Annotated in this window: 50 protein-coding genes and 4 pseudogenes (1 of these 54 cut by a window edge); 15 read left to right on the top strand and 39 right to left on the bottom strand. The window is 69.7% G+C overall.

Features of this window, described 5'->3' with window-relative positions:
* On the bottom strand, positions 1-786 hold the 5' portion of the coding sequence (locus tag ACFTWP_RS26770) for a universal stress protein (RefSeq protein ID WP_380267411.1). 126 nt of this gene lie to the left of the window's left edge; the window shows 786 of its 912 coding nt (coding positions 1-786); its start codon is at positions 784-786; its stop codon lies beyond the left edge, outside the window.
* A gap of 921 nt (positions 787-1,707) precedes the next feature.
* Here ACFTWP_RS26770 and ACFTWP_RS26765 point away from each other — a divergent pair.
* Positions 1,708-2,952: a PP2C family protein-serine/threonine phosphatase gene (locus tag ACFTWP_RS26765; RefSeq protein WP_380267410.1), complete on the top strand. Its 1,245-nt coding sequence runs from the start codon at positions 1,708-1,710 to the stop codon at positions 2,950-2,952.
* A 264-nt stretch (positions 2,953-3,216) separates the two neighbouring features.
* Positions 3,217-3,552 (top strand): DUF5994 family protein, encoded by a 336-nt coding sequence (locus tag ACFTWP_RS26760; RefSeq protein WP_380267408.1) that lies wholly within the window; start codon positions 3,217-3,219, stop codon positions 3,550-3,552.
* A gap of 58 nt (positions 3,553-3,610) precedes the next feature.
* Here ACFTWP_RS26760 and ACFTWP_RS26755 read toward each other — a convergent pair whose 3' ends face one another.
* Together ACFTWP_RS26755 and ACFTWP_RS26750 are read right to left on the bottom strand one after the other, a co-directional pair.
* Entirely contained in the window at positions 3,611-4,228 is a 618-nt protein-coding gene (locus ACFTWP_RS26755) for a hypothetical protein (RefSeq protein ID WP_380267407.1), read from the bottom strand.
* Positions 4,225-4,893: a hypothetical protein gene (locus ACFTWP_RS26750; RefSeq protein ID WP_380267406.1), complete on the bottom strand. Its 669-nt coding sequence runs from the start codon at positions 4,891-4,893 to the stop codon at positions 4,225-4,227. Before ACFTWP_RS26750 ends, ACFTWP_RS26755 begins: the two co-directional genes overlap by 4 nt.
* Before the next feature lie 94 nt (positions 4,894-4,987).
* On the opposite strand from ACFTWP_RS26750, the gene ACFTWP_RS26745 reads away from it, so the two are divergent.
* Both ACFTWP_RS26745 and ACFTWP_RS26740 read left to right on the top strand, forming a co-directional pair.
* Positions 4,988-5,470, top strand: coding sequence for an undecaprenyl diphosphate synthase family protein (locus ACFTWP_RS26745; protein ID WP_380267405.1), 483 nt, complete (start codon positions 4,988-4,990; stop codon positions 5,468-5,470).
* Positions 5,434-5,550: a hypothetical protein gene (locus ACFTWP_RS26740; protein WP_380267467.1), complete on the top strand. Its 117-nt coding sequence runs from the start codon at positions 5,434-5,436 to the stop codon at positions 5,548-5,550. Before ACFTWP_RS26745 ends, ACFTWP_RS26740 begins: the two co-directional genes overlap by 37 nt.
* 321 nt (positions 5,551-5,871) lie before the next feature.
* Here ACFTWP_RS26740 and ACFTWP_RS26735 read toward each other — a convergent pair whose 3' ends face one another.
* Complete coding sequence (locus ACFTWP_RS26735; protein WP_380267404.1) at positions 5,872-8,280, bottom strand: ricin-type beta-trefoil lectin domain protein; 2,409 nt, start codon at positions 8,278-8,280, stop codon at positions 5,872-5,874.
* A 553-nt stretch (positions 8,281-8,833) separates the two neighbouring features.
* On the opposite strand from ACFTWP_RS26735, the gene ACFTWP_RS26730 reads away from it, so the two are divergent.
* A complete protein-coding gene (locus tag ACFTWP_RS26730; protein WP_380267402.1) occupies positions 8,834-10,390 on the top strand; it encodes a ricin-type beta-trefoil lectin domain protein in 1,557 nt (518 codons plus the stop codon).
* A gap of 240 nt (positions 10,391-10,630) precedes the next feature.
* On the opposite strand, the gene ACFTWP_RS26725 is transcribed toward ACFTWP_RS26730, so the two are convergent.
* The 3 genes from ACFTWP_RS26725 to ACFTWP_RS26715 all read right to left on the bottom strand — a co-directional run bounded on the left by ACFTWP_RS26725 (position 10,631) and on the right by ACFTWP_RS26715 (position 14,474).
* Entirely contained in the window at positions 10,631-11,650 is a 1,020-nt protein-coding gene (locus ACFTWP_RS26725) for a hypothetical protein (protein ID WP_380267400.1), read from the bottom strand.
* On the bottom strand, positions 11,613-12,077 hold the full coding sequence (locus tag ACFTWP_RS26720) for a transposase domain-containing protein (RefSeq protein WP_380267399.1): 465 nt from the start codon (positions 12,075-12,077) through the stop codon (positions 11,613-11,615). The genes ACFTWP_RS26725 and ACFTWP_RS26720 overlap by 38 nt, the downstream gene beginning before the upstream one ends.
* 1,023 nt (positions 12,078-13,100) lie before the next feature.
* Complete coding sequence (locus ACFTWP_RS26715) at positions 13,101-14,474, bottom strand: sugar porter family MFS transporter (RefSeq protein ID WP_380267397.1); 1,374 nt, start codon at positions 14,472-14,474, stop codon at positions 13,101-13,103.
* Positions 14,475-14,605: 131 nt separating this feature from the next.
* Between ACFTWP_RS26715 and ACFTWP_RS26710 the strand changes: the two genes are divergently transcribed.
* From ACFTWP_RS26710 to ACFTWP_RS26695, 4 genes are all read left to right on the top strand, one after another.
* Positions 14,606-14,767: a hypothetical protein gene (locus ACFTWP_RS26710; RefSeq protein ID WP_380267395.1), complete on the top strand. Its 162-nt coding sequence runs from the start codon at positions 14,606-14,608 to the stop codon at positions 14,765-14,767.
* A 216-nt stretch (positions 14,768-14,983) separates the two neighbouring features.
* Positions 14,984-15,394, top strand: a complete 411-nt coding sequence (locus ACFTWP_RS26705) for a hypothetical protein (RefSeq protein ID WP_380267393.1) — start codon at positions 14,984-14,986, stop codon at positions 15,392-15,394.
* An 82-nt stretch (positions 15,395-15,476) separates the two neighbouring features.
* Entirely contained in the window at positions 15,477-17,969 is a 2,493-nt protein-coding gene (locus tag ACFTWP_RS26700; protein ID WP_380267465.1) for a hypothetical protein, read from the top strand.
* A 181-nt stretch (positions 17,970-18,150) separates the two neighbouring features.
* Positions 18,151-18,450 (top strand): hypothetical protein, encoded by a 300-nt coding sequence (locus ACFTWP_RS26695; protein WP_380267391.1) that lies wholly within the window; start codon positions 18,151-18,153, stop codon positions 18,448-18,450.
* A 98-nt stretch (positions 18,451-18,548) separates the two neighbouring features.
* Here the strand turns inward: ACFTWP_RS26695 and ACFTWP_RS26690 are convergent, their stop codons facing one another.
* From ACFTWP_RS26690 to ACFTWP_RS26650, 9 genes are all read right to left on the bottom strand, one after another.
* A complete protein-coding gene (locus tag ACFTWP_RS26690; protein ID WP_380267389.1) occupies positions 18,549-20,342 on the bottom strand; it encodes an alginate lyase family protein in 1,794 nt (597 codons plus the stop codon).
* A gap of 84 nt (positions 20,343-20,426) precedes the next feature.
* Entirely contained in the window at positions 20,427-20,681 is a 255-nt protein-coding gene (locus ACFTWP_RS26685; protein WP_380267387.1) for a hypothetical protein, read from the bottom strand.
* A 160-nt stretch (positions 20,682-20,841) separates the two neighbouring features.
* Positions 20,842-22,542, bottom strand: coding sequence for a glycosyl hydrolase family 8 (locus tag ACFTWP_RS26680; RefSeq protein WP_380267385.1), 1,701 nt, complete (start codon positions 22,540-22,542; stop codon positions 20,842-20,844).
* A 421-nt stretch (positions 22,543-22,963) separates the two neighbouring features.
* The gene (locus ACFTWP_RS26675) at positions 22,964-24,157 is read right to left on the bottom strand and encodes an ROK family transcriptional regulator (RefSeq protein ID WP_380267383.1); all 1,194 of its coding nucleotides are present in this window, start codon (positions 24,155-24,157) and stop codon (positions 22,964-22,966) included.
* Positions 24,158-24,272: 115 nt separating this feature from the next.
* Positions 24,273-25,313 (bottom strand): N-acetylglucosamine kinase, encoded by a 1,041-nt coding sequence (locus tag ACFTWP_RS26670; protein ID WP_380267464.1) that lies wholly within the window; start codon positions 25,311-25,313, stop codon positions 24,273-24,275.
* Positions 25,313-26,599 (bottom strand): 6-phospho-beta-glucosidase, encoded by a 1,287-nt coding sequence (locus tag ACFTWP_RS26665; RefSeq protein WP_380267382.1) that lies wholly within the window; start codon positions 26,597-26,599, stop codon positions 25,313-25,315. Before ACFTWP_RS26665 ends, ACFTWP_RS26670 begins: the two co-directional genes overlap by 1 nt.
* On the bottom strand, positions 26,596-27,486 hold the full coding sequence (locus ACFTWP_RS26660) for a carbohydrate ABC transporter permease (RefSeq protein ID WP_380267381.1): 891 nt from the start codon (positions 27,484-27,486) through the stop codon (positions 26,596-26,598). Before ACFTWP_RS26660 ends, ACFTWP_RS26665 begins: the two co-directional genes overlap by 4 nt.
* Complete coding sequence (locus ACFTWP_RS26655) at positions 27,483-28,466, bottom strand: carbohydrate ABC transporter permease (RefSeq protein WP_380267380.1); 984 nt, start codon at positions 28,464-28,466, stop codon at positions 27,483-27,485. The genes ACFTWP_RS26660 and ACFTWP_RS26655 overlap by 4 nt, the downstream gene beginning before the upstream one ends.
* Positions 28,463-29,794 (bottom strand): extracellular solute-binding protein, encoded by a 1,332-nt coding sequence (locus ACFTWP_RS26650; protein ID WP_380267378.1) that lies wholly within the window; start codon positions 29,792-29,794, stop codon positions 28,463-28,465. The genes ACFTWP_RS26655 and ACFTWP_RS26650 overlap by 4 nt, the downstream gene beginning before the upstream one ends.
* Before the next feature lie 111 nt (positions 29,795-29,905).
* Here ACFTWP_RS26650 and ACFTWP_RS26645 point away from each other — a divergent pair, with 111 nt between their 5' ends.
* The gene (locus ACFTWP_RS26645; RefSeq protein ID WP_380267377.1) at positions 29,906-30,964 is read left to right on the top strand and encodes an SIS domain-containing protein; all 1,059 of its coding nucleotides are present in this window, start codon (positions 29,906-29,908) and stop codon (positions 30,962-30,964) included.
* Positions 30,965-31,028: 64 nt separating this feature from the next.
* Here the strand turns inward: ACFTWP_RS26645 and ACFTWP_RS26640 are convergent, their stop codons facing one another.
* The 3 genes from ACFTWP_RS26640 to ACFTWP_RS26630 all read right to left on the bottom strand — a co-directional run bounded on the left by ACFTWP_RS26640 (position 31,029) and on the right by ACFTWP_RS26630 (position 33,557).
* The gene (locus ACFTWP_RS26640; RefSeq protein ID WP_380267463.1) at positions 31,029-31,247 is read right to left on the bottom strand and encodes a chitosanase; all 219 of its coding nucleotides are present in this window, start codon (positions 31,245-31,247) and stop codon (positions 31,029-31,031) included.
* Positions 31,248-31,375: 128 nt separating this feature from the next.
* Positions 31,376-31,909: a YrhB domain-containing protein gene (locus tag ACFTWP_RS26635; RefSeq protein ID WP_380267375.1), complete on the bottom strand. Its 534-nt coding sequence runs from the start codon at positions 31,907-31,909 to the stop codon at positions 31,376-31,378.
* An 82-nt stretch (positions 31,910-31,991) separates the two neighbouring features.
* Positions 31,992-33,557, bottom strand: a complete 1,566-nt coding sequence (locus tag ACFTWP_RS26630) for an ISL3 family transposase (RefSeq protein ID WP_380267462.1) — start codon at positions 33,555-33,557, stop codon at positions 31,992-31,994.
* A 236-nt stretch (positions 33,558-33,793) separates the two neighbouring features.
* Between ACFTWP_RS26630 and ACFTWP_RS26625 the strand changes: the two are divergent.
* Positions 33,794-34,162: pseudogene (locus tag ACFTWP_RS26625) on the top strand (IS21 family transposase); the annotation flags it as partial.
* 63 nt (positions 34,163-34,225) lie between these two features.
* Here the strand turns inward: ACFTWP_RS26625 and ACFTWP_RS26620 are convergent.
* The 19 genes and pseudogenes from ACFTWP_RS26620 to ACFTWP_RS26530 form a co-directional block, all read right to left on the bottom strand.
* Positions 34,226-34,342 (bottom strand): annotated as a pseudogene (locus ACFTWP_RS26620) (transposase family protein); the annotation flags it as partial.
* A 270-nt stretch (positions 34,343-34,612) separates the two neighbouring features.
* Positions 34,613-34,717, bottom strand: a pseudogene (locus ACFTWP_RS26615) (IS5/IS1182 family transposase); the annotation flags it as partial.
* Entirely contained in the window at positions 34,716-35,192 is a 477-nt protein-coding gene (locus ACFTWP_RS26610) for a hypothetical protein (RefSeq protein ID WP_380267469.1), read from the bottom strand. The gene ACFTWP_RS26610 and the pseudogene ACFTWP_RS26615, both read right to left, overlap by 2 nt.
* A gap of 1,511 nt (positions 35,193-36,703) precedes the next feature.
* Positions 36,704-37,723 (bottom strand): sulfotransferase, encoded by a 1,020-nt coding sequence (locus ACFTWP_RS26605; protein ID WP_380267373.1) that lies wholly within the window; start codon positions 37,721-37,723, stop codon positions 36,704-36,706.
* A complete protein-coding gene (locus ACFTWP_RS26600) occupies positions 37,720-38,454 on the bottom strand; it encodes a phosphotransferase (protein ID WP_380267372.1) in 735 nt (244 codons plus the stop codon). The genes ACFTWP_RS26605 and ACFTWP_RS26600 overlap by 4 nt, the downstream gene beginning before the upstream one ends.
* Positions 38,451-39,284, bottom strand: a complete 834-nt coding sequence (locus ACFTWP_RS26595; protein WP_380267371.1) for a class I SAM-dependent methyltransferase — start codon at positions 39,282-39,284, stop codon at positions 38,451-38,453. The genes ACFTWP_RS26600 and ACFTWP_RS26595 overlap by 4 nt, the downstream gene beginning before the upstream one ends.
* A gap of 30 nt (positions 39,285-39,314) precedes the next feature.
* Complete coding sequence (locus ACFTWP_RS26590) at positions 39,315-39,827, bottom strand: topology modulation protein (RefSeq protein ID WP_380267370.1); 513 nt, start codon at positions 39,825-39,827, stop codon at positions 39,315-39,317.
* 11 nt (positions 39,828-39,838) lie between these two features.
* Positions 39,839-40,903 carry a hypothetical protein gene (locus ACFTWP_RS26585; RefSeq protein WP_380267369.1) on the bottom strand — a complete coding sequence of 355 codons (1,065 nt, stop codon included), beginning with the start codon at positions 40,901-40,903 and terminating at the stop codon, positions 39,839-39,841.
* Complete coding sequence (locus ACFTWP_RS26580) at positions 40,900-42,606, bottom strand: carbamoyltransferase (protein ID WP_380267367.1); 1,707 nt, start codon at positions 42,604-42,606, stop codon at positions 40,900-40,902. Before ACFTWP_RS26580 ends, ACFTWP_RS26585 begins: the two co-directional genes overlap by 4 nt.
* Positions 42,603-43,529 carry a thymidylate synthase gene (locus ACFTWP_RS26575; protein ID WP_380267366.1) on the bottom strand — a complete coding sequence of 309 codons (927 nt, stop codon included), beginning with the start codon at positions 43,527-43,529 and terminating at the stop codon, positions 42,603-42,605. Before ACFTWP_RS26575 ends, ACFTWP_RS26580 begins: the two co-directional genes overlap by 4 nt.
* Positions 43,526-44,524: an NAD-dependent epimerase/dehydratase family protein gene (locus tag ACFTWP_RS26570; RefSeq protein WP_380267364.1), complete on the bottom strand. Its 999-nt coding sequence runs from the start codon at positions 44,522-44,524 to the stop codon at positions 43,526-43,528. Before ACFTWP_RS26570 ends, ACFTWP_RS26575 begins: the two co-directional genes overlap by 4 nt.
* 463 nt (positions 44,525-44,987) lie before the next feature.
* Positions 44,988-45,563, bottom strand: coding sequence for a hypothetical protein (locus ACFTWP_RS26565; protein ID WP_380267362.1), 576 nt, complete (start codon positions 45,561-45,563; stop codon positions 44,988-44,990).
* The gene (locus ACFTWP_RS26560) at positions 45,553-46,107 is read right to left on the bottom strand and encodes a hypothetical protein (RefSeq protein ID WP_380267361.1); all 555 of its coding nucleotides are present in this window, start codon (positions 46,105-46,107) and stop codon (positions 45,553-45,555) included. The genes ACFTWP_RS26565 and ACFTWP_RS26560 overlap by 11 nt, the downstream gene beginning before the upstream one ends.
* A 17-nt stretch (positions 46,108-46,124) precedes the next feature.
* Positions 46,125-46,592, bottom strand: a complete 468-nt coding sequence (locus ACFTWP_RS26555) for an ATP-binding protein (RefSeq protein WP_380267359.1) — start codon at positions 46,590-46,592, stop codon at positions 46,125-46,127.
* 13 nt (positions 46,593-46,605) lie between these two features.
* Positions 46,606-46,956, bottom strand: a complete 351-nt coding sequence (locus ACFTWP_RS26550) for a hypothetical protein (protein ID WP_380267357.1) — start codon at positions 46,954-46,956, stop codon at positions 46,606-46,608.
* A 59-nt stretch (positions 46,957-47,015) separates the two neighbouring features.
* The gene (locus tag ACFTWP_RS26545; RefSeq protein WP_380267468.1) at positions 47,016-47,489 is read right to left on the bottom strand and encodes a hypothetical protein; all 474 of its coding nucleotides are present in this window, start codon (positions 47,487-47,489) and stop codon (positions 47,016-47,018) included.
* 172 nt (positions 47,490-47,661) lie between these two features.
* The gene (locus tag ACFTWP_RS26540; protein WP_380267356.1) at positions 47,662-48,291 is read right to left on the bottom strand and encodes an HAD-IA family hydrolase; all 630 of its coding nucleotides are present in this window, start codon (positions 48,289-48,291) and stop codon (positions 47,662-47,664) included.
* Complete coding sequence (locus ACFTWP_RS26535; protein WP_380267355.1) at positions 48,288-49,634, bottom strand: helix-turn-helix domain-containing protein; 1,347 nt, start codon at positions 49,632-49,634, stop codon at positions 48,288-48,290. The genes ACFTWP_RS26540 and ACFTWP_RS26535 overlap by 4 nt, the downstream gene beginning before the upstream one ends.
* 145 nt (positions 49,635-49,779) lie before the next feature.
* A complete protein-coding gene (locus ACFTWP_RS26530) occupies positions 49,780-50,985 on the bottom strand; it encodes an IS256 family transposase (RefSeq protein WP_380267461.1) in 1,206 nt (401 codons plus the stop codon).
* A 402-nt stretch (positions 50,986-51,387) separates the two neighbouring features.
* On the opposite strand from ACFTWP_RS26530, the gene ACFTWP_RS26525 reads away from it, so the two are divergent.
* Entirely contained in the window at positions 51,388-51,756 is a 369-nt protein-coding gene (locus ACFTWP_RS26525) for a hypothetical protein (protein ID WP_380267353.1), read from the top strand.
* 34 nt (positions 51,757-51,790) lie between these two features.
* Here ACFTWP_RS26525 and ACFTWP_RS26520 read toward each other — a convergent pair.
* Positions 51,791-52,288, bottom strand: a pseudogene (locus ACFTWP_RS26520) (transposase family protein); the annotation flags it as partial.
* Positions 52,289-52,994: 706 nt separating this feature from the next.
* Between ACFTWP_RS26520 and ACFTWP_RS26515 the strand changes: the two are divergent.
* The 3 genes from ACFTWP_RS26515 to ACFTWP_RS26505 form a co-directional block, all read left to right on the top strand.
* Positions 52,995-53,609 (top strand): DivIVA domain-containing protein, encoded by a 615-nt coding sequence (locus tag ACFTWP_RS26515; protein WP_380267352.1) that lies wholly within the window; start codon positions 52,995-52,997, stop codon positions 53,607-53,609.
* A 1,589-nt stretch (positions 53,610-55,198) separates the two neighbouring features.
* Positions 55,199-56,563, top strand: a complete 1,365-nt coding sequence (locus tag ACFTWP_RS26510; RefSeq protein ID WP_380267351.1) for a PhoH family protein — start codon at positions 55,199-55,201, stop codon at positions 56,561-56,563.
* Positions 56,564-56,594: 31 nt separating this feature from the next.
* The coding region (locus ACFTWP_RS26505) for a hypothetical protein (RefSeq protein WP_380267349.1) at positions 56,595-56,842 on the top strand (248 nt) is incomplete at its 3' end.

Raw genomic sequence — 56,842 nt, 5'->3', positions numbered from 1 at the left:
GGCACCCCGTGTGCCGACGACCAGGGCCAGGGCGTGCTTGGAGGCCTCGGCCAGGACGGCCACCGGATGTCCGCGCACCACCTCGTGCTTGAGCTCCACCCCCGGGTAGGAATCCCGCCGCCCGGCAGCTGTCTCCGCGAGCACCCGACGGGACTCCTGCTCCACCCGGTACTCATCGGCCACCGAGAGATGCGAAGGATTCCAGGCGTACAGGGCGCGCAACTCGGCGCCCCGCAGCGCCGCGGCTTCGAAGGCGTAGTCCACGGCGTCCTGTGACGTCCGGCTGCCGTCGACGCCGACCACGACGTACGCCGGCTGCTGGGTGATGTGCTCCGGGTCCCGGACGACCGCTACCGGGCAGCTCGCGTGCGCGATCAGCGGCAGAGTCACCGCCCCGGAGTGGAACAGCTCCCGGGCGCCGGAGAGTGGTCGCGAGCCGAGGACCAGTACCACCGCCCGCTCGGCCTGCCGGCGCAGCACCTCGGCCGGGTCCCCGTCGACGAGCCGGGCTGACACCTGCAGGGCGGGATGGCGTTCTCTGACGAAGCGAGCCGCCTCGTCGAGCGCGTGCTCACCTGCGGTACGGAGCAGCTGGGCACGTTCGTGGAGTTCGGGCCAGAGCCGGGGCCAGATGCCCTCGCGGGTCACAGGTCTCCATGCCTGCACGACGAGCACCGGCAGGCGGCGCCGGTTCGCCTCGTCGGCGGCCCAGGCGAGCACCATGCGACTGGGGCGTTCGGGATCGACGCCGACCACTACGGAACGTTGTCCGTCAGGACTCATCATGTCTCCTCCCGCTGACGGTGAACGCACCTGTCGGCACACCGCTTGCGCGTCGTACCGCAGACAGCGACGGGAAGCCGCCTGCGACAACTCCGCATCCGATCAGCGGGTGCCCGGCGATTGCGGCACCCGCACGGTCACCGGGTGGGGAGACGGGCATGCTTCCACAGTATTCCCGAGCCGCTCGGGCATCCGCCGGATCGTAGGGGAAACGGGCCGAACGCTTATGACCTGCGCGAGGGATCCCACTGCTACTACCAATCGACGGACGACAAAGGGCCGCCTCCGCATCTCTGCGGAAACGGCCCGCGCCCTGCATAAAAGCTGATCTGAACAACAGGATTTGCACCTGCGCCCCCGACACCTCAGTGGTCCCGTTATCTTTCGGCCGAAAGGCCGGATTGGGATTTCGCGATCACGAGTCGCAGAATCAGGGCTCCTGCTCCACTAATCTGCATGTGTACCTCCTCGCGATCGTCCTCCCGGTAAGTTCTCCGGCACCTTCCAGGTTACTCCGGTAAAGCGCGAATTCGGGCAATCCAAGTGCCCGAATACCGTCGCGTCAGTTCACCACCGCAGCAGCCGGTCCGATCGGGCCACCCGGGACAGGCACCGGCCGTGCGGCCGACAGCCCCACGACGTCCAGGCGAACCGGCTCCTGGAGTGGGCCCGTCGCTCCGCGTTGCCGCCGGTCGGCCGTGAGGGCCGCCGGACCACCTCCCCCGTTCGCGGGCGGTTCGCGGCTGCGAAGGCAAGCCGGGGCCGCAGTCGATGCCTACAAGATCCATCCGGCTCGGGTGTCGCGGGGTGAGAGGCGGTGCGATGCTGAGACGGAGAGGACGCCGGCGAGGCGCTCGCGGCTGCGTGGAACAAGGCAGGAAAGCCGGCCGAATGAGAGGGCCGCTGCGGGGAACCGAGGTGCCCATGGCGGAATTCGCACGGGAGAACCACAGGGCTGCGGTGAACCGGTCGGAGGGATTCGGTGAGCGGCTACTGGGCCAGCTGCTGGACCGGGCTCACGAGATGCCGCCACAGCTCATCGCCCCGCTCGTGGCGGAGGAGGTGCGCACGATCGGTGGCCGCGACGTCTCGATCCTCCTTCAGGACTACGGCCAACTCATGCTGGTGCCCCTCCCGGGCAGGGGACTCACTGGTGGAGACCCGGTGCCCATCGACGATTCCCGGGCCGGCGAGGTCTTCCTCCGTACGACCCCGGCCGAGCACGCGCAGGCCGACGGGATACGGATGTTCCTGCCGCTGTTGGACGGCAGTGACGAGGTCGGGGTGCTGGCCGTCACCCTGGACAGCGTCGATGACGACGACCGCCGGTTGCTACGGCGTCTCGCAGGGCTGGTCGCCGACATGCTGGTCACCAAGAACGGCTACACGGACCAGTTCTTCCAGGCCCGGCGTCGCGAGCCGATGAGCGTGGCCGCGGAGATCCAGTGGTCACTGCTGCCCCCACTGTCGATGAACACTCCGCAGGTCGCGGTCGCCGGAATCCTGGAGCCCGCCTACAACGTCGCCGGCGACAGCCTGGACTACGCCCTCAACGACGACATCCTGCATCTGGCCATGATCGACGCCATGGGTCACGGCTTGAACGCCGCCGTCCTGGCGACCGTCGCCGTGGGCGCTTACCGCCATGCCAGGCGCGCCGATGTCGGGCTCGCCGAGCTCTATGCGTTCATGGACACCGCCATCGACGAACAGTTCGGCCCCGACCACTTCGTCACCGCGCAGATGATGCGCCTGGACATCGGCACGGGCCACCTGCAGTGGGTCAACGCCGGCCACCCGGCACCGCTACTGATCCGCGACCACCGGGTCATCCAGGCCCTGGACAGCCCCGGAACCCTGCCGGTCGGCTTCGGCGGTGACACACCGCAGGTCAGCGTGCGGCAACTCCAGCGCGGCGACCGGCTGCTCTTCTACACCGACGGCGTCGTCGAGGAACACCAGTCCGGCGGGGAACAGTTCGGCGAGGAACGCCTGATCGCCGCCATCGAGCGCATCGGACCCGCCGGTGGAGGCGTGCAGGAGATGGTGCGGAGCCTCTCCCACAGCCTGATGCGAGAGCGGGGCGGAACCACAACCGATGATGCGAGCCTCTTCCTGGTCGAGTGGCGCGGCGGTACCGCCGACCACCTCGCCACCCCAGATCTGTAGACCGGAGCCGTAGAACAGGGTGCAGACCCTGCGCGGGGAAGCGCACCTTCGAATTGGACGCCCGCGGCAACCCTGGGAGCGGGACGCCGGCGTAGTGCCACCCGGTCGGGAAGCCGTCACCGGCCGCCCCCTGATCCCGGGCGGACCCTGGCCCTGGCCGGAGTACGGTGAAAGTGCTCACCGTCGGCGGCGTGCGGATTGCTCGGAAGGTGCCCCGGCTGCAGCACTTGGTGGTTCAGAAAGAGCCCTGGGTAGGTGTTCGACATGACCGCAACCTTCGATCCCGCCACTGGCCGGCCATCGGGGCCGGAACCGCCGGTCCGACTCTCGCTGACACCCGAGGGCGCCACCCCCGGCCGGCTGGACGGGGCCTGGTGGCCCCGCTCGCACGACCTCCTTCGTGAAGTTCCCCCGCTGGCGGCAGCGCTGGACCCCAAGTGGGGGCGGATCACCCGGATCACCGTGAATCCGGCGCACTGGCCGGTCATCCCCCAGCGGGTCCCGGTCGCAGGCCACGTCATCCACGTCGGATGGTTCGAACAGGAGCAGGACGCGGACGAGGTGATGGTGTGCCTTGCCGTCGGTATGTGGTGCGCCTAGCTTGCCGTGCCGGGCGGCGCTGGGTGGGCGACTCTGCCGGACGCGGGGTCCAGCGGACTCAGGCCGGCCCGGTAACGGTGGGCAGTGGGTGGGGCTGCATTGTCGGACTGAAGGCACGGGTGAGCAGTTGCGAGGCGGCCTTGACCTGGTTCAGGTATCCGTCTGCGGTCAGCGGTGGTCCGAGTGGGGCGGCGGGGTCGCGGGTGACGATCAGCTGGCATGCGTCGTGGGTGAGGGTGACGGTGATCGGGGTGTCCGGGTAGCAGAAGTACGCGGACTCGGGCCGGAACTCGCGTACGTACTGCGGATGGCCGGCCTGGATGTGCGCGTCGTCGGTGTATCCCTCCAGCAGTACGGCGCCGGAGAGGGTCAGCGCGGCGCTCTTGTCGTCGGCGATGTACGGGTGCGGGTCGCCGGCGGCGTGGATGCGCAGGTGGAGGGTGTCCTCTCCGTTGCGGCCGAGGTAGAGGTCGGTGCGGCCGGGGGCGGTGTGGGAGAGGGCGGCGTTCGCCGGGTCGGTGTTGGCGAGCAGGCTCAGCACGGCGCCGGCCACGGCGGGCAGCCAGCCGGCGGCGAGCGCGGCGCCGGTGTCGGGGACGTCCTGGGGCTGTCCGCTGCGCTCCATCAGCATGTGCACGGGCACCGGCAGCGGCACGGCGATCGGAGCGGCGGTCACAGGGCGGTCCTTCCGTTGATGATGCCGTGGGCGGAGAGCATGGTGGCGATGGCGGTGTGGCCGTCGGGGGTCATGGCGAAGGACCTGTTGCTTTTGTCGTCCTGCTTCAACAGCTGGACCTCGCCGCCCATGTCGGTGGCGGCCCACCAGGTGGGTTGCCGGTCCGGGCCGGAGAGGAACAGGGTCACCGTCCCGGCGTCCATGATCGTCTGGTGGACGAGCGGGTCTTGGAGCGTGTAGTCGCTGCCCGGCGCCTCCAGGGAGACGATCGCGGGCGTCAGGTCGGCCGCGGTGAACGGGCCGGCCGACTGGTGGTCGGTCCGCCGGTGCCAGGCGTGCAGGTAGCCGCCCGCGAGGATGTGGGAGGCGAAGGGCCGCTTGTGGGTGTGCGGGATCAGGTCCCGCTCCACGCCGTGGAAGATGTGCATCCTCAGGCCCCAGGTCCCGTGCGGGTGCTCGGCCAGGACCAGGCGGGACATCACCGGGTACTGCTCGCAGCGCCTCATCAGCTCCGGTTTGCGGGGCACCGCTTCGACGAGTTCGGTCAGCAGTGCGCGGTTCGCGGCCAGGGCTCGCAGGGCTTGGCGGGAGGCTTGCGGACCGCGATGCGGATCGTCCCAGTCGACGGTGTCCAGGGCGCTACGCAGGTCTTCGGACGTTTTCACTGCGCTCCTTGAAGTGTCATGAGCAGTAAGGAAGTTGACAAAACTACTGGTACTGTCATCGTCCAGTTGATCCGGGTTTGTCCTTGGAGGGGCGATGACTCTACTTCCCCAGTGGGTGCGCAATCTGGTGCTGCCGGTCTACGAGCGGCGGGTGATGCGCGGGCTCGACCGGCTGCCCCGACCACGGCACGTCGGGATCATGCTCGACGGCAACCGGCGCTGGGCCCGCGCCGCCGGCCACGACGACGTCAGCGAGGGGTACCGCCGCGGCGGCGCCAAGGTCCAGGAGTTCCTGACCTGGTGCGAGAAGGCCGACGTCGGACACGTCAGCCTGTTCATGCTGTCCGACGACAACATGGGCCGCCCCGAGAACGAGCTCGTGCCGCTGCTGCGCATCATCGAGGACACGGTCGCCGACCTCGCGGCGCCCAGGCGGCCCTGGCAGGTCAGCGTGATCGGCTCGCTCGACCTGCTGCCCGCCGAACACGCCGCCGCCCTCAAGGAGGCGACTACTACCTCCACCTCACCGACGACCTTCGCCTGGGCACCTTCGACCACCCCTGGGAACAGACGCTGACGATCTGGGGGCCGACCCTGCTCGCGGCCGTCGAGCCGGAACTGACCGAGCTACTCGGAAACCCGATCAGGCAACGCTAGCTACTAAGTGTGGAGCAGGCCCTCCACATCGTGCACCGAGCCCGCGTCGAGGGCCCTCTGACAGCCGCCTGGAAGTGCGTCTCGGCCGATGGTCAGGGCCGGTTCGCGATCTGTCGGCCGATCTGTTCGAGGAACTCCTGCAAGCTGGCCGCGGCGACGTCGAAGTCGTCGAACCAGGAAGCTGTGGTGGGCTTCCAGACTGGACGTTGGTGCGTGGCGATGCCCTGGACCGGGCGGGACCCCACGCACCACCGCGTCCGTGTCAGCTGTGCGCTCTCACCATTCGGGTGGGACGTGACAGGCGTTCGACTCCGGCCGGAACTATGACGGCAGGGTCCAGCGCTGGTTGGTTCCGCCGTGGCAGTCCCAGATGATGAGCTGGGTGCCGTTGGTGGTGCTGGCTGCGGGGTCGTCGAGGCAGCGACCTGACTGGGTGCTCCTGAGGCTGCCGTCGGGCTGGGCGACCCATTGCTGGTTGGTTCCGCCGTGGCAGTCCCAGATCTCCACGGGCGATCCGTTGGCGGTGCCTTGTGCCGTGACATCCAGGCACTTGCCGTTGATCTGGATCGCGCTGCCGGTGACGGTCCACTTCTGGCTCGCGCCGCCGTTGCAGTCCCAGATCTGTACCTTGGTGCCGTTGGCGTTGCTGTTGCCGTTGTCGTCGGCGCACTTGCCGGTGATGCCGGAGGTGATCGGTCCGCTGCCCGGCGGGGGAGGCGGGGGCCCGCCGGTGCCGGGAGTCAGGGCGAAGTTGTCGAACCGGTCGGTCTGGTAGCCGACGACGCCGAGGCCGGCCCGTCCGGTGGTGTAGGTGCCGTCGTTGGCGGTGCCGACGGCGGCTCCGTCGATCTTCGCGGTCAGGGTGGTGTCCTGCATCGTCAACGCGATGGTGTGCCAGGTGTTGGTGCCGAGAGCCGTCCTCGTGCCGCTGGTCAGGGTGGTGAAGGTCCAGTTGGCGTTGCTCTTGAGGATGGACCAGGTGCCATTGCTGCCGACCCGCAGGTGGTAGGCGTTCAGCCCGTTGTTGTTGCCGTTCTGCTGGTTGACGCGGCCCAGGAGTTCGACGCTGCCGGACTGCTCCAGCATCGTGTCGGTGCTGACGGTGTAGTTGCTCCAGTTGGCGTCGCCCATGAACGTGTACGGCGCGTCATAGGCCTCGCTTGTCCACCGGATCGGCGTCGTCGGGGCCATCTGCCGCAGACACGTGCCGGCCCGCCCGCCGCCGCACGCCACCGTGGCGAACGCGCCGTTCATGTCGGCGAAGTACTTCGGCGAGGTGCTCCCCGCGGCCGTCTCGAAGGTGTCCGAGTACGGCAGGGCCAGCGGTGCGGCGGCTGGCGACGTCGCGGTGCCCTTGCCCTGTCCTGTCGTGGTGGTGACGCTGTAGACGTAGCCCGGCTGCAGGGTCAGCGAGTAACTGCCGCCCGAGGGGGTGACATCCTGGGTGTGGACGAAGTGGTCGGCGGGGTTCGCGGAGTTCAGGTTGGTGGCCCAGACGTGGACCTGGCCGGTGGACAGCCCGCCGGTGACAGAGAAGTTGACGGTCTGGGCCGACTTGGCGTCCACGGTCTCGATGATGCTGCTGTAGTCGGAGTTGTTCGTCGACTTAAGCGTCACGTAGCTGCCGTTGGCCTGCTGGCCGCCCAGGTAGCCGCTCGCGGAGTCGATGTATTGCCAGCCGGGCTGGGCGAACTGCGTGGTCTGCGCCGTGACCCAGGTCGTCCTGCCGATGCTGTACGCCCCCGACCACGGCTGGTTCGCCAACGACATGCCGTCCGTGGAGAAGGGCAGGTTCGGGTACAACGCTGCCACCACCGGCCAGTTCATGTACGAGGTCATCTTGCCGTCGATGTAGTCCCGGTTGATCGCGCGGGCCACCGCGGTCGCGCCGGTGTTGTAGTCCTGGGATCCGTTCTCGCTGGCCCACAGCGGCTTGCCGGTGCTCAGCGCGTTGGCCGAGCTGGGGCACGAGGCGTAACTCCCGAGGTAGCCGCACGGGTAGTGCTGGCCGACGACGTCGATGGACGCCGCGAAGGTGGGGTCGGACACCATGTCGTCGGTGATGGCCCAGTAGGAGGAGTCATCGCCGACGACCTTGGTCGGGTAGCCCTTGGCGGCGATCGTCGAGTGCAGGTTCTCGTACCAGCCCTTGTCGTAGCCGCGCTCGTTCCAGCCGCCCAGGTAGTCGACGGTCAGGCCGTGCCCGGAGGCGCACCCGATCCAGGACATCAGGTAGTTGATCATGTCCTGGGACCAGAAGTTCCCGCCGCCGATCCAGCCCGGCGCACCCCACGACAGACCGTAGATCTTGATGTTCGGGTTGCGGGCCTTGGCCTGCGCCATCAACCACCACTCGTAACCCTGGTTGCAGTCCACCACCCCGGCGGTGTGCTCATGGCTGGCCTCGGCCCCGTCGGTGGAGTTGGTGTCCCCGCCGACCTCGACCTTCAGGACCTGCAGCGCGGCACCGTAGCCGGGCTTGAACAGGTAGTCCAGGATCTGGGAGCGCTGCGGCTCCGGATAGTCGATCAGCAGCCGCGAGTTCCCGCCGCCGCCGCTTACCGCGCCGATGCCGTCGAACGCCCGTCCCGGCTGGGTGCCGCTGACCGTGATCGGCGTCGACGCCAGCGCCGACGCGTGGGCGGGCCGAGGCGCGAAGCCCGTCAGGGCTCCGACGAGTAATGCGAGGACCGCCAGGGCGGCCACACGTCTTGGAGGCATTCGTGTCATGTGGGCTCCTTGCGTGGGTCAACGGGGCCGTCCGGCATGGCGGACAAAATCGATGGCAATCAATCACCACCGGACACAGTCCGTCACCGTAGGAGTGCCCTGACGGTCCGTCAAGAGGCACGTGATGATCGAACGTGCAGTCCGAGGCGAGAGTTCTGACTGATCATGCTTGGCTGAGGTTGATTTGCAGCATCTTCCGTCAGACATGGCCCTCTCCGGCGACCCGGGGCGATTCAAGCGGCCCGGTGAGCGCCTCGAAGAGTCTGCGCGGCTGGCGATAGTCATGATTTTTCTTGCTCGAAAGTTGCCATCTATTGACACCTTCGCTCAGCATGATGAGCATAGGCGCACGGCGGGGGAGGTAACGCAGCGATGTAGTCCTGTTGAAAACCCTGAGGAGGATCCCGTGTTACGACTCCGCCCCAAACCACTCGGCCGCACACTGGCCGGCGTGTTGGCGGCCGCCACACTGACGGCGATGCCGCTGGCCGTCGTGCCCGCTCACGCGTCGACCACCGCGACGTCCATCACTCCGCTGGCTGTTACCCCGCCGATGGGATGGAACGACTGGGCCCATTACGGGTGCAGCCTGACCGAGGCCATTGTCACCGCCAACGCCGACGCGCTGATCAACACGGGCCTGGCCGCTAAGGGCTACGACACCGTCACCCTGGACGATTGCTGGATGAGCGGTTCCCGGGATGCGAACGGCAACCTGGTGGCCAACTCCAGCAGGTTCCCGCACGGCATGGCCTGGCTGGGCACCTACCTGCACAACAATGGCCTGAAATTCGGCATCTACGAAGACGCCGGCTCGGCGACCTGTAGCGGCCTCCCAGGCAGTGGCCAGCCCCAGGGCGGCGGCGCCGACCACTTCGCCGCCGACGCCAATCTCTTCGCCTCCTGGGGGGTGGACTACCTCAAGCTCGACGGCTGCAACGTCTACATCCCCTCCGGCAAGACCATGGCGCAGGCCTTCCAGGACGCCTACGACGCCCAGGCCGCCGCGCTGCGCAACTCCGGCCGGGCGATCACCTTCTCTGAGTCGATCGTCGCCTACTTCCACGAGGGTGAGTGGGGCGCCAGTCCGGACTACTACGCCTCTCTGGCCCACGCCCCGCAGAACGGCCAGCTTTGGCGTGTGGGGAACGACATCGCCATGTACGACTCGAGCAAACCCACCGCTTCGCACTGGTCGAGCGTGCTCAACAACTACGCCGAAAACCGGTGGATCGGCACCTTCGCCGGCCCCGGCAGCTGGAACGACCCGGACTTCCTGATCGGCGGCGAGACCAGCCTGACGGACGACGAGGCCCGCAGCCAGATCAGCCTGTGGTCGATGATGGCCGCCCCGCTCATCCTGGCCTCCGACCTCACGTCCCTTCCGGCCGCCAGGAAGGCCGCGTTCAGCAACGCCGACATTATCGCCCTGGACCAGGACAGCGCAGGACACCAGGGTTCGGTGGTCTCCAGCAACGGCACGACTGACATCCTCACCAGGCCGCTGGCCAACGGGGACCGCGCGGTGGCGGTCCTCAACCGCTCTGCGTCCACGAGTTCGGTGTCCGTCCCGCTGGCGAACATCGGTTTGTCCGGCTGCACCGTGGCCGCCAAGGACCTGTGGTCCGGGACCAGCTCCACGGTCTCCGGCTCGCTGAGCGCCAGCATTCCCTCGCACGCCACCGCCGTCTGGCGCCTGACTCCCGGTAGCGGCTGCGCCGCGGCGGTCCCGACCGGGCAGGTCGTCGGCGCCGCCGCCAAGTGCATGGACGACTCGGGCAGCGGCAGCGCCGACGGAAACCCGATCATCCTGTACACCTGCACCGGCCAGAGCAACCAGCGCTGGATCCTCAACACCGACGGCACCGTCCGTACCCTGGGCAAGTGCCTGACCGCCGGTGGCACCGCTGCGGGCAGCGCGGCCATCCTGAGCGGCTGCACCGGTGCCACCGCCCAGAAGTGGACCCACCGGACCGACGGCACCTTCACCAACAACGCCTCCGGCCTGTGCCTGGACGTGTACGGCGGCTTCACGACCGACACCACCAGGCTCCAGGTCTGGACCTGCGGTAACCACCAGACCAACCAGTTCTGGTCGCTCCCGGCCTGACGCAACCCCGCTGACGAAGAAGGGGTCGCCGCGTCTTCGCGGCGACCCTTGCCCGCAAGCATGCGTATGTGGCCACGGTGAAACAGCGACGCGTGACCGGCGAGCCTGGTCGCGCGTCACTTCATTCAGAGGTTTCATCCTCAAAGCTGCAGGTCACGGGGGCTGGTGTGGGGTGGGAGTGGGGTGCTCACGCTGGTGGGGATCGTGATCGGTAGCAGGTGATCGTCCAATGCCACGAAGTTAAGGACTGGGAGCCGGCGTCCAGGTGTCGGGGCGCGTGAGTCTGTATGTGGCTCGGGCAGTCCGTTCCAGGAGGCCTTGGCGTGCCCAGCGCCCCAGGGCGATGCTCAGACTGTTGACGGGTTTTGGGCCGTTGATGCCGAGCTGTTGCGCAAGGTCCGGGGCCGTCCAGGGCCGGTCGGTGTCAGCCATCATGATCGTGCAGATCCTTGTCCAGCGGCCGGCGCATCCCTGGGCCTTCGGGCTTACGGTGGTCTGGGCAGTGGGTAGCGCGGGTGGATGGATGGCAATGTCGAGCGCCGTGACGGGGATGCTCGCCAGTGGACGGCCGTCACGGTTCCACGTGTGGTAGCGAGAGATTCCACATTTCACGACGCGTGCTGACACCCGCGGGCGACGCGGGGGCATCAGAGCGCTCAGGACTGCGGCACCGATGTTTCCGACCAGATCAACTTGCCTGTCAGATAGTTGAGTTGAGGATGAGCGGCTGATCTGGACGACCGTGTCGCGGGCCGCCTCCAGGGCCACGGTGAAGGCGGCCCGGTCCGGGTCGCAGCCCGGAACGGTCTCCACGGCTGTGACCATAGCCGAGCGCAGGGCTTGGTAGAGCGCCAGGATTCCCCCCATCTCCTGCACGAGACCGACTGGGGCCTTCGACCTCAACACCCGCCCCTTGAGAAGGGTGTGACGTAGAGCGAGGAAGGACGAATCCCAGCTCCCAGCGTTCGTGACCAGGTGCACGACGCGGCCAGCCGGGTCGGTTCGGTGGTCGACGAGGGTGGTGAGCAAGCGGTAGGTGCCGGTGATCCGGCTTCCGTCGGCGGTGTGTGCCCGCACCTCGGCCTCCACGACCCGCAGGGTCAGATCGGCGACACGGGTGAGGTACGAGCCGTCCTGCAGCAGCGCGAGCACGGGAAAGCGCCGACTGGAGGTGCAGCGAACCAGGAACTGGGCGCCCTGCTCGGTGATGGCGGTCAGCAGGTCATTGCTGCCGAAGGCGCGGTCGCCCAGGACCAGCATGTCGGCGGTGAGGCGATCCCACCAGCCGCCGTGCGTACGCGATCTCGCCCTGGTCGACCGGGCCGAAACAGGCCCCGAGTAGACCGCGTCTCCCGGTCTCGCACAAGGTCATGAGCATCAGCTTCGGATAGGCGACCTCCCCGAACCAGTTCGTGAACCGTCTCAGCCACGCGAGGTTGCTGCAGCCGTCGAAGGCCACGGTCCGCCACCGCCGATAGCAAACCCCCGGGGTGGACGGCTGGGCCAGCGGGCCGGCCAACACCTCGAACAGCTGCTTCAGGGGCGTCGCACCGATACGGCGGCGCAGATCACGAAGCGCCTTCTCGGATGGACCAGGAACCCGCACTGCAAGCCCCGCGATCAGCTTGCCCCACACCAGACGAGCGCCCACGTACTTGAACAGCCCCGGCGCAAGGATGAAGTACACCCCCACCCGGGAGGGAAGATCACGTAACCGCTGTTCCCGGGGGCGCCGGTCTCGTCCAGGATCGCGTCGACCAGCTCTGGTGGCACGACCTGCGTCAACTCGCCTATGTGGCCGGGCGCGAACACATCGAAGGATTCGCCCGTGGCAGACAGGGACAAGGGCCTCTGCTCTCCCAGGAAGATCTTGGTCGATCCCCTGGATAGCAGAGGCCCCGCCGTCTTTCATGATCCCCTGGACACCGGCTCCCAGTCCTTAACTTCGCGGCATTGGGTGATCGTCTGCCGCATGGCTGCTTCGCCAGAATCGCTCTGCCGAGCCGGGGCCGCCTCGTGCGCTCCATGGAGGGACACGGGAAGGGGCCTGCTCGTGGCGGATGTGTTGGTGTGGGTGATGCAGCGGCGGGTGGGTGGGCGGCGCGGCCATCAGACCTCCGTTCGGTTCGGACCGGCGGGTTGAGTGGTGAGCGGGCACTGGGCCCAGATGGCTTTGCCGACGGGTAGGGGGTGCCAGCCCCAGCGGTCGCGGGTGATGGTGCGTACGAGGCCCAGTGACATTCCCAGCAAACATTCCGAGATGCCCCACCGAATACGACCTTCTCGTGCTCGGCAACACTGGTCCCGCAGGCCCCCGGGGCGTCCGGGAAGGATCGTCGTCAGGTCGGCGAGCGTTGCCCCGCCGCCCCTGCTCCCTTTCCCGCCCGGGCCGAGCAGGGCGTCGACGGCCTCCTGAAGCCGGACGCGCTCCTGGCCGATCACGTGGGCCGACGCTTCGGCGCCGAGCCTGTCGAGTGGTACACCTACGAGGCCGACCGGGGCCCGCGATCTGCTTCCTCGTCCGGCCCTACCAGCCCGAGCCCCGCGCACACCTCGGTGGGCGCGGCCGCGATCCACCGCCGGACGGTCCCCGTGGTGTACCGGGACCGCCCGGGTCGAACTGCTGCCGGACGCCCTGCGCTGACGCAGTGCCGGAGCGGCTGACCGGCCTGTCCCCAGGCCGGCCAGCGCTCTTGCGTAGCCCCGCAGGTCAGCCGCGCAGGTCGAGCTCGATCTGCTCCAGGCTGCGCCTCTTGGTCTCGGGCACCAGCCGGCGGGTCAGCACGAACAGCACGGCGTTGATCGCCGCGAAGACGTACATCGACTTGCCGATGCCGAGGTGGTTGTGGTCCGACATGATCGGGAACACCGCGGTGACCAGGCCCGTCGACGCCCACAGCACGACCGCGGCCGCGCCCATCCCCGCGCCGCGCGCCTTGAGCGGGAAGACCTCCGCCATCATGACCCACACCACCGCGCCCCAGCCCAGCTCGTAGGCCGCGAGGTAGAGCACCAGCAGGACGACCGTCAGCGCGCCGAGGGTGTCCTTGTCGTGCACGTTGAGGACCACCCACCCGGTGAGCCCCAGGGTCAGCACCATGACGACGTTGCCGATCAGCAGCAGCGGCTTGCGGCCCCAGCGGTCCACGACGAACACCACCCAGGCGGTGAAGGCGAGTTTGGTGACGCCCAGCACGATCGCTGAGAGCAGCGCGGTGTTGGCGGTGAAGCCCAGGGAGACGAGCATCGTGGGGAAGTAGGCGTTGATCGCGTTGACACCGCTGAACTGCTGGCCGACGGCCAGCAGCAGCGCGACGAAGAGCATCGGTCGCACCCGTTCGGCGAGCAGGTCGCGCACCCGGTGGGTGCGCTCGGTGTCCAGGCGGGTGACCTCGCGGATCGAGGCCATCTCCGCCTCGATCTCACCGGCGTGGTGGGTGGCGGCCAGCACCGCGCGGGCCTCGTCCTCGCGGCCCAGGTTGATCAGCCAGCGCGGGGTCTCCGGAAGGTACCTGAGGCCGATGACCAACGCCACCGCCGGCACCAGGGCCCCGGCGAACATCCAGCGCCACTGGCCGTACGGCTGCAGCCAGTAGTCCACCAGGAAGGCGATCAGGATGCCGCTGACGATGAAGATCTGGTTCAGCGAACCCATCGCGCCGCGGATGCGGGCCGGAGCCAGTTCGGACAGGTAGGCCGGCACGGTCGCCGAGGAGAGGCCGACGCCCAGGCCCAGCAGGGTACGGAAGGCGATCATCGCATCGAAGCCGGGCGACAGCGCGCAGGCGAGCGTGCCCGCGATCACCACGCCGCCCGCGACCATGATGGTCCGCCGCCGGCCGATCCGGCCGATCAGCTGGGCGGCGAGCCCGGCCCCGATCATCGCGCCGACCGACAGGCTCGCCGTGACCACGCCCTTGTCGAAGCCCGACAGGTGCCAGACCTTGGTGATGACGACCAGGATGCCGGCGATGACGCCGAGGTCGTAGCCGAAGAGGATGCCGCCCAGGGCACCGAAGAAGTACAGGGTGACCGGATTGATCCTGCGCAGCGTCGACGGCGGGGCCGCGGTGGCCTGAGTCATGGGTGATTACCTCGTCTGTGAGCGGTGGGTGGTCGTTGCGCGCTTCGCAGGGACCGACCGGACGCCGTAGGGCGAGGGAGAGTGCTCACGGATTGAAGCGCCGCCCGGGGCGGGCGTCAAGACTCCGCGGCTTGAGCAGCGATCCGATGCAGGCGAAGGAATCACCCGATCAAGCGTGGCATATGACGGTATGTCTGTTCATGGAGCTGAATCTTGGTCAGAATAGCGAACAATTTTGCCTTACCTTTGCTATTGGGGCGATTGCTTCGGCCGATCAGAACTCCCCAGGATGAACTCACGCTTCGTCAGGACCGGCCGGGCTCCCACCCGGCGAGACAGGGGCGCCCACCCCGGCGCTCCCATCACCCCCCTTCGTCCGGGCCACTGCGGGGTCCGTTGACAGAGTAATGGCTCTTTACTAGATTCAGCGCCCTGCGAGACTCCGACCCCGACCAGCCGGCGCCCAACCGAGCGCCACGGGATGCCGGCCTCTTGAAAGGGACACCCCCATGCCCCCACTCCGGCGCAGAACCACGGCCTCCCTCGCCGTCGGCGCGCTGCTGGCAGCCGGAATCGGCGGACTGAACACCGTGTCAGCCGCCACTTCCAGCCCGGCCATCACCGTCAGCTCCACCTCCTCCGCCAGCTTCAACCCCTACCAGGGGCTCGGCACCACGATCGACTCCTTCGACGCGGTGCAGGGCATGACGCACAACCTGGCCAACGGCGACACCGACCCGTCTGGCGGCTCGCCGGGCACCCGCCCCAGGCCCGGTTTCGACTCCGACCTGTTCACCACGGCGCAGGCGATGAGCGCCACCAACATGGCCCACCTGGCCACCAGCGGGCTGCGGCCGCTCTCCTACCGCCTGGTCACCGAGCTGCGCGAGGAGACCTGGCACTGGGTGCAACTCCGGTAGCTTCAGCGCGGGCACCAAGGGCTACTGGGACAGCAGCGGCACGACCACCTCCGCGCCCGTCACCGAGTCCTACGGCTACGACATCGCGCACGGCGGCACCTCGCGCCCCGGCGGCGAGGCCGCCTACATCTCCCGGCTGGACGACGGCGACTCCTCGTCGTTCTGGAAGAGCAATCCCTACCTCGACCGTACGTACACCGGCGTGCCGAACAGCAACCACCCCACCTGGGCCGTGGTGGACCTGGGCAGCTCGGCCACCGTCAACACCGTCAAGATCTCCTGGGCCGACCCCTACGCCGTCTCCTACCAGGTGCAGGTCTGGGTCCCGGACTCCGGGGCGACCAGTCCCTTCGACGACCCGGACAAGGGCGTCTGGAAGACCCCCTCGGGCGGATCCGTCAGCAACGGCGCCGGGGGCAGCGCGACCGTCTCGATCGCCTCCACCAAGGCCGAGTTCGTCCGGGTGCTGATGCAGACCTCTTCGGGCAGCTGCGCCAACGGCGACAGCAGCGACCCGCGCAACTGCGTCGGTTTCGCGATCAAGGAGCTGTCCGTCGGCAACACCAGCGGCGGCAGCTTCACCGACGCGGTCAAGCACGGCAACGAGACCGTCCAGTCCGTCACCTACACCTCCTCCAACGACCCGGCCGAGGACGCCTCCTCGGTGCGCCAGTTCGACCAGCCCGGCATCGACACGGTCTTCGACAGCGGTGCGGCCCAGAACCTGCCGGTGATGGTCCCCGTCCCGCTGCTCTACAGCACGCCGCAGAACGCCGTCGACCTGCTCAAGTACCTGGAGTCGAAGGGCCGGAAGATCGCCTCGGTGGAGATCGGCGAGGAACCCGACGGGCAGTACATCACCCCCGAGGACTACGCCGCGCTCTGGTCCCAGTGGGCCACCGCGATCCACTCCTTCGACCCGAACCTCGTCCTGGGCGGACCGGCGCTGCAGGACTCCACGGCCGCCTTCTGGAACGACACCGACAAGACGGCCACCGACTGGGGCACCAGGTTCATCGCGGCGCTGCGGGCCGACGGGCACCTCGGCGACCTGAAGTACTACTCCTTCGAGCAGTACCCGGTCTTCGACGTCAGCAATTCCACCGACGCCTACAACCTGCTGCTGAACGAGCCCAGCCGCTCCGCCTCCGTCCTGGCGCAGCTGAAGGCCACCATCCCGGCGAACATCCCGCTGGTCGTCACCGAGCAGTCCTCCTACGGCGACGGCGTCCAGGACGGATTGTGGCAGGCCGACTTCCTCGGCTCGATGTTCACCGGCGGCCTGGCCGGCGACTACAACTACCAGGCCCTGCCGCAGCACCTCTACGGCGGCATCGCCTCCAACCTCTTCACCGCCGACTCCAACGGCCAGTGGACCGGCAACACCTCGAACTACTTCGCCAGCTCGATCCTCGGCAACACCTGGCTGCAGCCGGTCGACGCCGCCCAGCAGCTCTACACCGCCACCGTCCCGTCGACCCTCGCCTCGACCGGCCAGCAGCTGGTCACCGCCTACGCCGTGCACCGCCCGGACGGCACCTGGGCGCTGATGGTCATCAACAAGAGCAAGACCGCGACCTACAAGTTCCCCGTCAGCATCAGCGGCGGCAACGGCTTCAGCGGCCAGGTCCGCTCCTACTCGTGGGGCCCCACGCAGTACGGGTGGAGCCAGAGCGGCAACAACGGCTCCGCCTCCCCGGACAACGGGCCGGCCCTGACCACCGTCGCCTCGGCGGGCAACGCCACCTCCTACACCTTCCTGCCCTACTCGATCACGGTGCTGCAGGGCAGCGTCGCCGGCACTGCGCCCGCCGACGACTTCTCCCTGACCGCCGCTCCGACCGCGGCCTCCGTGGTCGCAGGCAGCGCGGCCACCACCTCGGTGACCACCGCCGTCACCTCGGGTGCGGCCCAGGCGGTGGCCCTGTCGGCCACCGGGCTGCCCACCGGGGCAAGCCCGGCCTTCAGCCCGGCCTCCGTCACCGCCGGCGGCTCCTCGACGCTGTCGATCACCACGAGCGCCTCGACGCCCGCCGGAAGCTACCCGGTGACCCTGACCGGAACCGGTGCCCGGGCGAGCCACAGCACCACCTTCACCCTGACCGTCACTCCCCAAGGACAGACCGGCGGCGTGGTCAACGGCGGATTCGAGACAGGAGACTTTACCAGTTGGACGACCACCGGCACCGCCTCGGTGATCTCGGGCGCGCTCCACAGTGGCAACCACGCCGCGCTCATGGGGTCGTACAAGCACGGGACCAACGGGGACTCCTCCGCAGCGCAGACCTTCACCGCGCCCGCCGGCAGCAGCAGCCTGTCCTTCTGGTACCGCAGCGACTGCCAGGACGGTGACGTCGGCTACGGCTGGTCCACCGCCACCCTGAAGGACCAGAGCACCGGGACCACCACGACCGTCCTGGCGCACACCTGCCCGACCGACACCAACTGGCACCAGGTCACCGCCCGCGTGACGGCCGGCCACGCCTACACCCTCACCCTGATCAGCCACGACGACGGCGACTCGGGCGGGGCCGACCCCACCAGCACGACCTACGACGACGTGACGGTCGGCTGAACCTCACGAGCCGTCAGCACGGCGACCCCAGGGTCGGCTGAACATCAGTAACGTGCCGGGTGCCCCCCGCAGCAGCGCTGCGGGGGGCACCCGGCTTTGCGGTGCCGGTCCAGCACCGTTGGACCAACCGAGCGGGCGAGCCCGAAGGGCGCCGGCAGCGAGCCGCCGGTAGCGTGCGGACATGACGATGTCACCCTTCTGGACCGCCGCCGCGGTCGGCCTGGGCGCCGGCGTGCTGGTCACCCGCCGGGCTCACCGGGCCCCCTCCTCGCCCGTGTGGGCGCAGCGACTGCCGGGGACCCGGCTGCGCGCCGCGGACCTTCCGGTCGGGGGGACGGTCGCCCTGGCGGCCGCCGGCCTCCTCGACCGGGCGGGACTGCACACAGCCGCAGTCGCTGCCGCCGGGCTGGCCCTGGGCGCGGCCGTCGGAGCCATCGGGACCGGACTGGCCGAGCCGCTGCCCTGGGCGGGCCACGTCTGAGCGGGACCGCCGCCTGAACGGCAGAACGGCACGGAAGCGCCTTGCCAGCGCTTCCGTGCCGTTCTGCCGTTCGGTCCGGTCGTGGGACCGGTGGTGTGTCAGCTGATCGGGTCCAGCTGCTCGGGGGCGGGGCGCAGGGCCCACAGGTCGCCGCCGGGCGGTGCCGGGAGCTTGGGCTGGGCGGTCACCGCCTTCGGGTCGCCCGCGGCGGCCGCGGCGTGGATGACGTCGGTGGCCGCGTAGGGCTGGAAGTTCAGCTCTGGGTGGTTCCAGGAAGCGGCTCCGGTGGCGGCGGGAATCAGGTAGTCGACGGACTTGAAGACGCTGCCGCCGGCAGGCGTGGAGTAGTGCCACAGGTCCACGCCGAGGTGCCGGCCGATCATCGACAGCCTGGTGAGCGCCAGCAGGTTGAACGCCGAGTAGTGGAAGCCGCGGGTCCTGGCCAGTTCCAGGGGCTGGCTGCCGTCGGGGTTCAGCTGGCCGGGCAGCAGCCTGGTCTCGACCCCGGTGGTGATGCTCCGGGCCAGGTCGGTCTGCCCGGTGGCCAGGGCCAGTGCGGCTTCCTCCATGGCGGCGAAGGAGCCGTGGTTGTTGGTGGCGTTGAACTCGGCCTGCCCGTTGGCACTGGTGCGGTTCCAGCTCAGGAAGGCGCTGTACCAGTTCGTCATGGCGATGTGGTCGGCACCGGTCCAGCCGGGAGCACCGCTGTCGAGCAGCGCGGTGGCGTCGATGATGTCGGTGAACTGCTGCGAGAAGTCGATGCCGCCCTCACCGCGGACCGCGGTGCTGCACGGGATGAACTGCGCGTAGTCGAGGTTCGGGTTCATCGCGGTGGCGGGGTTGGTGAACCAGGTGCGCAGGTCGAGCTCGGCCCGCTGGGCGTAGGCGGGGTCGCCCGTGTAGTACCAGGCCAGGGTGAGCGAGTAGACGGCGTTGAACATCTGCGCCCGCTCCTCGTGGTCGCTGATGTCGTCGACGGCCGGGTTCCGCTGGCCGTCCTTCCGGACGTACGGGCAGCCGTAGGGGTTCGACGAGGTAGCCGGTTTGGTGGGCCACCAGTACGGGGCCTGGCTGAGGTAGTCGTGCTTGTCGCCGCTGGGCGGTGTCTGGGTCTTGTCCGTGACGGACCAGGGGCCCGCGGTGAGCGCGGAGTCGGCGTTGGCCCGAAGGGTCTTCAGGTCGGCGGTCAACTTCGGGTCTCCTGCCTGGAGACGGGCGCGGGTCGCCGCCAGGGTCGCGCCGTCCAGGACCAAGGTCCGCGGAACGCCGGCGCTGGGCGTCGTCGTGGGCGAGGAGCTCGCGGTGGAGGTGGGGCTCGTGGTGGGGCTGGCCGACTGGCTGGGCGTGCCGGTGGGCCCGGGGCCGAAGACCTCGACCTCGTCGATGAGGTACCCGTTGTTCCCGGCGTAGTCGTCCAGCAGCAGTTGGACGTGCCGCGCGCTGACCCTGGCGGGGAGCGCGACGGTCTGGGTCCCGCCGGTGCCGCCGGTCACCGTGGTCTGGGTGTGCCAGGAGCTGCCGTCCGGGGAGGTGCGGACCGCGAACTTGGTCGCGTACCCGCTGCCCCAGACGATGGTGAGGTGGTCCAGGGCCTGGGTGGATCCGAGGTTGATGTTCACGTGGGCGCTGCTGGAGCCAGAGCTCTGCCAGGTGGTGCCGGCCGTGCAGTCGGTGATGGCCGCGGCGGAACCGCCTTTGGAGCTCGTCGTGGTGACGGCGCCGCAGGCGAGATCCCCGGGGATCCCGGCGGAGGTGGTGGTGCCGGCCGTGGCGACGCCGACCGTGCAGGCGACGAGCGCGATGGCGGCCGCCATCGCGGTGCCGACGGCCAGCCGGTGTTCGGTCGTGGTGGGGGCGGCGCCGGAGCGGTGGAGCCTGTTGTCGCGGGACATCATGGTCCTTCTGGTGGGTGGGGCCAGGGCCGCCGGAACTCCTCGGCCACTGGGTGGTGCCGTAGGTGGGCGGGAGCGGGACCGCTAGGACAGCTGGATCCGGTCGATGTCCGGCGCGGGGGTCACGGCAGCCGGCCCGGTCAGGGTCAGGGTGTTGACACCTGCGGTGAGCACGACGGAGATGGTCAGCGTCGCCGGGGTGCCCCGGCTGCCGCTGCCGGGGGCGGCCACGGTCACCGATTGGGCGCCGTTGACGCTGTAGCTGAGCGGGCCGGGGTTCTGGTCGCCTCGGCCCGCGGCGCGCTGACGCCCTGCAGTGATGCCAGGCTCGCCACGCACAGGGCGAGCGTGGCCGGCAGAGCGCCGGTGCGTCGCCGCGGTTCGTGGGTGGCGGGTCGTTGGAGTGCGCGGGGAGCCATGCTGAGTCTCCGGGGAGGGGCGGTGGGTGGGCGGTCCCCGGTGCCTGCGGCCGGCGCACGGCACCGGGGACCGGGTCTGGTCAGACGCTGATGCGGTCCAGGTTCGGACCGGAAGCGTCAGCGGAGAACTCCACGGTGTTGGCGGAGCCCGCGTTCAAGTGGAGCGTCACCGTGACCGTCGCGACCGTGTTGTAGTCGGGAGTCTGCGGAAAGGTGACGCTCTGCGCGGTGCCGTTGACCGTCGCGACGGCGGTCCGGTCCTGACCGACGCTCATGTAGGAGACGGTCATCTTGGTGTCGCCGGACGAGGCGGCGGACACGGCGGTGAAGGTGACGGTGCCGCCGTGGCCCAGGCCGCTGATCTTGGCGCCGCTTGAGCAGTGGGCGCACGAGCTCACATAGGCGCCGCCGGCCAGTGTGGCCTTCTCCGCCTCGTAGGACACCGGAGTGGAGGGCGGGGTGCTCGACGGGGTGCCGGTGGGGGACGTACTCGGCGACGCCGAGGGCGAGGGCGAGGGCGAGGACGGGGAGTCGGTCGGGTTCCAGTAGTCGCCGGCCATCACGACGTACACCAGGGTCTTGATGGTCTCGCCGAAGTAGCCGTCGCCGAACGGGTTGGTGGCCAGGTACTTCCAGATGGTGTCGGTCCAGGCCTGGTCGCCGGCGGCCATCGCGGCCGGGCCGACCGAGTCACCCGCCTCCTCGGCGCCGTCGCCGGTGGAGTAGGGGGTGCAGTTGAGCTTGGTGTGGGGGTGGACCTTCTGCGGGTCGGCGCCGGACTCGCCCTTCAGACAGGCGGACTCGAGCTTGGCCGTGTTGTAGGAGACGGCCGCGGTCGTGGCGCCGTAGAGCAGGGCGTCGGTGCCCAGGTGCCAGGGCACCCGGATGGAGTTGTAGCCGACGATGTTGTCGGGCTGGCCCTCCTGGTAGTTGGCGGGAGCGGGCTTGGGGCTGGTGGTGTTGGCGTTCACGACGAAGTCGGAGAGCAGACCGGCACCGGGGGAATAGGAGCCGGTGAACTCGCTGACCACCGCCTCGGTGCGGTGGACGACCTTGTTCCAGTCGTGCGCGGTGTCGTAGGCGGCGAAGGCCCGCAGGTGGTCGATCATGAAGTCCGAGGGCCTGGTGTCGTCGTTCGCGCCGTCGTCCTCGCACTTGAGGTGTCCGTCGGGAGCGACGTTGTGGGCGTAGAACTTGGCGAGCCAGTCCTTCGCTTCGGCGGTGTAGCCGCCCCACTGCTTGTCGGCGAGGATCAGGCCGTAACCGATGTCCAGGTCGCCGTCGGTGGCGCCGTCCGGGACGCCGCTGTCGGCGTACTTGCAGGTCTTGCCGTCGATCTTCCACTGCATCAGCCCGTACTGGTCCTCGTGGGACTTGACGAAGCTCCACAGCGCGTTGAACTCGGTCTGCGCGGCAGGGTCGTAGCCGGCCATCAGGGGCACGATGTTCATGCCGTAGCCCTGGCCCTCGGAGACCGGGCCGCCGTTGGGCGCGTCGTTGTCGCCCTTACTGGAGATGTACGACTCGCCGCTGCTGCAGCCGGCGTGCAGGTAGGTCGCCTTCCAGGAGTCGTACTGCCTTTCCACGGCCGCGTCGCGGTCGGCCTGCGGGACGGACGGCATGACGCCGACCTTGTAGGCGGTGTGCTGGGGGAAGGGCCGGGCGGTGGGGGTGGCGGCGGCGTTCGCGCTGCCGCCGGTGGCGGCGAGGCCGGCAACGGCTGCCGCGGTGGCGAGGGCCGCGCCCATGGCGGTCCATCGCTTCGCTGTGTGACGGGGCACTGTCGTTGGCTCCTGATCGTCCTGGTCGGCCGGTCCTGGTCGACCGGCGCGTGTCTGACATGGAGGCTGGCGTGGGGGTGATCACGATCGGAACGCCGACGGTGCGGGCGCCCCGGTGCCACGGGCTCGACCCGGGGATTCGGGAGCGGTTCGACCGGACCCTCCCGCGGGCAAGCTAGGAATATGTCCTTACCAGATTGCAGCGAGCTTGGCGCTGTCATGACGGGCTGTCAAGAGGGTTCGCGGGGCTCGGTGATGGCGCGGCTGCCACGCGCGCGGGTGGCAGCGGAGCTCGCCCGATGGGAATCGGGCCGTCGGCCAGGGCGTTTCGCGGGGTGTCACGGCAAAGACGTCAAACGTGCCGAAGGTCCATCGGGTAATGAATCACTACCCGATGGACCTTCGTGGGCCACCTACGGCGTCAGGGCATCGCGGTAGCCAGGGCCGTGGCCAGTCGTGCGCTGACGACCTGCGGCCAGGCGGTACGCGCCGCCACGCAGACCGCGCCGATCACCGAGGCCGCGTCCCCCAGTTCGGAGATCTGCACCCGCGGCGGGTACGGGACCAGCTGGGCGAGCCGGGTGCGGACCGGGTCCAGCAGGACCGAGCCGTTCAGGCCGATCCCACCGCCGATCACCACGAGCGGAACGTCGACGACGAGCGCGATCGTGGCGATCGCCGCGGCGACCCGGCGGGCCTCCTCGCGGACCACCTTGAACGCGAAGGCGTCCCCGTGCCCGGCCCGGGCGAAGACCTCCTCGGGGGTGGGCGCCTCGGCCGACTCGGGCGCGCTGCCGGCCCGCTGCTGGGCTCGGTGGGCGGTGGCGATGAGTGCGCGCAGCGAGTCGGCGGCCGGGCTGTCCGCCGCGAAGCGGCGGTGTCCCGGGTAGTCCACCTCGCCGGCGGCTCCGTGGTGGCCGCGCCGCAGGCGACCGTCCAGCACCAGACCGGCGCCCACGCCGGAGCCGACCGCGAGGAAGGCGAAGTCCTCGATGCCCCGCCCGGCGCCGCGCCGGAGTTCACCCAGGGCGGCCAGATTGACATCGTTGTCCAAGGTCAGCTCCCCCGGCAGTACGCCGCCGAGGCCCTCCTTGATCGAGTAGCCCTCCAGGGCCGGCTCACTGCTGACGCGCAGCTGCTCCGATCCGGGCTCCACGATGCCCGCCACCGCCACGACGGTGGCCAGGACGCCGTCCGGGCAGTCGGGTGCGGCGGCGATCAGCTGGTCCCGCACCCGTTCGACGCAGGCGAGCAGATCCTCCGGGCCCTCGGCGCCGCGCGGGTGGTCGAACCTGGCCAGCACCGTGCCCTCCAGGTCGGCGATCGCGCCCCGGACGTGGCGCATGCCGATGTCGATGCCGATGACCTGGCCGACATCGACGGCGGGCTCGAAGAACACCGCGCCGTAGTGGAGTTCGCCCTCCTGGCGGGGAACTTCACGGACCAGGCCCGCCTCGCGCAGGACGCCGATGGCGTGGTTGGCCGTCGGCTTGGACATGCCCAGCTTGCGGGCGACCTCCGCCCGGGAGAGCCGGCGCTCCTTCTGCAGGGCATCCAGGACACTGCGGGAGTTCATCTCGCGCAGCGTCGTCAGCGTGGCACTCTTAGCCGTCATGTCGCCATTCTAGTATGGACTCATTACTAGAACCTTCAACTGGCTGTTTTCCTCAAAGGACTCTACGCCACCACTGTCGCTCCGGTCTGCTTCGCCGTGCCGGAACCCGGTGCGGTCAGCGCCGGGCGTAGTGATCGCGCAGTCGCCTCTCCGCCGCTGCCAGGGTGCCGTCCGAGCGGTGAAGCCGGTCCAGTCCGAGCAACGCCGCGCCGACGATCGGCGGCGCGGTGACGACCTGCGGCTGCGCCAGCGGCGCGTGCAGCGTGAGGTACGAGTCGAGGGTCTGGAACAGCAGCGCGTGGCCGGCGGCGAGGACGCCGCCACCGAGCAGGAGCGGGGTCGGCTCGGTGAGCAGGTCGAGGCGCCGCAGTGCGGCGGTGGCCATGCCGCCGATCTCCTCCGCCTGACGGACCACCAGGTGACGGGCCGTCGGATCACCCGAGTCGGCCGCCGCGAAGAGCAGCGGGACGATCTGGTGCAGGTCCGCCTCGGTGACCGTGCCGAGCCGCACCGCTTCGGCGACCGCCTGGGCGCTGGGGTGTTCGAAGTGCCGGGCGATCGCGTGTGCCAGGGCCGTCGCGGGGCCACGGCCGTCCTCGGCGCGGGTGGCCCACCACATGGCGGCCAGGGCCAGATCGCCGCCGCCGCCCCAGTCGCCGCTGATGGTTCCCAGAGCGGGGAACCGCACGGTCTCCTGGTCACGCCGGCCGACGCAGTTGATGCCCGCGCCGCAGACCACCGCGACCCCCCGGCTGCCGGCGGTGCCCGCGCGCAGCACGGCGAAGGTGTCGTTGGCGACCGTCACCTCCTCGCTCCAGCGGCGCGAGCGCAGCGCGTCGCCGAGCCGCTCCTCCTCGATCGGCAGGTCGGCATTGGCCAGGCAGCCGATCAGCCGAGTGGTGAGCGGGCCCAGGGCAGAGGCGATGTCGAGGTCCGCCGACAGCATGGCGTGGGCGACCAGCGGGGCCAGGCCCGCGACGGCCGGCTCCGCGCCGATGTCCTGCGGGGCGAAGCCCGGTCCCCGGGCCGTGCCCAGGACTTCGCCGTCCTTGGTCACCAGGGCGACGTCGGTCTTGCTGTTGCCGGCGTCGATGGCGAGTACACCGTCGACCAGGGCGGGGCCGCGGGAGAGGCCGCCGAGCGACTCGAAGGCCATCAGGTCCACGGCAGGTACTTCCGGTTGTGCGCGAGCAGGCGATCGGTCAGCTGGTCGGCCAGCTCCAGCTGCCCGACCAGGGGGTGGGCCAGCAGCGCGGCGCTCACCCGGTCGCGGCCGCCCTTCAGCGCTGCCTCCAGGGCGAGTTGCTCGTAGCTGAAGGCGTGCGCGATCAGGCCGGCGAACAGCGGCTCAAGCGGGGCGACCGGTTCGGGGTGCGCGCCGTCGGCGTCGATCCGGGCGGGTACTTCGACGACCGCGTCCTCGGGCAGGAACGGCAGAGTGCCGGCGTTGCGGACGTTGGCCACCTGCACGGTCCCGGCCGCCGTGCCGAGCAGCGCGGCGACCAGTTCGACCGCGGCCTCGGAGTAGTAGGCACCGCCGCGCCGGGCCAGCAGCTCGGGCTTGGTGTCGAGCGTCGGGTCCGCGTACAGGGCGAGCAGTTCCTTCTCGATCGCGGCGACCTCGGCGCCGCGCGGTGGGCGGGACCTGAGCTCCTCCACCACCTTGTCGTGCTGGTAGTAGAAGCGCAGGTAGTAGGAGGGGATGGTGCCCAGCCGGCGGAAGAGGTCGGCCGGCAGCTCGGTCTCCTCCTCCAGGGCGGGGGCGAAGTCGCTGATCAGCCGGTCCAGTACCGGCTTGCCGGCCGGGGCGCCAGGTGCGTCCAGCAGGGTGACGCCGCGTTCCCAGGTGAGGTGGTTGAGACCGACGTGGTCCAGGCGGATCCGACGGTGGTCCACCTCCAGCAGGCCGGCGAAGAGCCGTTGGAACCCGATCGCCACGTTGCACAACCCGACGGCACGGTGGCCCTCGGTCTGCAGGGCTCGGGTGACGATGCCGACCGGGTTGGTGAAGTTGATGATCCAGGCGTGCGGATTCCTGTGGCGCACGCGCTCGGCGATGTCCAGGACGACCGGCACGGTCCGCAGGGCCTTGGCCAGGCCTCCGGCGCCGGTGGTCTCCTGGCCGACGCAGCCGCACTCCAGCGGCCAGGTCTCGTCCTGGCCGCGGGCGTCCTGGCCGCCGACGCGCAGTTGGATGAGCACGGCGTCGGCGTCCGTCACCGCGCTGTCCAGGTTGGTGGTGCTGGTGACGGTGGCTGGGTGGCCCTGGCGGGCGAGGATGCGGCGGGCCAGGGCGTCGATGAGCTGGAGGCGTCCGAGGGCCGGGTCGACCAGGACCAGTTCGCCCACCTGGAGGGTGTCGCGTAGCCGGGCGATGCCGTCGACCAGTTCGGGCGTGTAGGTCGAGGCTCCTCCGACGATGACCAGCTTACGGGTGCTCAACCTTTGACTCCTGTCATGGTGGCGCCTTCGATGAAGGCTTTCTGGGCGAAGAAGAAGATGATGACGACCGGGGCCATGACCAGCAGGGTGGCGGCCATGGTGAGGTTCCAGTTCGAGTGGTGGGCGCCCTGGAAGGAGGCGAGCCCGTAGGACAGCGTCCAGGCGCCCGGGTTCTCGCTGGCGTAGACCTGGGGGCCGAAGTAGTCGTTCCAGCAGTAGAAGAACTGGAACAGCGCGACGGCGGCGACGGCCGGCCGGGACATCGGCAGGACCACCCGGAGGAGGGTGGCGAGCTTGCCGCAGCCGTCGACCCTGGCGGCGTCCAGGTAGCTGTCGGGGATGGTGATCAGGAACTGGCGCAGCAGGAAGATCGAGAAGGCGTCGCCGAAGAGCTGGGGGATGATCAGCGGCCACAGGGTGCCGGTCAGGTGCAGCTGCTGGTTCCAGACCAGGTACATCGGCACCACGACCACCTGCGGGGGCAGCATCATCATCGCGATGACCGCGACCAGGGCCGCGTTGCGGCCGCGGAAGCGGAACTTGGCCAGTGCGTAGGCGATCGGCACGCTGGCGACCACGGTGGCGGCGGTGGCCAGCACCGAGTACTCCAGCGAGTTGCGCCACCAGGTCAGGAAGCCGTCCTTGCGGAAGACCTCGGCGTAGTTGGACCACTGCCAGTGCCGCGGCCACAGGTCGGTGGAGAGCGCCTGCTGATCGGTCATCAACGAGGTGAGGAGGAGGAAGACCAGCGGAGCGGTGAAGAAGACGGCGGCGGTCAGGGCCAGCGAGTGGACCGCGATCCACTCGAAGGCCTTCCTGCGGCGCGCCGATCCGACCGCGATCCTGGTGGCGACGGAGGGGCGGCGGGAGGTCAGGGTGGCGGTCATCGCCCCTCCTCGGTGAGGAAGCCGGAGCCGCGGCGCAGCAGCAGCAGGGTGAAGGCCATCGCCAGGGCGAACAGCAGCAGTGCGACCACGCAGGCGGCGCCCGTGTTGTAGTGCTGGAAACCCAGGCTGTAGACGAGTTGGGGCAGGGTCAGGGTGGAGCCGCTGGGGTAGCCGGGTTCGAAGAGCACGCCCGGTGAGGCGCCGGTACCGCTGGCGAGCGAGCCGGCCAGGATGGCCTGGGTGTAGTACTGCATGCTGCTGATCACGCCGGTGATCGCGGCGAACAGGATCACCGGGCTGATGGTGGGGAAGGTGATGTGCCTGAACCTCGCCCAGGCGCCGGCGCCGTCCAGGTGCGCGGCCTCGTACAGTTCGGTGGGCACGTCCAGCAGTGCGGCCATGAAGATGACCATCAGGTCGCCGATGCCCCACAGCGCCAGCAGGGTCAGCGCCGGCTTGGACCAGCTCGGGTCGTTGAACCAGTTCGGCGCCGGGATCCCGAGTTCGTGGAGGATCTGGTTGACCGGCCCGGTGCCGGGGTTGAGCAGGTAGACGAACCCGGTGGTGGCGGCGACCGGCGGCGCGAGGTAGGGCAGGTAGAACAAGGTGCGCACGGTGCCCAGGCCGGTCTTCACCTTGGTGATCAGCATCCCGATCGCCAGGCCGAAGAGCACCCGGGCGGTCACCATGAGGACGACCAGCCAGAGTGTGTTGGCCAGCGCGGTGCCGAACTGCGGGTACTGGAAGAGCACGTAGTCCCAGTTCCGCAGCCCCACGAAGGTCGGCGGGTTGACCTGGTCGTAGTGCGTGAGCGAGAAGTAGACCGTGGCGATCAGCGGATAGGCGAAGAAGAGGCAGAAGCCGACGAGGAACGGGGCGAGGAAGCCCAGTGTGTGCAGGCGTTCCCGGCGGGCGTTGCGGCGGGCCGCCGCGGTCGGGCGGATCCGGCCGCCGGGGTGTGCGGTGGAGCTGTCGGTCACTGCTCGGCCTGCGCGTTGTCGGTGTCGATCTGCTTGTCGACCTTGGCCAGGCCGCCCTTGAGGTCGTCGGTCTTGCCGGACTCCCAGTCGAAGCAGAAGTTCTGGAGGGTGCTCTGGTACTGGCCGCCGTTGGGGCTGGCCGGGGTGGTGGTGCTCCTGGGATTGGCGAAGATGTCCAGGAAGGTCTTGAAGTTGGGGTCCTGGGCGAGGTCGGAGGCCTTGAGGGCGGCGAAGGTGGTCGGCACGTTCTTGATCGCGTCCGCGAAGGAGGTCACCGCGTCGGTGTCGGTGGTGAGGTACTTGACCAGCTCCCAGGCGGCCGCCTGGTGCTTGCTCGCGCGGGAGATCCCGATGGTGGTGCCGCTGGTGTAGCCGATGCCGTAGTCGGCGGCCTGGTTGTCCGGCACGGGGAAGGGCGCCACGCCCCAGTGCATCGCGACGTTGTCGGTGGTGAGGTTGTCGATCCGCCACTCGCCGTCGAGCTCCATCGCGACCTTGCCGGTCTCGAAGGCGTTCTGGGCGCTGAACTCGTCGCCCGTGGCCGTCCGGAAGGCCTCCAGCTTGTCGTAACCGCCCAGCGCCCTGAGCGTGTCGCGGTCCCAGGTCAGGAAGTCGCTCACCCCGGGTTCGGCGGCCAGGTCGGACTTGCCGTTCTTGTCCAGGTAGTTCGGGCGCCACTGGGCGAGCTGGTCGCGCGGGTTCGACTCGTAGAAGTGGAAGTTCGGCACATAGCCGGCGGTCTTGATCGAGCCGTCCGGGTTGAGCTCCTGGAGCTTGACGGCGTCCCGGGTCAGCTCGGACATGGTCTTGGGTGGGGCGGCGATGCCGGCCTTCGCGAAGAGGTCCTTGTTGTAGTAGAGCCCGAAGGCGTCCCCGAGCAGGGGGAGCGCGCATTGCGTGCCCCCGAACCGGGTGTAGGAGAGCACCTGTGCGGGGAACGTCGTCATCGGGTTGATCCCCGCCTCGGTGAGCTTGGGATCCAGGTTGATCCAGGTGCCGGACTGGCAGAACTGTCCGACGTTGTCCGTCGTGGTGGAGACCTCCACATCCGGTCCGTCCGAGCCGCGCACGCCCTGGGCCAGCTTGTCGTCGGCGACGTTCGGTACCGCCTTGACGGTGATGTTCGGGTGCGCCGCGTGGAACTTGGCCAGCAGGGCGTTGAAGGCGTTCACCTCGCGGTCCTGGGTCCAGCCGTGCCACACGGTCAGCGTCACCGGTCCGTCGGCGCTGTCCCTGCCGGCGGAGGAGGACGCGGTACAACCGGCGGCGAGGACGAGGGCGCCGAGGGCGGCGGCGGCAGACAGGGCGCGATGTCTGGGCGGCGTCATGGGGGGGCTCCAGTTCAACGGGAGGGGGGTTGGCGCAACTCTAGTAATGAGTAGTTACTATGTCTAGGTTCTTGTTATGAGTCGTTACCTAGTGAAGAGAGGTTGGGGCGGATGAACCAGTCACGGACACCGGCACCGGGCGGGATCATGGCGGCGGAAATGGCCGAGCAGCCCGCGGTGCTGAGTCGGCTGCTCGAAGAGGGGGCGGCGCCGATCCGCGCGGTGGCCGAGCGGATCGCCGCCCGCCGCCCGCGCTTCGTGCTGCTGACCGCGCGCGGCACCTCGGACAACGCAGCGCTCTACGCCAAGTACCTGATCGAGGTCCAGCTCGGCAAGCCGGCCGGGCTGACCTCGATGTCCACCACCACCGCCTACGGCGCCCGGCCGGACCTGACCGACGTGCTGGTGATCACGGTGAGCCAGTCCGGCGGCTCGCCCGACCTGGTGGCCTCCACCCGGGCGGCCCGGGAGGCCCGTGCGGTCACCCTGGCGGTGACCAACAACCCGGCCTCGCCGCTGGCCGAGGTCTCCGAGTTCCACATCGACGTGCTCGCCGGGCCGGAGAAGGCGCTGCCGGCCACCAAGACCTACACGGCGGAGCTGCTGGCGCTCTACCTCTTCGTGCAGGGCCTGCGCGGGGGACGCGTCGCGGCGTCGGCCGCGCGGCTGCCGGAGCTGGCGGCGCAGGTGCTGGGCCGGCAGGGAGAGGTGCGGTCGCTGGCCGAGCGGTACCGGTTCGCGCAGCGGCTGGTGATCACCTCGCGCGGCTACGGCTACCCGACCGCGCGGGAGGCGGCGCTGAAGCTGATGGAGACCACCTACATCCCCGCCACCGCGTTCTCCGGGGCCGACCTGCTGCACGGGCCGCTGGCGATGGTGGACAACGTGTCGCCGGTGATCGCGATCGTCCCGGACGGCAAGGGCGGCGAGGCCCTGCAGCCCGTCCTGGACCGGCTGCGTGGGCGCGGGGCGGACCTGATGGTGGTCGGGCAACGGGACCAGGTGGCGGCGGCCTCGGCGGGCTTCGCACTGCCGGCCGGGGTGCCGGAGGAGCTGCAGCCGATCCTGGAGATCCTGCCGCTGCAGCAGCTGGCCCACGAGATCACCATCGCACGCGGCCAGGACCCGGACGCACCGCGGGCGCTCGCCAAGGTGACCCAGACCCACTGAGTACGCGAAAGGGGCGGTGGGCGCCGAGTTGCCGGTGGCGCCCACCGCCCCGCGGGGGGAGCGGTCAGTCGGTGATGGAGTACGGCTGGCCGTAGACGCTCCACTGGAGCGGGGTGTTCAGGTCGAGGTTGCCGTCGTTGAGGAAGACCCGCTGCTCAGTGTCGACCCGGCTGGTGCCTCCGGGGGCGGGCCCGGTCTTCATCTCGACCACCCGTGCGTCCAGGAAGGTGTTCAGGTAGGCAGTCTCGTCGCCACCCTGTGCCGGCATCTGGGCGTTGGACAGCGCCTGGTGTCGGCGTACCTATGAACGTGGCTCTGGCAAGATTTTCGTAGCCGGAGATCGTGTTGGTTCGGTGGGTGCTCGAACCGCGTTGCGGTCTGCCGTTTCCACTGGTCTGGATGGTCGTACGGCTACTGGACCGGACCAGTCAGCGTTTCGATCGACAGGCGAGGGCAGCTCTCCTGCGTCCGGGTGCGGCTTGCCAGCTCTTCCGAGGGTTCGGCGCCGCCTTGAAGGGCATCGACGTAGGCCCGTGCTTCCCGCAGACTCAGTCGCGGGGCCTGCTTCCGCAGGTGGCTCATCGCGGCCACGATCCCGGCGGAGTGTACGAGTGCGCGCACGGACGAGGCCAGGGGGTCAGGCGGTCGGACGCCCTTGATCTGCTGGAGGTAGAGCTCCTCCCAGTTCTCGGCTATCCACGTAGTGGTGGGGATGTGATGGATGCTGCCGTCGTGCCGGTCCACCAGGTAGGGGCCACTGCCAATGAGGCTGTGGCGCGGGTCACGGGTGTGGGCGTACTCCGCGGAGTTCCAGAAGACGAGCCAGCCGACTGCACGCTCCTCCACGGAGCAGACGGCGAGTTCGAGGAGCGGTCCTGCCCACGTCAGCCGTTCTCGGGCCAGCAGGGACTCGACAAGCTCGACGGCGCGTTCCTTGGAAATCACGCTTCCATCATTCACCGCAGGTCAATCGGGTTTCGGAGGGCGGGGCGTGGCCGCACCCGCGTCGAGATCTCAGAGGTGGTCTTCAGTCCGCGTAGCGGCGGCGGAGGTGGGCGATCAGTACGACCCGGTGGCGCAGGAGCGGCACTCCGGCGCGTCCTGCCATGATGCGTTTTTGTAGCTTCACGTCGGTGATGCGGCCTTCGTTGACGCCGGAGCTGTAGGGGCTGGTGATCCCCTGGCTGACCGCGTGCTGGTCTTCGCGCAGGGCTGTGGCGATCCCGGCGAGAGGCGGCAGTCCGCTGGTGGTGAGCTGGTCGAGCCAGCCGGGGAGGGGTGTGGCGTCGAGGGCGCCGAGCATGGCGGCGAACTGGCGGACCAGGTCGTGGGTGCGGTGGAGTTCTGGGCAGTGGTCGAGTAGTCGGCGCAGGCGCTGGCCGCTCTGGAGGCTGTGCCGGTGGGGTGCGGTGATGATCCAGCGTGCGGCTTCGCGTGGGGAGGGCGGTCGTTCGCGTGGCTCGTCCAGCGGTAGCCCGCGCCGTAGGGGTGCGAGGGCCATCTTCACGCGCTGGCAGTGGCCCGGGTAGCCCTTGCCGAGGAGTTCCTGGTGCAGGGTCTTCGCGCTGTGCTCGCCTTCGTCCCAGCGTTGTTGCAGGTAGTCGAGGTAGGGGTCCAGGGCGGAAGGGCGGCGGGGAGCGCGGCGCATGACCTCGTGCCAGGTGCGGGCCCGGGCGTACTTGCGCACCGTGCGGCGGTCCAGCCCGAGCTCTCGGGCCACGACACTGTAAGTGCGGCCGGCATCGGTGAGCGCGTGCACGGCCTCGAACAGTCGCTGGGCATGACGCCCGGCTGCAGTGTCCGCCGGGCCGGGACCCGTGGCCGCTTCGTCGGTGGGTTCAGATCCGGCCGGTTCAGGGTCCGGCAGCGCGGCGGGCAGGCAGCTGCGGTGGGCGGCTGCGACTTCCTGAACCCGCCGGGACAGGCCTTGCCACAGGTGGAAGCGGTCGCTGACCTGGACAGCGTCGGGGGCTCCGGCCGCTATGCCCTGCCGGTAGGTGAGTGAGCCGTCGCGGCAGGCGATCTCAACACCGGGATGCTCACGGAGCCAGCGGCTCAGTTGCTCGGCGTCCCGGCCTTTCCAGAGCGTCACCGGCAGACGGGTGGTGGCGTCGACCAGGAGCGTGCCGTAGGTGTCGCCGTACAGCGCGAAGTCGTCGACCCCCAGCACGCGTGGTGTCACTGGCTCGGGCAGCGGGACCCGCATCAGCTGGGCGAGCACGGTGCACCGCGAGAGCACGATGTTGAGGATGCGCAGCATCCGGGCCCCGCCCCGGCCCGCCAGTACGACGCCGACGGCCTCGACCAGGTGCTGCAGCAGCGGGGTCCGCCGCTGGTAGCGCACGGTCAGTCCCGGTACTTGCTCGGCGAAGGTCACCTTCGGACAGGCCGGGTTCTCGCAGTACAGACGGCGGACACTCAGGTTGATCCGGACCGGCCGGCCGCCGATCGCAGTATCGGCGAGGTGCCGCACATAGCGGCTGTGGACCCACTCGCTCAGCTCGCCGCATCCCGTACACGCCGCTGGAACACCGGACCGTGTGCGGGCGCGGACCACCACGACAGCATCGGAAACCTCAACCGAGACAACCACCACATTGGCCAAGTGCGGTAACAGCGCGGCCAGTTCAATAGAACACACCCAGAGGTTGCCCACTGGCAAACCAGCCGACCGCCGCCCCCGGGGGGATCTCCGCCTACAAAAATCTTGCCAGAGCCATGAACGTCCCCACCCTCGTACGGATGAAAAGGAACAGTTGTTGATGCGGTGAGACCCGATGGCTCGGCACCCTGCTGGTAGGTCGGTGTGGGTGGCGGAAGGGGCTGGCAGTGGTCTTGGATCCGCATCGCTGGTTGGATCTTCGGCGCTTTCGTAGTCTGTTGGAGTCCGGGGCGATGAGCCTGTCGGAGATCGCCAGGGAGACCGGGCTGGACCGGAAGACGGTCCGCAAGTACCTCTCGGCCCCCGGCCCGGCGACGCCTCCGCGCCGGTCGCCGAGCGGGCGGTCCCGGGCGAGAGTGATCGACGAGTTCGCGCCGCTGGTCGACTCGATGCTCCGCGCGGAAATCCTGACGAAGGCCGCGGTCATCCACGAGCGGCTGGCCCACGAGTACGGGTTCACCGGGAACTACCAGCGCGTCAAACTCTACGTTCAGACGGCACGGCCCCGGATCGCTGAGGAACTCGGCACCACCCCGAACCGTGGTCTCCGCGGGCAGGACCCGCTTGGGCAGCAGCGGATCGGGACGAACTCCGACCTGTTCCAGCACGTGCGCCGGGGCGTCGGCGATCCACTCGCCGACGGCCAGCAGCGAGGTCGCTCCGGCCAGCACGGCGCACGCGGTGAGCGCGAGCACGACGGCCAGCCGGTGGCGCACTCCGCGCGGATCGCGCGGGTCCGGCACCTCGGCCAGCCGATCCAGCAGGCCCGGGACTTCAGCATGCAGCACCTCGGGACGTTCGCGGAGCTGGTCAAGGGCAGGCAGGATCGGCGATGATGCGTCGGCCGGCACGGTCTTCCAGTCGGATCGCGGGGCGTCGAGAACTCCATGATCTTGGAGGCCGTGCCTCTCTTCTTCCCTGGCGTCGCTGAGCTGGCAGACCGTCACGAACCGGACGTCACTGGACTACGCCGAAGCCCTGGCCCGCTATGCAGCGGCCTGGACGAGGTTGTGCAGGTGGACGATGCCGACCATTGCGTGGTGGACGCCGTCGCCCTTGAGGCGGCAGTCGCGCAGGATCTTCCAGGTTTCAGGGGGCGCCGAGCGCGTTCGCGTACATCGTGCGGGCCGCGTCCGCAGTGTCGCGGGCCCGCACGGCGGCGATGGCTCGGGCGATCGAGGGCAGCACCGCGAGCTCGCTGGCGGCTGGCAGGCTCTCGGGGGCCTGCCGACTCTCGACGGCGAGACCCAGCTCCACCGCCACGAGGTCCAGGATGGCGTTCGCATCCACAAGGTGGGCCGCCGCGGCGGCCCACTCGCGGGCCTCCCGGTGCCGGTACTCGCACCGGTCGCCGCACTCATCGCCCGTCACCTGGACGACCCGGACACGCCCACCCGCGAAGCCGCCACCGCCGTCCACGGCCACCTGCGACATCCCGGACGCGCTCCCCAGCCAGTAGCCGACCGAGCGGTCCGAGGTCGGCCTGTCCATGATCACCTGGGCAACCTCCATGAAGGACGAGAAGAACCAAGGCGTCGAGCGCGCCGACCGCTGGGGCATCTGCATCGGCGAATGGGCCCACCTTCTTCGGCCTCGGCCTCGCCCTCGCCAACTACGAAGCCCTCCCCCGCGACTGAACCCCGCCGCCAGCCCCGGCCCGCCCGACCACAGCAGCACTGGTCGGATCCTTGCCTAAGCCGACCCGGCCGCCTTCCGAGCGGGGCCGTACGCCGGCCACCTCCGCAGGCTCCTGAAAGGCTCAGCCGGCAGGGGACGTCGTCGGGCTCGTCCTCGGGACGGGCCCGACGGTGATCACGGTGACGCAGTCCGTACCACCGTCGAGCATGGAGAGCAGTACCTGGCCGGGCGGGCAGCTGGTCGGGTGCGGCCGGACGTAACTGATCGTGGGCCGGGGCCCCGGGTCCATGGCCGGCGGCGGAGTCGTGGACGGCTTTGCGGCCGCTGCCTTGGGCACCGGCGGGTGGGACGTAGCCCGCCCGCCTTGCGGCCGGGTCGGTGACCCGCCGGGCTCGAGTGAAGGGCTGAGTGAAGGGCTCGCAGCAGAGCTAGGGGCCAGGCTCGGCGTCGGACTTGCGCTGGGAGACAGGCTCGCAGTGGGCATAGGGCTGGCACTGGGCGTAGGGCTGGCCGGCAGCAACGCGGGCGCGGCAGCCGGAGCATGCCCACGCTGAAGTGCAAACCCGCCGACACCCGCCAGAACCAGGCAACCCGCCCCGATCGCCAGGCCGATCGGGAGCCTGCGCCGCAACGGCGATCGCACCGACTGCCAATCGTCACTGCTCTCCGACACCGGCGGCCCCCGTTCGATCCACTGTCTCAACCACGCGGATCCTAACGAACCCACCACTCACACGCCCAAGGCGGGGGCCGGACTGGGAACAACCCAAACGAACCCCACCGAACCGAACACCTACCCACACAGCCCGGCACGGCCTCCCGAGCAGTCTGGCAACCACCCACCACCGCACGCCACGGTGCGCGGGTCTGGACCGCCTACCTCGAAGCCCAGCGGCGGTGAAGTCCCGGCAGAACCGGTCAGGGGCGGGCGGCGCGAATAGGTCCGGACCGCGGTGCGCACACTGTCGGCCAAGCCATGGGACGCTACGTCAGGACGGACCTGCCCGCTGACCAGGACGAGGCGAACAAGCTGAACAGGGTTCTAGACTTGCACTTCAGCCTTGCCTGCCCCCGACCGCCCGCACCTCTCCGCGCGACCTGAGCCCGCTGGTCCTCCCGGGCCCCTGGCTTCTATGTGCCGCAGCGCTTCGCGATCGACTGGTTTCGGGTCGGAGCGCAGGAACAGACCTGGGAGGGCGACCCCACACAGCTCACCAGCTACCTGAGCTACCGCCAGCTGGCCGGGCGCCGAACCTTCAGGAGAACTGGCTGACAACCTGGGCCAACGAGACCTATCAGATGCGATTCCGCCTCAAGCTGTGCAGGTGGTCCCTTCGTCGACACGTTCGGAGTGGGCGCAGGACGCAGAGGTCGCGCGCAAGGAACTCGATCTCAGCACAGCGACGATGTCGGAGCTGCTGTCGGGGCGGTAGTGTCCGTCAAACGGCTGCTGCGACTTCAACAATCCATTGTCGGATTCGTGCGAGTTGGGTGTGCTCGTCGGTGAGGAGGTCGCTGTGCTGGACGGTGACGGTCCGGGACGGCGGGGCATCCCTCGCAATGGCGTTGGTGAACAGCTCCCAAGCGGACTCCTCAGCGAGCGGAGTGCCAGCGTGGTGGAAGCGGAAGTGGTTGCGTCGCATGGAGTCGGCGGTGGCCGCCTGGTCCCTGGTGATGTTGAGGAATAGGGCGCGGTGGCCGGTGGCGGCATCGAGCTGCGGAATACGCAGGGAGTTGAACGGCGACTTGGTGAGGAAAGTGCTGCGGTCGAAGTGGCGGCAGTGTGCCTGCATGTTCGCGGCCAGCAGCGGGACGTCCGTTGTTCGCGCCGGGGTGAGGTTGTAGGTGTGGCCCCCGAGGTGCTCGTAGGTGGGTATGGCCCGCGCGTAGAGGTCTTCGGCTTCGTAGGGCATGACCAGGCCGGGGATGAGGCGGGTGTTCTTGTTATCCACGGTGAGGATCTGCTTGCCCATGGTTTCGAAGGATCGGCGGGCCGGGTGGGTCAGGTTGCGGACGGGCCAGGCCCAGCACGATGCAATCGTGAAGTAGGCGTACTGGCCCGTGTGGGCCAGGCAGTTGTACATGTGGCTGGTGCCGGAGCGCGGTGCGCCGACGATGAACACGGTGAGCTGGGGACTGTGTTCGGGCATAGGCCTGGGAGCGTGCGGGGTTCGGGCGTCGAGCTCCTGCTGCATGTCGAGGCCTTCGTTCGCCGCGACTTGCGGGTCGAAGGCCAGAAGCTCTCCGGTGCTGCGGATCTGGTCGAGCGTCGCCTCCAGGAACGCCATGGTCACCGGGGCGGGCCGGGCGCCTTGCGCGTACCGCTCCTCCAAGGTCTCGGCCAGTACGTAGTGGCGGACGTCGCTGGTGAACCGGTAGGCGCGGGTCCGGTAGAGGGCGATCGTCGCGCCGTCGGGATGGGGTGTGGACAACTGCTCGGTGAAGCTGTCGGCGTTCATGGTGTCCTCTCGATGGGGCGCAGGGTGTGCCAGCTGTGGCTGTAGCCGTTGCGGCCCAGGTAGGGGCTGGTGAGGATGTGGTGGATCTCCATCCAGTCGGCCAGGCGAGCCGGGTTGCACGGGTACTGGGCCGTCTGGTTGTAGGCGGCCAATGCCTCCGTGGTGAGTCCTGGGGGCAGGGGTCCGTGGGTCATCGCCGTGGTGACGAGGAGCTTGGCGAGGTCGTATCCGAAGGGGGCGGGCGTCAGATCGTCGAAGTCGAGGGCGGTGATCGTGGTCGGGGTGATCAGGAAGTTCCGCGGGTTGGAGTCCTTGTAGAAGGCGGCGGGTTCGTCGGCCGCCGATTCGATGACGTGTACCGCCTGGTCGGTGGTGAAGGCTGGGCCGGGCACCGAGCGGGAGGCCATGACCTGCCGGACACGCGCGGTGCGGCTGCTGGTGAAGGCGGCAGTCGTTCCGATGCCGGGGAGGTCGAAGTCGTGATCGAGGTGGGCCGCGTGCAGGGCAGCCCGGTGGGCGGCCGTGTGCGTCTGCCCCAGAAGGCGGGCGACGGCCGGTAGGTCGCGGGGTAGGGCGTGCCGGCCGGTCAGGTGCTGAAACTCCAGCGCCTGCGGGTGGTGGGCGATCAGGTGTGGCACCGGCATCCCGAGGCCGTCGAGCCATGTGTGGTGCGCGACGGCCCTGGAGGCCGCTGCCGCTGTGCGGTAGGGCTTGGTGAATCTCACGGTCATCGCCCGGCGGGGGTGGTGGCGGTGAGGTAGCTGACTACGGAGCTGGTCTCCACGGGAGCATCCGGGAGGTGCTGCCTCAGGCGGCCGGCCAGAGCGTCGGGGTTGCCCGCGAGCCCGGGTGGAAGCTGGTACTTCGGTGACGTGGCCAGGTACGCGGCGGCGTGCGTCAGGTCGCGGAAGCGGAAGCGGTGCACTTCGTGAATGACCTCGTGAACGTCGAGGATGCCGTCAGCCGTGGATTGCAGGTTGCCGCTGTGGAACGCCCCGTACAGGCCCGGCCGCGCCTGGGCGTCCGGGTCGAGTCCTGAGGTGGCGATCAGCCGGTCCAGCGATGCGTAGCTGTCGGCGGACTTGGTGGCCAGGATCACGGTGGCGCCGGGGGCGAGACATCGGGTGATCTCCCGCAGGACTTGCTGGGGCGTGGGTGAGTGGTAGAGGCAGAACGCCGCGACCGCCAGGGCGGCCCGGCCGGTGGGCAGCGGCAGGTGGTGGAAGTCGGCGCGGATCGTGTGCAGGCGGCGGCCTGAGTGCTGGAGGCGGGCCCGGGTTGCGGCGAGCAGCGATGCCGACGCGTCGACCGCGCAGAGCCGAGCCTCCGGCAGGGCCTGTGCCAGGGCCAGGGTGGATGCGCCGCGCCCGCATCCGATGTCCAGGACCAGTCCCGGTCCGGGGCGTGCCCGGACGGCGTGGTCGGCGATCACTTGTGGGGCAGGACGTCCCGCGATTTTGGCGGAGATCAGTGCCCCGGTGCGGTCGGCGAGCCGCTGCTGATCCTGGTAGAGGCTGCCGTTGATGATCTTCCGGTCGAGGAAGGGGGAGGTGTCAGCCACGGGCCGGGCCCCCTGCGGGGCAGGCCTTCGTCAGGTCGTGTGTGCGGCTTTCAGCCGGTCGAGCAGGTGGCGTGCCTGCCGCCTGCTGGTCACCGTGTGCACGGTCGCCTGCGAGGCGTGCTCGCGGATCAGGTCCCGCACCCGCGGGGCCATCGACTTGCGGTAGCCCCAGACGTACCGGATGAAGTTCCAGGTGATCCGGTCGTACACGCCCGTGCTGTCGTTCTGCCCACCGCCGTGCCGGAGTCGGCGCTGAGCGATTCCCCAGAGGCACACCGCGGGCGGGATGTCGAGGAAGATCACCTTGTCGGCGGCGCGCAGCCGGATGGGCAGAGTGCCGGCGTAGTTCCCCTCGATCACCCAGGAGGGGGCGGCGACCAGCTCCTCCTGGACGGCGGCGAACTTCTCCTTGTCCAGGGTGTTCCACGCGTCGTCGTAGTACACGGCGTCCAGGTGCGTCACCGGGGCGCCGAAGTGTTCGCCGAGCTGCTTGGACAGGTATGTCTTGCCGCTGCCGCCGCAGCCGATGAGGGCGATTCGCATGGGAAGAGAGGCTACCGATCGCGGGTGGTGTGCTGGGTGAGGTTTCCATTGTCCGCCCCCTGGTGTTGGTCGAAAACGTGCTGGATCGTGTCGAGCTGGCGGGACAGCCGGAAGGGATCCAGCCTGCGGATACAGCGGTCGAGCAGCTGGGCCCGGCGGTCGGATCCCATGGTCGCGAGAGCCCGGGTGATGTCGGCCACGTGAGCGCCGTCGTCGGCGTGCAGTTCGCCGGGGACCACCCTTGCGGCGCCCCGGTAGTGCGCGGGGGTGATCGGTGCGCAGCCGGCGAGGACGGCTTCGAAGATCCGCTGGGTGTAGTGGCCGCTGGTGACGTACCGGTCCGGTGCCAGGAGCACTGTGGCGTGGGCATGGGCGTGCAGGAGGACCCCCTGTTGGAAGGGGAGGCGGCCGATGAAGTTGACGTGCGGCCACCGCCGGGTGTCGGTCCATTTGCCGGCGACGGCGTGATCGTGCTGGTGGGCGGCGGGCGCGAAGAACGTTCCGAAGGCGCCGTCGCGGCCGTACTGATTGCCGACGTACACCAGCGGGATGTTGCGCCGCCGGCGGGCGAGCCCTTCGGGGTCCGCCTCGTCCAGGGCCTGGTCGGCGACGGGGAACAGCAGGCTGGTGGCGCCGTGGCGGGGGTGCAGTGCAGGTTCGCACACGGTGACGTTCGGGCTGCGGCGCAGCGGGTCGGCGGGGGCCAGGTGCTGGTCCTTGTCCCAGAGCAGCGTAGGCACGCCTTGGCGGTGCGTGTAGTGGTCCAGTAGCTGCTGTTGGCGGTGGAGGTCGCAGGTGTGGCCTGGGGCGCTGCAGGGGGTGTCGTTGCGTCCGGGGATGGGCCAGCGCCATTCCAGGAAGAGGGCGTCCACTGTGGGCAGGGCGCTGTTCCATGTGTACGGGCCGGTGACGGGGGTGCCCGCTTCGATGGTGTCGCGGTCGGGCTGGAGGAGGACCAGTTGGTGTCCGAGGCTGATCAGGCCGTCGATCAGGGTTCTGCGGTGGCTGCGGCCGCCGTCGGGGGTGTCGGTGACTCCGTCGCCGAGGAAGCCCCAGCAGCTGTATCCGATCTTCATGTCTCGGTTACCCACCAGTCTTCGAGGAGCAGGGCGTCGATGCCGGATTCGGCCAGGCAGTCGAGGGCATGGTCGGGGGTGCCGCAGATCGGCTTGCCCTTGATGTTGAGGCTGGTGTTGATGAGCACGGGTACGCCGGTGATCTCCTGGAAGGCGCGGAGCACGGCGTCGAGGAACGGGTTCTGCTCGGGGGTGAGGATCTGGACGCGGGCGAGGCCGTTGTTGTGGACGATCGCGGGGATCTGCTGACGGGCCAGAGTGGTGACGCCGCTGGCGAACGACATGTAGGGGGCTGCCTGGCCGAGGGTGAAGTAGTCGCCGGCGCTGCTCTCGCGGACGACGGGCGCGAACGGGCGGAACGGTTCACGGAACTTCACCTGGGTGTTCAGCCGGTGCACGACGTCCGGGCGCAGTGGGGAGGCCAGGATCGACCGGTTGCCGAGGGCGCGGGGGCCGGCTTCGAGTGGGCCGCGGAACACTCCGACGATCTGTCCCTCTGCCAGGCGGGCGGCCAGGTGGTGGGCGGGCTTCGCCGGGCGGTGGGCTCGCATGCCGGGACGGGGGGTCGCCCTCAGGTCCAGCCCGTCGTATGAGGGGCCGAGGTAGCACTGTCCTTCGACGCCGGCAACGGGGGCAGGGGTGCGGCTCTGGGCGACGCTGAGGGCGGCGCCGGCGGCGGTTCCGCAGTCGCCGGGGGCCGGGGGTACGAACACTTCGTCGTAGCCGGCGCGCTCGACGATCTTTCCGGTGCTGACGCAGTTCAGGGCGACTCCGCCGCCCAGGCACAGGGCTCGTTCCCCGGTGCGGTGCTGGGCCTGTACCGCGAGGTGGATCATGACCTGTTCGGTGCGTTCCTGGAGGGCGGCGGCCAGGTCGCAGTGCACCTGCGCGAGGGCCTCGCCCGGCCGGCGGGGCGGGCAGGTGGCGGCAATGAAGGAGTCGGTCAGGCGCGGGTAACGGCTGGAGATCACCCGCAGGGGGAACAGGGCGTGGTTGAGGACGAACGCTTCACCGGTCAGGGGGATCGCCTGAGTGAACAGGTCGCGGAAGCGGCCAGGGTCACCGAGCGCGGCGAGCGCCATCACGGTGCCTTCCTCGTCGCCGCGCCGCCACCCCAGGTGTTCGGTGACGGCCCCGTACGCGTAGCCGAGGGATGCCGGGTCGGGGAGGGACCAGCGGCCGACCAGGGCGAGGCCCTGCCGGGTGCGGCGGGCCGCGCAGATCGACGTGGTCGTGGTCTCTCCGAGGCCGTCGACCACCAGCACCGCCGCGCTGTCGAACGGCGAGGCTGCGAACGCGTACAGTCCGTGGGCGCGGTGGTGCTCGACGCCGTGCAGGCGGGCCTGGGGGAAGTGCCGCCCGAACTGCCGCAGCCGATTCGACGCGCGGCGGTGCACGAGTGCGAAGCTTCGGGCCCGGGGCCATACCCGCCCGGCGGTGCCCGGACGCAGGTGCCGCACCGGCAGCGCGCCCGTAAGGTAGCGCACGGGTGCGAAGTTGTACGCGACGTCCGTGATGTCGCTCGCGCGCATTCCGGCGGTGTCGAGGAGCCAGTCGATGGACTGCTGCGGGTAGGCCTTCGTGTGCTTGATCCCGTTGAGGCGTTCTTCCTCGACGAGGCCCACCAGGCGGCCGTCGACGATGAGGGCGGCCGCCGAGTCATGCGTGCCCGAGCACAGTCCCACTACTGCCGGCCCCGTCATGCGAACACCCCGTCCAGCTTGGCGTACCAGCCCAGCAGTGCCGGAGCGAGCACTCCCCCGGTCCCGTCGACCATGCGGCGGGCGTCGGTGCGGTCACCGCCCTTCCAGATGCGGTAGCTGCGCATCACGTGTGCGAACTCGCCCCAAGGGCCGCTCTGCGTCTGCCCGCTGGTGATGCGTTCCAGCATCGGGTCGAAGTCCTCCCAGGGCACGGTCAGCGGGTCCATGACTTGGCTGGGTTCCGGATCGCTCGGCAGGGCACGGGCGGTGGGGGCATCGCTGTCGTAGAGGTGGAGGGAGTCCACGTGGTGGTGGTAGCTGCCGAGCTCCGCGTCGATCCAGTGGGCCATCAGCTCGTGCAGCACCGTGGCGGTGAACAGGTCGTAGCAGAAGCCCAGCCACAGGTCCTGGCTGCGCATGGTGGTGTGCATCTCCAGGCGGCCGTCGCGCAGGTAGAAGCGGTAGCCAAGGGTGCAGGGCACGTCGCTGTGGTGGGGGATGTCGCGGTCCGGGTCGTACAGCTGGATCAGGGCCCGCCGGGAATCGGGATCGGCCAGGAGGGTGCGGCGGACATGGTCGAGCTGGTCGTGGCCGGGGCGCCAGGCCCGCATGCGCGGGCCGTAGGCGCCACGCAGGATGCCGCCGTCGGCGTACTGGGCCATGCGCTGGTTGTAGGTGTAGATCCATGCTCCGTCGGAGCCGGACAGGATCCAGGTGGCTTCGGCGGCGGCGAACGCCGCGTTCAGGACCCGCACTGGGGGAAGGCTGATCAGGCGGCGGCGAGGGTTGGTGAGAGTCAGGTGCGCGCCGATGACCTCGGTGGTGGACATGCCGCGCGGTTTCACTGTGCGCCCCTGTTCCAGGACCTGCGCGCAGGCGGCGGTGAACAGCTCGTTCGCAGAGCCGGCCGTTGCGTGGATCATGCGGTTCTCCCGATGGCAGGGGTGTCGTGGGTAGTGCGGGTCCACTCCCACTGGCGGGTGATGCCCTCCGTCAGGTCCACGCGCGGGCGGTAGCCGAGCATGTCCTCGGCGAGGCGGGAATCGGCCTCGGTTGCTTCCGGATCTCCGGAGTGGGCGGTGGCGGCAACGAGGGGGACGGCTGTGCCGGTGACGTGCTCGACGGTGTCGAGCACGGTCTTCATCGTGACGCTGACGGGGCCTGCGACGTTTACCACTTGCCCGGCGTTCGGAGTCAATGCGGCCTGCACGATGGCCTCCACCACGTCGTCCACGAAGGTGAAGTTCCGGCGCTGCTGGCCGTCTCCGTATAGGCGCATGGGCTGTCCGGTGTGAACGGCGTGCAGCATCCTGGAGATCGCCATGTCCATACGCTGGCGGGGCCCGTAGACCGTGAAGAAGCGCAACGCCACGGTGCTCGTCGTACCTGCTGCTCGGGCTGCGTAGGCCAGCGCGAGCTGTTCCGCGGCCAGCTTCGACACCCCGTACGGGGAGAGGGGTCGGACCTGCCCGTCTTCTTTGGACGGGACAGCGGCCGTTCCGTACACGCTGGAGGACGAGGCGACGACCAGGCGGGGCACGCTGGCTCGTTCGCATTCCTGGATCAAGTGGTGCGTGGCGCAGATGTTGTCGCTCATGTAGCTGCGGAAGTTCTTGTCCCACGAGGCGCGCACTCCCGTAGCTGCCGCGAGGTGGAAGACAACCTCCACGTCGAGAACGTCCCGCACGCGGGGGTCGGTGACATCGGCGTGGATGAACTGGAACAGCGGGTTGCTCGTCGCGTCGTGGAGGTTGCGGCGGGCAACGGGATCGTCGGTCGGCGAGCGTCGGTCGACACCCGCCACGCTCCATCCCTTCGCCAGGAGTTCGTCTACTAGGTGCGATCCGATGAAGCCAGACGCTCCGGTGATCAGCGCCGTCTTCCTACCCCCGGGTTCTGCCGGGTCTGTGCTCTGCATGTGATGTCCTCCTTCGTGGAGTGATTGCAGTTGTTCACACCAGTCAGCCCTGTTGATTGGCTCTTGCGGTCGTCCCCCTGTCGGCCGGGCGGAAGCTGAAGGGTGCGCAGGCGGCTCGCACCACGGGCTAGCGCGCCGCCGGGTGCCCGGGATGTCCACTGACCGGAGCGGGAAGGACGGACACAGTCGTCTCCGTTCGTTCGGGTCGCGCCAGAGTCTCTCGGTCCCTGCGAGCCAGGTCTTCGTCGTAGCGGTCCTGCTCGGCGCGGAGCTCCGCCTGCCGCGCGGATGCCAGCCCAGTCCCGGGTGCGTTCCGGGTGCACGCGGGAGCAGGAGCAGCGGGCGTCGGCCGGGAACCGGGGGTCCGCACTGGGCAGCGGGACGTGCTGGTCGTAGCACGGGACGTGCTGGTCGTAGCAGAGGTCGTGGAAGCCGCCCTGGCACAGCGCGGACCGCGCCGCTCTCACCGTGGGGCGTCCCTGCCGCTCTCGCAGGGTGGAAGTATGGGCGGCGGCGAGTACGTCAGCAGCCTGGTGCGAACCGGGGCCCCGGCCGGCGCCTCCTCCGGGCGCACCTTGTCCGGCAGCGCTGCGAAGTGGGCGTCGAGGGCGTCGTTCAGGTCGGTGGTGGAGGTGAGGTCGCCGCTGCCGTCCGGCAGGTACGACCACAGGAGACTGCTCGGGCCGTCGTAGGTGCCGGGGAAGGGGCAGGAGAGGGCCAGGGCGTCCGCCTTCGTGCTGACGGTGCTGTGCGGCAACGTCCAGCGCTCCGCGCTACCCGGCGACACCAGGACGCCCATGCGCTGCTCTCGGACGCTGCGCAGCACGGGGCCGACGGAGCGTCCGTTGACCCGCAGGATCTGCAGGGCGGCCGCGGCCCAGCCCTCGTAGAGGTAGAGAACGTCGAAGCGCTCGCCAATCGGGACCGGCAGCAGCCCTGTTCGCTCCCGCAGCCAGCGTTCGGCGTCCGCCGGCTGGGCGGTGGCGGCCAGCCACCGGGCGCCGGGGAGGGTCGCGCAGGCCCGGTGGTCAGTGAACATCGGCGGCCGCCCGTCGGGCGGTCGCGAAGAAGGCGGCGGCCGCGCCAGCGTTCGGCCGCGCCTCCGTAATGGGCTCGGGCTCGGGCCGGTCCGCCTCCTCGTGGTAGCGGCGTAGCAGGCAGTCCACGATCTCGTGCATGTCCGGGAGGTGGCCGGAGCCGTCGGGCTGCGCGGCCCAGCGGCTGGGCCAGCGCATGTCGCTGGCGCGGCCGGGCGGCGGGCAGTCCAGGGATCCGTCCTTGATCAGCCGGCCCGCCCCGTCGGACTGCCAGGTGAGCGGCGTCGGGGCCACGAGGAAGTCCATCACGGCGTACGGGCGCGTCCATAGGACGGGCCTGGCGGCCGGCGCCTGCTGCTCCAGCTGCTGCAGGGCGAGTATGCCCAGCGTCGAGGTGGTGCGCACGACGTGGAAGTTGCCCAGCGGGATCGGGGCCAGTTTCCCTGCGTGCCAGGTGTCGAGGACGTCCCGGGGGTCGGGGTGGAGGTTGGCCAGCCAGCGCAGGCCGGGGACGTTGGCCGGGGGAAGGAGGGTGTCCGTGAGCACGGCGGTTCTCTTTCGGGTCAGGCCGCTCGGCGCCGACGCAGGGGACGGGGGGCGGTCCAGGAGAGGAGGGCGGAGGCGCGGCGGCGGCCGCGTGGGGCTCGGCGCGCGGAGGGAACGGGGACCTTCGCCCAGAAGCGGCGTCCGTGCGGGCGCTCTTCCACTCCTGAGTCGGTGGTGAGGATCGCGAGGATCGGGGGGAGCTGGACGGCGCTGGGGCGGGCGTCAGGACGTGGCGGGGGAAAGGCGGTGCTGCCCGTCATGACCTCGACGGCCAGCGCCCCGCGGCCGGCGGACAGCCTGACGGAGACCGTCTGGCCTCCGCGCCCGTGGAGGAGGGCGGCGGCGAACAGGTTGCTCACCACGACCTGGACGTCGTGTTCGGCCTCGGGACCTATCCCCCACCCGCGCAGGTGTTCCGGGAGCCGGGCCCGCAGGCCGGCCACGTGGGATGCCTGCGCGACGACGAGCAGAGTCACGTGCGGCACAACTCGTACATCCCTACCGTCCGGCACGGGCTTCGATCCAGGCCGCCAGGTCGCCGACCAGCCGCGGCGAGGCGCGCCCCAGAGCGACCAGGTCCACACCTCCCGGGCCCGGATAGGCGTCCGGGACGACGGACTCCAGCGGCAGCCCGATGGCCGCCAGCACGCGAGTGAGCTGCTCGGCAGCCTCCCGAGCCGAGCTGCCACCGATCTCCACCCCCGGCAGGGCCCGGTCACCGATCCAGGCCGCCAACGCGAGCACCCGCTCCGCCGGGGCCCGACCCAGCGACACCAGCCGGAACGGACCGGCCTGGGCATGCCGGTCCGCCTCCACCGTCGGCAACTGCAGACCAATCACCTTGAGCACGACGTTCAACCTGTCCGCGGCCTGCTGCGCCGTCGGAGACCCGCCGAGAACCCGGGCCATCACGCCACCTCGCCCGTGTCCGGCTGGCGGCCGACGAGGTCGCCGTCGGCGAAGATCCCGCCCGAGTCCCGCAGGAAGTGAACGAAGGTGCGGTTCGTCAGCGCCCACTCCTCAAGAGCGGTGTAGGCGGCCCCGTCCACCGCGACGTGCATGCGGTCGGCCACGACGATGCCCTCGATCTGGCGTCGGCTCACCAGGGTCCGGGCCTTGGTCCGCCGCAGGGGAAGCGACAGCATCGCGTCGCCACCCGTCAGGTCGTAGAACTCCCGCGACAACGCCCTGCTCTTCTGCGCGGCGGCGAATCGGCGGCTCGCCGGTAGGGTTTCCGGCCACTCGCGGCCAGGCGAGAGCCTATAGGTCGCCGCGATCGGGTGCTTGCCGTCCACGGTGATACCGGGCAGGCGGGTCCGACGCTGGTCGAACGCCTCGGGCAGCTCGACCGTGATCGTCGTGTTCGCGACGGTGGTGGTCACCTGGTCTCCGCTCCGGATTGGGCACCCTGCTGGGTGCCGTGCGGCTTGGCCGGCCGCCCCGGGTCGGGGGGAATCCTGTCTCACCCGGGGCGGCCTGGAGACCACAGTGCCGTCCCGGCGAGCGTCGCATCCGCAGCCGGGTTGCGGGCCCGCAACCCGGCTGCGGATCGGTCTAGACCTGTGGCGTGAGCGGAATGCCGAGTAGGGCTTCCATCTGCGCGATCGTGTCTGCCGGGTCTTTCGCCAGGATCGTGGCGATGCCGAGTTCTTCGGCGGGCGGAAGGTTGCGGGCGGTGTCGTCCACGAAGACGCATGCCTCGCCCGGCAGTTCCATGAGGTCCAGCATGATCTCGTAGATCTCGGGGTCGGGCTTGCGCATCCTGTATTGCTCGGAGATCAGCACGGTGTCGTAGAGCAGCTCGAAGTCGTAGCCGGCGTAGACGTCGTGCGGCTTGCTGCCGAGGCTGTTGGAGAAGATCCCAACCTTGATCCCAGCGGCGCGGGCGGCCTTGGCGGCGGCGATGACCGACGGCTCCGGGTGCAGGTCTTCCAGGACCCGGCCGAGCAGATTGGTGCAGTCGATGCCGAGCAGGGCGGCCGTGCGCTCGTTCCATTCGCTCTGGGTGATCGTTCCGCGCTCCAGGTTCGCATACAGTGCGACGCCCTCGGGGTGCTTGGCGATGACGGACAGGAACGTGCCCTCGGGCAGACCGGCCCTGCGGTCGAAGCCGACCGCGCAGGCCGGCACGCTGGTGGTCAGGACCCCACCGAAGTCGAGGATCAGGCCTGTGCGGCGGCTCATGCGGCACTCCCGGTGGTCTTGAGCAGGGTTCGGGTGTCGATCACGTGCTCGCCCAGGCTTCGTGTGCCCGCGGTCTTGTAGGTCCGCAGGCCACGATGCAGTTCGGCGACTCGGCGAAGGGTCTCGCGATGCTGGACCTGGGCGACCAGATCGAGGGCGGCGTGGCCGTCCTCGCACGCGGCCTCGACGTTGTTCGCCCCGGCATGTGCCTCGGCTCGGGAGATGTACGCGGTGCAGCGGTGCCGCATCATCTCGGGCGACAGTCGTTCGATCGCCCGATCCAGGGATGGCAGTGCCTCGGCGTGCCGCCCGAGCCGCACCAGGTCGCTGCCCTCGTAGGCATCGGCCTTGGACAGGTCGAACCAGGCGATGCCGCCCCACCGTTCGTCGTCCATCGGTCCTGACAGCAGGGCGCGGGCCTTCTCCATGGAGGACCGGAAACCGTGCTCGTCGCCGGTAGAGGAGTACATCTCGGAGGCGACCGCGTTCGTCCACGCCTGCATCCGTTCCGAGGCCCCGCGCTCGGCGGCGTCGACTGCGGCGAGCGCGTAGTCCAACCCGCCTTCGGGATCGCCGCCGTAGGAGGTGCGGAAGGCCCTACCGCCGAGGATCAGGGCGGCCAGTTCCGGGCTGCCGATCTCCTTCGCGATCTGGTAGCCGAGGTCCATGTAGGCGTCGGCCTGTTCCTGGTCGCCGAGGTCGAGCGAGAGCAGGACAGCGGCGAGCGCGGCCATCTCCGCCATATGCGCCAGCAGAGAGTTCCGCAGGTGGACGGGCTGGTCCTTCGGCCGCAGCGAGATGACCAGCTGCAGCTGGTCATGGGCCACCGGGACCAAACTGGAGGCTGGGAACGACTTGTAGGAGCGGCGGTAGCTGGCGCCGATCGAGCGGAGCTCGGCCACGGTGGCCTGGTCCACGTTGCCGCCGGACGGCCGACTGACCTTGGCCCGGGCGTCGGGTGACAGGCCCGCGATGGCGGCGGTCACGCCAGCCAGGGAGCCGAGTGTGAAGGTACGTCGAAGCACAGTTTCTGAGCTTTCCGTATCGGGCGACAAGGCGCGTGGCGAAGGCGAGGAAGACGTGTGTGATCTCAATGACTGTGCTACCACAGGCACCGTGCCATACCGCACGTCGAACGCCAGAATGTGATCGGCGGTCATTCCCAACACACTGGCGATTCGCTCCGCCATACTCAGGCTGTCCAGCGGGATGACTCCCCGAACCACCTGTCCTACCCACGACTCCGAGCGCCCTACCCGGGCGGCGAGTTCATGCTGTAATAAGCCCTTGCGTCGCCTCCCCGCTTCGATGCGCTGGCCGATGATCTTGTCGATCTCCGTCACTGAACACACCCCGAAGCCCGTGATCGCACCACTACAGACCGCAACCCTACTCGTCCGAACCGCTCTACAGCAGAGAAAGACCTCCTCCCAGCCGAGGGATGAAACAGGTGTGTCAACTTAACGGCGGATCTGCCCTGTTGGATGGTTACTTGATGTCGGTGGGCATACGGCATTCGAAGACGATGGCAAAGGCATTCAACGGGGCCTTCCAGCGCATGGTCCAGCGCTTTCGGCCGTTGCCGGTCGGGTCGAGGGACATCAGCGCCATGTAGACGCACTTGAGCGCGGCCTGCGGGTTCGGGAAGTGTCCCCGGGCCCGCACGGCCCTGCGGATACGCGCGTTGACGGACTCGATGGCGTTCGTCGAGCAGATGACCTTGCGGATTTCCACGTCGAAGGCCATGAAGGGCACGAACTCGGCCCAGGCGTCGGACCACAGCTTGATCACCGCTGGATACTTGGCGCCCCAGATCTCGCTGAACTCCAGGAACCGCTCGGTGGCCGCTGCCTCGCTCGGTGCGGTGTAGACCGGCCGCAGGGCCTTGGCCATCTTGTCCCAGTCCGCCCGCGACGCGTAGCGGAAGCTGTTGCGCAGGAGGTGAACGATGCACGTCTGAACAATCGTTCGAGGCCAGACCGCCTCCACGGCGTCGGGCAGGCCCTTGAGGCCGTCGCAGACCAGCATCAGGACGTCGTTCACGCCGCGGTTCTTCAACTCGGTGAACACCTGCAGCCAGTGCTTGGCGCCCTCGCCGCCGTCACCGGCCCAGATCCCCAGGATCTCCCGGGTCCCCTCGACGGTGACCGCCAAGGCGACGTAGACGGGCCGGTTGGCGACCTGGTCGTTGCGGACCTTCACGTTGATGGCGTCCACGAACACCACCAGGTAGATCGGGTCCAGCGGACGCAACTGCCATTCCGCCATGCCCTCCATCACCTGGTCGGTGATCGTGGAGATGGTCTGCTTGGACACGTTCGCCCCGTAGACCTCGGCCAGGTGGGCGGCGATCTCCCCGTGCGTCAGGCCCTTCGCCGACAACAACAGGACCATCTCGTCCACGCCGGTGAGCCGGCGCTGGCGCTTGCGCACGATCTGCGGCTCGAAGCTGTTCTCGACGTCATGGGGCACGGCTATCTCGACCGGGCCCACATCGGTGATCACGGTCTTGGCACGGGTGCCGTTGCGGCTGTTGCCACCGTCGCGCCCGGCCCGGTCGTGCTTCTCGTAGCCCAGGTGGTCGGTCATCTCGCCCTCGAGGGCGGACTCCAGCACCCGCTTCGTCAGCTGCTGCAGCAGCCCGCCCTCGCCGGTCAGCTGCAGGCCACCGGCACGAGCGCGGTCCACGAGCATCCCGATCAGCTGGTCGTCCACCGCCCCAACGGCAGAAACGTCCACGGTCTCAGTCGTCACGTCAGTCACTGGTGAATCCTCTTCCCCAGGCCAGCCATCCGGCTACCTGGAACAGTGGGTGATCCGCCGTTAATTGGACACTCCCGGACCCGACCGCCCGGGTCCGCCGCGGGCGCCACAGCTACGGAGTGATCCTCCCGCTGGAAACCGAGGAGGTCCACCAGGCCGTGGCCGCCGCGACCACCCCCCACCTCTCGGGTCATCATCCTGCTGGCCGCCGTCCACGCGGCCCAGTCGAAGACCATCGCCAGTCTTCGTCTGGACGACATCGACCTCGGCGAACACCGGCTCAGCCTCGGTGGACACGCTCGTCCCCTGGACGACCTCACGCAGCAGGCCATCATGGACTGGCTCGCCCACCGGCGCCAGCGATGGCCGAACACCGCCAACCCTCATCTGCTGGTCAACCGGCAGACGGCCCTGGGGACCGAGCCGGTCAGCAGACTCTGGCTCACCAACCCGGTCCGCCACCAGGTGGCCACGCTGGAACGACTTCGCGTCGACCGCCAGCTCGAAGAAGCCCTCACCCACGGCCCCGACCCCCTCCACCTGGCCGAAGTCTTCGGCATCGCCGAGATGACCGCGATCCGCTATGCCACCGCAGCCCGCCAGATCCTGGAGTCATCCGCCGAAGCCGGGCCCTCACATTCATCCCGAACTCACGGACCTACCACCGACCAGCACACCGACGGACCCGCGGGTTCCCGCTGAAAACCCCTCAATTTCTCTGAACTCACGGCGGAGGCACGGTCGCGTAGCGGTGCCGACGGCGCAGGGCGAAGTCGTCGACCCCGATCACCCGGGGCACGGACACCGCCGGCACGGCTGTGCGCCGCAACAGGCGAAGGGCCGTGGCATAGGAGACGGGCGCGGCCAGGAGCCGGGCGAGCCGGGCGCTGCCCCGGCCGCATAACTCCTTGATCACTGCGGCGAGCTGGCCAGTCAGGCGTGTGGTCCGGCGCTGGAGGCGTTCCAGCAGCCCCGGAATCTGTTCGCGGAAGGTCTGCCGCCGGCAGCCCGATACCGGGCACACCAGCCGCCGCACCCTCACCCGGACCACCACCCGGCGGCCGTCCAACGGCACGTCCGCCACCGTCCGCCAGTGGTACCCGTGCACCTTCGCGGTCGGCACCCCGCACACCGGGCACGACGCCGGGACATCCCGGGTCCGGGCCGTCACCCGGACCACCTCACCGCCATCCACCACATCCTCGACGACCAAGGCCGACAACCCGGAAAACACCACATTCACAAGAGAGTTGGACTCATCCACACCTCATGATCGCAGCCGGACACACACCGTCACCACCGACTACGGAACAGAGCCGTTCTTTTTACAGACCCGGGCCCTGGCGGTCGTCAACTCCGTCGCGTTCCGCTCCAGCGGCCGGAACCCTCGCCCTCCCGGCACGATCACCGAGATGGCCTCCCGCATCGGCGAACCCGTCCTCCTCGGCCTCGCCGCGCTCGCCGTCCGCAGCTGCGTCAAACGCCGACCTGCCCGGCCGGGGGCATGTCAGCGGGACCTGCCGGCGCTCGGGATCGAGAGGGCTCGGGAACCGGTTGCGGCGCGGGCGGCGGCCGCGGAAGCCGAAGCGCTCGCAGGCGGACGGTTCCAGGAGGTTTGGAAGCCCTCGCCGCGTTCGCGGGCATGAGAAGCACGCCCCCGTTCCCAATGGCAACCCCAACCCCGTGCGGGGAAAAGCTGGACTTACGGCGGCCGCGTGGGATAGAAAGCCCGCACGGCAAATTCGTGCACGTACCGCTACAGGCGGGCGCCTCCACCGGCTCCGGGTCCCACCGTCCCCGACCGAGGCACCCCCACCCGTCGTCCGAGAACGGACCGGCACGTCGTCGCGCCGGTCCCACCGTGCCGGTCACTCTGCCCGAACGACAGGCGAACCTCAACACCTCCGCACGCCGAGCCAGCACCACTCCGGGGTGAACCCATGACACTGACCGTCGACGACGTCCGCACCAAGCAATTCACGATCGTCCGGCTCCGCGAGGGCTACGCCGTGAAGGAGGTCAACGACTTCCTCGACCGCGTCGAAGCCGCACTGTCCCGCCTGACCCGGGAGAACGAAACCCTGCGGGCCGAACTGATCGCCCGGCAGTCGGCGCAGCGCAAGGTGCAGCCCCTGCGGGCGGTACCAGTGGACCCCGTGGCCGGCCCGCGGGCCGCCCCGGCTCCCCCGCTGTGGCCGCCCCGGCATGAGCCGGACGCCCGGGGTGCCGCCCGGCTGCTGGAACTGGCCCAGCGGGTCGCTGACGGGGTGACCGAGGCGGCGCGCCGGGAGGCCGAAGCCGTCGTCGGCGAGGCGCGCGGCCGCGCTGGGGGTATCGAGCGCGCCGCCCGTTCCAGGGCCGAGGCCCTGGAACGGGATGCCTGGGACCGGCACCGGTCGGCGATCGGCGCCCTAGAATCGGCCCGGTCCGCACTGCAGAGCAGGATCAACGCCCTGGACAGCTTCGAGCAGGAGTACCGCATCCGCTTGAAGTCCTACGTCGGCCTGCAGCTGATGCTGCTCGAAGCGCCGGTGAACGGCCCGTCTGTCGACTGACCGGCCGTCGTCCGGCCGGACACCGCGCGGCCCGATCGGCCGTCCCCCGTACCCCTGGAGATCCCTGCCCCGTTGAAGACGCCGCCGTCCCGGCCCGGGTCGGCGACTTCTTCCTCGACGAAGATCTCGACTGAGCCACCACCACTCCCGGCCACCACCAACGGGCGCGGGATCCCCCACGGGCAGGAGGCCGGAGCGCCCAGCCCGCTGCGGCTCGGCCGGCGACGCACGAAAGGGCCCTGCCACGATGAACAACCAGGCAAAGCACCGGCGGAACTCGGCTCTGGGACGTAAGCTGTGCGCGCTCGGCGCCGTCACGGCCGTCACCGTCGCCGGCCTGAGCTGGGCAATCCAGCCCTCCCCCGGCGGCCCTGCGGCATTCGGATCTCCCGCCGCTCCCAGCGCTTTCCAGGTCCGAGGGCCCGACCGGTTCCCGCCCGCCAGCTCCTCGTCCCCGTCCCTGCTCCTGTCCTCAGGTGCCGGCACCGGTACGTTCTCCGCACCGGCGTCCGGCCTCCGACCGCCGGCGGGCGCAGTCCCGTCCCCGAGCGTCCGAACCCCGCCCTCGACGCCCTCGGTCACCGTACCCCGACCGCGAACCTCCCCCACGCCTGCCGATCCGCAGCCGCCCGGACTTCCCGTCCCCGCCGGTGCCCCCACCGCACCGACCCCCGCACCGACCCCGAATACTCCAGCGACGAAGGGCCCAACGGCGACCGGTACGACGCTCCCTGGTATGGCCACCTCTGCCGCACCCCCGTCGCCACCAGCCGCTCCCAGCCAGCCCGCGTCCGTCCCGCCCGCTCCCACCTCGTCGCATCCCGCCCAGGAACAGTCCGGGACGCCGTCCGACACCCCGGCCGACGTCTTCTCAGCGACCCCGAGACCGGCCACAGCCCCGGTGCCGGCCCCCACACCCGTTCCGACGACGGCCGCACCGCCGACCGCCGACGTCGCCCCCGCCAGCAAGCCCTCACCGAGCCCTGCACCGACCACGAACCCGGCCCCCTCACCCTCCCGGATACCGACGCCGACGCCGACCGGCTCCCCGCCCCCGACCGCCGGCATCCCGACACCCCCCGCCCCGTCGAGTACACCCGCACCGGCCGGGCCGTCGAGCACGCCCGGCACGGCGGCGACGGCCCAGGCCACCCCCGCCCCCGCCTGCCCCTCCGAGCAGACGCGACCCGCCGCCGGAACGCCGGAACGCGACTGCGCCCCCACCGCAGGAGCGCTCCGGAAAGCCGGCCGGACGCACTGAGCGATACCGGTCCCCAGGACGGGCACCACCTCGAGGGCACGGTTTCCACAGCACATGCCGTAGACCCTTGACAGCGCCACCACCGAGACCGTCAACTCGCTGATCAGGGCGAAACGCGTCGAACGGCGCACCACCCGCCCGAGCACCGCAACGGCGTCCCCGCCGCCGTGCGACCTGCCAAAGGCTCATCACCAGCCGACCGCGGCTTCCCGCGAAGCGCGGTCCCGTCCGCGAAACGCTCCAGGCAGGCACCGGAGCACACAGCGACCCAACCACGGCCCCGGAGTTTTTCGAAGGGTCGAGATCAGCTGCCTGAGGAGGCGAGCGCATGGACCACCGAGCCTCCATCGCCGACGGATCCGACCCGAACCACCGAACCCGCAAGGGCGACCGGCGCTCGTACGTTCTCGACACCAGCGTGCTCCTGGCAGACCCTCTCGCCATGACGCGCTTCGAGGAGCACGAGGTCGTCCTGCCCGTCGTGGTGGTGACCGAGCTGGAGGCCAAGCGCCACCACCCCGAGCTGGGCTACTTCGCCCGCCAGGCGCTGCGTCTGCTCGACGACTACCGGATCCGGCACGGCCGCCTCGACGAGCCGATCCCGGTGGGCGAGCTGGGCGGCACGATCCGGGTGGAGCTCAACCACTCGGACACGTCGATACTGCCCGCCGGCTACCACATCGGCGGCGGCGAGGCGGACACCCGCATCCTCGCGGTCGCCCGCAACCTGCAGGCCGAGGGGTACGACGTCACGGTCGTCTCCAAGGACCTGCCGCTGCGGATCAAGGCCAGTTCGGTGGGCCTGCTGGCGGAGGAGTACCGTGCCGAGCTGGCGGTGACGTCCGGTTGGACCGGTATGTCCGAACTGCACGTCTCCGGTGACCAGGTGGACGCGCTGTTCGGTGCGGGCCACGACGCCACCGTCGAGGTGGAGGGTATCGAGGAGCTGCCCGTCCACACCGGACTGGTCCTCACCTCCGAGCGCGGCAAGGCCCTGGGCCGGGTCGCCGGCGACGGACGGGTGCGCCTGGTGCGCGGCGACCGGGAGGCCTTCGGGCTGCGCGGGCGCAGTGCCGAGCAGCGGGTCGCGCTGGACCTGCTGCTCGACCCGGAGGTCGGCATCGTCTCGATGGGCGGGCGGGCCGGCACCGGCAAGTCGGCGCTGGCGCTGTGCGCCGGGCTGGAGGCGGTGCTGGAGCGTCAGCAGCACCGCAAGGTGATGGTCTTCCGCCCGCTGTACGCGGTCGGCGGCCAGGAGCTGGGCTACCTGCCCGGATCCGAGTCGGAGAAGATGAGCCCCTGGGCGCGGGCAGTCTTCGACACCCTGTCCGCCATCGCCCCCCCGGACGTGATCGAGGAGGTGATCTCCCGGGGCATGCTGGAGGTGCTGCCGCTCACCCACATCCGTGGGCGCTCCCTGCACGACGCGTTCGTGATCGTCGACGAGGCCCAGTCGCTGGAGCGCAACGTCCTGCTCACCGTGCTGTCCCGGATCGGCCAGGGCTCGCGGGTCGTCCTCACCCACGACGTCGCGCAGCGCGACAACCTGAGAGTGGGCCGCTACGACGGCGTGGTCGCGGTGGTGGAGAAGCTGAAGGGCCATCCGCTGTTCGCCCACATCACCCTCACCCGCTCCGAGCGCTCCCCCATCGCCGCCCTGGTCACCGAGATGCTGGAGACCCCCGAAATCTGACCAGGCCCTGCCCGGACGGTCCAGGTGTCCGGTGCACTCCCGGATCGCATCGTCCGCAGTCCACCTTCCATCCAGGCACGGATGTGTACGCCAGATTTCAGCCCTACCGGAGGAGGTGAGAGCTGTGACGGTGAGCCGTGACGCCTACGCCCGCAGTACCGATTCCCCGCACGTTCCGGCAGTTCTCGAAGAGCGGATCGTCGAGCTCCAGACCAACCTGGCCGGCGTGACCGCCCAGAACGAACGGCTCGCCTCCACCCTTCGGGAGGCCCGCGACCA

The sequence above is a fragment of the Kitasatospora sp. NPDC057015 genome, assembly GCF_042673745.1.
In the GTDB taxonomy this organism is placed as follows: domain Bacteria; phylum Actinomycetota; class Actinomycetes; order Streptomycetales; family Streptomycetaceae; genus Kitasatospora.
Note: the sequence above shows the minus strand (reverse complement) of the source record. Positions and strands in the feature narration are given on the sequence as shown.

What these genes read in the sequence shown, in the direction of transcription:
- ACFTWP_RS26610 (WP_380267469.1), bottom strand. Translation starts at nt 35,192, where the DNA reads ATGCAGATGCCCCAGCGGTCGGCGCGCTCGACGCCTTGGTTCTTCTCG.
- ACFTWP_RS26735 (WP_380267404.1), bottom strand. Translation starts at nt 8,280, where the DNA reads ATGACACGAATGCCTCCAAGACGTGTGGCCGCCCTGGCGGTCCTCGCA.
- ACFTWP_RS26510 (WP_380267351.1), top strand. Translation starts at nt 55,199, where the DNA reads ATGGACCACCGAGCCTCCATCGCCGACGGATCCGACCCGAACCACCGA.
- ACFTWP_RS26645 (WP_380267377.1), top strand. Translation starts at nt 29,906, where the DNA reads ATGAACCAGTCACGGACACCGGCACCGGGCGGGATCATGGCGGCGGAA.
- ACFTWP_RS26760 (WP_380267408.1), top strand. Translation starts at nt 3,217, where the DNA reads ATGACCGCAACCTTCGATCCCGCCACTGGCCGGCCATCGGGGCCGGAA.
- ACFTWP_RS26575 (WP_380267366.1), bottom strand. Translation starts at nt 43,529, where the DNA reads ATGATCCACGCAACGGCCGGCTCTGCGAACGAGCTGTTCACCGCCGCC.
- ACFTWP_RS26600 (WP_380267372.1), bottom strand. Translation starts at nt 38,454, where the DNA reads ATGACCGTGAGATTCACCAAGCCCTACCGCACAGCGGCAGCGGCCTCC.
- ACFTWP_RS26585 (WP_380267369.1), bottom strand. Translation starts at nt 40,903, where the DNA reads ATGAAGATCGGATACAGCTGCTGGGGCTTCCTCGGCGACGGAGTCACC.
- ACFTWP_RS26570 (WP_380267364.1), bottom strand. Translation starts at nt 44,524, where the DNA reads ATGCAGAGCACAGACCCGGCAGAACCCGGGGGTAGGAAGACGGCGCTG.
- ACFTWP_RS26730 (WP_380267402.1), top strand. Translation starts at nt 8,834, where the DNA reads ATGGGATGGAACGACTGGGCCCATTACGGGTGCAGCCTGACCGAGGCC.
- ACFTWP_RS26690 (WP_380267389.1), bottom strand. Translation starts at nt 20,342, where the DNA reads ATGTCCCGCGACAACAGGCTCCACCGCTCCGGCGCCGCCCCCACCACG.
- ACFTWP_RS26540 (WP_380267356.1), bottom strand. Translation starts at nt 48,291, where the DNA reads ATGAGCCGCCGCACAGGCCTGATCCTCGACTTCGGTGGGGTCCTGACC.
- ACFTWP_RS26660 (WP_380267381.1), bottom strand. Translation starts at nt 27,486, where the DNA reads ATGACCGCCACCCTGACCTCCCGCCGCCCCTCCGTCGCCACCAGGATC.
- ACFTWP_RS26590 (WP_380267370.1), bottom strand. Translation starts at nt 39,827, where the DNA reads ATGCGAATCGCCCTCATCGGCTGCGGCGGCAGCGGCAAGACATACCTG.
- ACFTWP_RS26765 (WP_380267410.1), top strand. Translation starts at nt 1,708, where the DNA reads ATGGCGGAATTCGCACGGGAGAACCACAGGGCTGCGGTGAACCGGTCG.
- ACFTWP_RS26515 (WP_380267352.1), top strand. Translation starts at nt 52,995, where the DNA reads ATGACACTGACCGTCGACGACGTCCGCACCAAGCAATTCACGATCGTC.
- ACFTWP_RS26675 (WP_380267383.1), bottom strand. Translation starts at nt 24,157, where the DNA reads ATGACGGCTAAGAGTGCCACGCTGACGACGCTGCGCGAGATGAACTCC.
- ACFTWP_RS26650 (WP_380267378.1), bottom strand. Translation starts at nt 29,794, where the DNA reads ATGACGCCGCCCAGACATCGCGCCCTGTCTGCCGCCGCCGCCCTCGGC.
- ACFTWP_RS26525 (WP_380267353.1), top strand. Translation starts at nt 51,388, where the DNA reads ATGGACTGGCTCGCCCACCGGCGCCAGCGATGGCCGAACACCGCCAAC.
- ACFTWP_RS26580 (WP_380267367.1), bottom strand. Translation starts at nt 42,606, where the DNA reads ATGACGGGGCCGGCAGTAGTGGGACTGTGCTCGGGCACGCATGACTCG.
- ACFTWP_RS26695 (WP_380267391.1), top strand. Translation starts at nt 18,151, where the DNA reads ATGACGATGTCACCCTTCTGGACCGCCGCCGCGGTCGGCCTGGGCGCC.
- ACFTWP_RS26745 (WP_380267405.1), top strand. Translation starts at nt 4,988, where the DNA reads ATGACTCTACTTCCCCAGTGGGTGCGCAATCTGGTGCTGCCGGTCTAC.
- ACFTWP_RS26565 (WP_380267362.1), bottom strand. Translation starts at nt 45,563, where the DNA reads ATGTTCACTGACCACCGGGCCTGCGCGACCCTCCCCGGCGCCCGGTGG.
- ACFTWP_RS26530 (WP_380267461.1), bottom strand. Translation starts at nt 50,985, where the DNA reads ATGCTCGTGGACCGCGCTCGTGCCGGTGGCCTGCAGCTGACCGGCGAG.
- ACFTWP_RS26605 (WP_380267373.1), bottom strand. Translation starts at nt 37,723, where the DNA reads ATGAACGCCGACAGCTTCACCGAGCAGTTGTCCACACCCCATCCCGAC.
- ACFTWP_RS26725 (WP_380267400.1), bottom strand. Translation starts at nt 11,650, where the DNA reads ATGCTGGTCCTGGGCGACCGCGCCTTCGGCAGCAATGACCTGCTGACC.
- ACFTWP_RS26705 (WP_380267393.1), top strand. Translation starts at nt 14,984, where the DNA reads ATGCCCCCACTCCGGCGCAGAACCACGGCCTCCCTCGCCGTCGGCGCG.
- ACFTWP_RS26715 (WP_380267397.1), bottom strand. Translation starts at nt 14,474, where the DNA reads ATGACTCAGGCCACCGCGGCCCCGCCGTCGACGCTGCGCAGGATCAAT.
- ACFTWP_RS26670 (WP_380267464.1), bottom strand. Translation starts at nt 25,313, where the DNA reads ATGGCCTTCGAGTCGCTCGGCGGCCTCTCCCGCGGCCCCGCCCTGGTC.